At 64.3% G+C, this 52,277-nt stretch carries 51 protein-coding genes and 1 tRNA gene; 24 read left to right on the forward strand and 28 right to left on the reverse strand.

Going from position 1 to position 52,277, the window contains the following annotated elements; translation table 11 throughout:
- Positions 1-194 precede the first annotated feature (194 nt).
- Entirely contained in the window at positions 195-497 is a 303-nt protein-coding gene (locus GSQ89_RS36555) for a hypothetical protein (protein WP_158933038.1), read from the forward strand.
- Between the two features lie 36 nt (positions 498-533).
- Here the strand turns inward: GSQ89_RS36555 and GSQ89_RS36560 are convergent, their stop codons facing one another.
- The 6 genes from GSQ89_RS36560 to pcaH form a co-directional block, all read right to left on the reverse strand.
- The gene (locus GSQ89_RS36560) at positions 534-3,056 is read right to left on the reverse strand and encodes a branched-chain amino acid ABC transporter ATP-binding protein/permease (RefSeq protein WP_158933039.1); all 2,523 of its coding nucleotides are present in this window, start codon (positions 3,054-3,056) and stop codon (positions 534-536) included.
- On the reverse strand, positions 3,053-3,922 hold the full coding sequence (locus GSQ89_RS36565; protein ID WP_158933040.1) for a branched-chain amino acid ABC transporter permease: 870 nt from the start codon (positions 3,920-3,922) through the stop codon (positions 3,053-3,055). The genes GSQ89_RS36560 and GSQ89_RS36565 overlap by 4 nt, the downstream gene beginning before the upstream one ends.
- A gap of 112 nt (positions 3,923-4,034) precedes the next feature.
- Entirely contained in the window at positions 4,035-5,270 is a 1,236-nt protein-coding gene (locus GSQ89_RS36570; RefSeq protein ID WP_158933041.1) for an ABC transporter substrate-binding protein, read from the reverse strand.
- 61 nt (positions 5,271-5,331) lie between these two features.
- Entirely contained in the window at positions 5,332-7,212 is a 1,881-nt protein-coding gene (locus GSQ89_RS36575) for a bifunctional sugar phosphate isomerase/epimerase/4-hydroxyphenylpyruvate dioxygenase family protein (protein WP_158933042.1), read from the reverse strand.
- 238 nt (positions 7,213-7,450) lie between these two features.
- Positions 7,451-7,972: a protocatechuate 3,4-dioxygenase subunit alpha gene (pcaG, locus tag GSQ89_RS36580; RefSeq protein WP_158933043.1), complete on the reverse strand. Its 522-nt coding sequence runs from the start codon at positions 7,970-7,972 to the stop codon at positions 7,451-7,453.
- 3 nt (positions 7,973-7,975) lie between these two features.
- A complete protein-coding gene (gene pcaH, locus GSQ89_RS36585) occupies positions 7,976-8,683 on the reverse strand; it encodes a protocatechuate 3,4-dioxygenase subunit beta (RefSeq protein WP_158933044.1) in 708 nt (235 codons plus the stop codon).
- Positions 8,684-8,851: 168 nt separating this feature from the next.
- Here pcaH and GSQ89_RS36590 point away from each other — a divergent pair, with 168 nt between their 5' ends.
- The gene (locus GSQ89_RS36590; protein ID WP_254073553.1) at positions 8,852-9,589 is read left to right on the forward strand and encodes a shikimate dehydrogenase; all 738 of its coding nucleotides are present in this window, start codon (positions 8,852-8,854) and stop codon (positions 9,587-9,589) included.
- A 222-nt stretch (positions 9,590-9,811) separates the two neighbouring features.
- Here the strand turns inward: GSQ89_RS36590 and GSQ89_RS36595 are convergent, their stop codons facing one another.
- Positions 9,812-10,264, reverse strand: coding sequence for a GxxExxY protein (locus GSQ89_RS36595; RefSeq protein ID WP_216856611.1), 453 nt, complete (start codon positions 10,262-10,264; stop codon positions 9,812-9,814).
- Between the two features lie 98 nt (positions 10,265-10,362).
- On the opposite strand from GSQ89_RS36595, the gene GSQ89_RS36600 reads away from it, so the two are divergent.
- A complete protein-coding gene (locus GSQ89_RS36600) occupies positions 10,363-11,583 on the forward strand; it encodes a cobalamin-independent methionine synthase II family protein (RefSeq protein WP_158933045.1) in 1,221 nt (406 codons plus the stop codon).
- A gap of 35 nt (positions 11,584-11,618) precedes the next feature.
- Positions 11,619-13,247: a DNA recombination protein RmuC gene (locus tag GSQ89_RS36605; protein ID WP_158933046.1), complete on the forward strand. Its 1,629-nt coding sequence runs from the start codon at positions 11,619-11,621 to the stop codon at positions 13,245-13,247.
- A gap of 336 nt (positions 13,248-13,583) precedes the next feature.
- On the opposite strand, the gene GSQ89_RS36610 is transcribed toward GSQ89_RS36605, so the two are convergent.
- Entirely contained in the window at positions 13,584-14,219 is a 636-nt protein-coding gene (locus tag GSQ89_RS36610) for a TetR family transcriptional regulator (protein WP_158933047.1), read from the reverse strand.
- A 160-nt stretch (positions 14,220-14,379) separates the two neighbouring features.
- Here GSQ89_RS36610 and GSQ89_RS36615 point away from each other — a divergent pair, with 160 nt between their 5' ends.
- Positions 14,380-15,354: a D-2-hydroxyacid dehydrogenase gene (locus GSQ89_RS36615; protein WP_158933048.1), complete on the forward strand. Its 975-nt coding sequence runs from the start codon at positions 14,380-14,382 to the stop codon at positions 15,352-15,354.
- On the opposite strand, the gene GSQ89_RS36620 is transcribed toward GSQ89_RS36615, so the two are convergent.
- The 3 genes from GSQ89_RS36620 to GSQ89_RS36630 all read right to left on the reverse strand — a co-directional run bounded on the left by GSQ89_RS36620 (position 15,351) and on the right by GSQ89_RS36630 (position 17,362).
- Positions 15,351-15,548, reverse strand: coding sequence for a cation transporter (locus GSQ89_RS36620; RefSeq protein WP_158933049.1), 198 nt, complete (start codon positions 15,546-15,548; stop codon positions 15,351-15,353). The genes GSQ89_RS36615 and GSQ89_RS36620 overlap by 4 nt on opposite strands.
- A 123-nt stretch (positions 15,549-15,671) precedes the next feature.
- Complete coding sequence (locus tag GSQ89_RS36625) at positions 15,672-16,460, reverse strand: cyclase family protein (RefSeq protein WP_158933050.1); 789 nt, start codon at positions 16,458-16,460, stop codon at positions 15,672-15,674.
- The gene (locus tag GSQ89_RS36630; protein ID WP_158933051.1) at positions 16,460-17,362 is read right to left on the reverse strand and encodes a dioxygenase; all 903 of its coding nucleotides are present in this window, start codon (positions 17,360-17,362) and stop codon (positions 16,460-16,462) included. Before GSQ89_RS36630 ends, GSQ89_RS36625 begins: the two co-directional genes overlap by 1 nt.
- A gap of 117 nt (positions 17,363-17,479) precedes the next feature.
- Between GSQ89_RS36630 and GSQ89_RS36635 the strand changes: the two genes are divergently transcribed.
- The 5 genes from GSQ89_RS36635 to GSQ89_RS36655 all read left to right on the forward strand — a co-directional run bounded on the left by GSQ89_RS36635 (position 17,480) and on the right by GSQ89_RS36655 (position 21,113).
- Entirely contained in the window at positions 17,480-18,745 is a 1,266-nt protein-coding gene (locus tag GSQ89_RS36635; RefSeq protein ID WP_158933052.1) for an amino acid ABC transporter substrate-binding protein, read from the forward strand.
- A gap of 139 nt (positions 18,746-18,884) precedes the next feature.
- Positions 18,885-19,613: a Crp/Fnr family transcriptional regulator gene (locus GSQ89_RS36640; protein WP_158933053.1), complete on the forward strand. Its 729-nt coding sequence runs from the start codon at positions 18,885-18,887 to the stop codon at positions 19,611-19,613.
- Between the two features lie 79 nt (positions 19,614-19,692).
- Positions 19,693-20,058, forward strand: a complete 366-nt coding sequence (locus GSQ89_RS36645; RefSeq protein WP_158933054.1) for a response regulator — start codon at positions 19,693-19,695, stop codon at positions 20,056-20,058.
- A 25-nt stretch (positions 20,059-20,083) separates the two neighbouring features.
- Complete coding sequence (locus GSQ89_RS36650; RefSeq protein WP_158933055.1) at positions 20,084-20,950, forward strand: pyruvate, water dikinase regulatory protein; 867 nt, start codon at positions 20,084-20,086, stop codon at positions 20,948-20,950.
- A gap of 86 nt (positions 20,951-21,036) precedes the next feature.
- A tRNA-Pro gene (locus GSQ89_RS36655) sits at positions 21,037-21,113 on the forward strand.
- A gap of 73 nt (positions 21,114-21,186) precedes the next feature.
- Here GSQ89_RS36655 and GSQ89_RS36660 read toward each other — a convergent pair.
- From GSQ89_RS36660 to GSQ89_RS36685, 6 genes are all read right to left on the reverse strand, one after another.
- Entirely contained in the window at positions 21,187-22,272 is a 1,086-nt protein-coding gene (locus GSQ89_RS36660; protein WP_216856613.1) for an FAD-dependent monooxygenase, read from the reverse strand.
- Between the two features lie 51 nt (positions 22,273-22,323).
- A complete protein-coding gene (locus tag GSQ89_RS36665) occupies positions 22,324-24,387 on the reverse strand; it encodes a LodA/GoxA family CTQ-dependent oxidase (RefSeq protein WP_158933056.1) in 2,064 nt (687 codons plus the stop codon).
- Between the two features lie 41 nt (positions 24,388-24,428).
- Entirely contained in the window at positions 24,429-25,757 is a 1,329-nt protein-coding gene (locus tag GSQ89_RS36670; RefSeq protein ID WP_216856615.1) for a hypothetical protein, read from the reverse strand.
- 345 nt (positions 25,758-26,102) lie between these two features.
- The gene (locus GSQ89_RS36675) at positions 26,103-26,732 is read right to left on the reverse strand and encodes a nitroreductase family protein (protein ID WP_158933057.1); all 630 of its coding nucleotides are present in this window, start codon (positions 26,730-26,732) and stop codon (positions 26,103-26,105) included.
- Positions 26,733-26,736: 4 nt separating this feature from the next.
- On the reverse strand, positions 26,737-27,999 hold the full coding sequence (locus GSQ89_RS36680; protein WP_158933058.1) for an ABC transporter substrate-binding protein: 1,263 nt from the start codon (positions 27,997-27,999) through the stop codon (positions 26,737-26,739).
- Between the two features lie 64 nt (positions 28,000-28,063).
- On the reverse strand, positions 28,064-28,768 hold the full coding sequence (locus GSQ89_RS36685; protein WP_158933059.1) for a haloacid dehalogenase type II: 705 nt from the start codon (positions 28,766-28,768) through the stop codon (positions 28,064-28,066).
- 122 nt (positions 28,769-28,890) lie between these two features.
- On the opposite strand from GSQ89_RS36685, the gene ald reads away from it, so the two are divergent.
- A complete protein-coding gene (ald, locus tag GSQ89_RS36690; protein ID WP_158933060.1) occupies positions 28,891-30,015 on the forward strand; it encodes an alanine dehydrogenase in 1,125 nt (374 codons plus the stop codon).
- Between the two features lie 54 nt (positions 30,016-30,069).
- Here the strand turns inward: ald and GSQ89_RS36695 are convergent, their stop codons facing one another.
- The 5 genes from GSQ89_RS36695 to GSQ89_RS36715 all read right to left on the reverse strand — a co-directional run bounded on the left by GSQ89_RS36695 (position 30,070) and on the right by GSQ89_RS36715 (position 34,576).
- Positions 30,070-30,816 carry a haloacid dehalogenase type II gene (locus tag GSQ89_RS36695; RefSeq protein WP_158933061.1) on the reverse strand — a complete coding sequence of 249 codons (747 nt, stop codon included), beginning with the start codon at positions 30,814-30,816 and terminating at the stop codon, positions 30,070-30,072.
- A 50-nt stretch (positions 30,817-30,866) separates the two neighbouring features.
- Positions 30,867-32,150, reverse strand: coding sequence for a GTPase HflX (gene hflX, locus GSQ89_RS36700; RefSeq protein ID WP_158933265.1), 1,284 nt, complete (start codon positions 32,148-32,150; stop codon positions 30,867-30,869).
- Positions 32,151-32,263: 113 nt separating this feature from the next.
- Positions 32,264-32,554, reverse strand: coding sequence for an RNA chaperone Hfq (gene hfq, locus GSQ89_RS36705; RefSeq protein ID WP_158933062.1), 291 nt, complete (start codon positions 32,552-32,554; stop codon positions 32,264-32,266).
- Positions 32,555-32,654: 100 nt separating this feature from the next.
- Positions 32,655-33,302 (reverse strand): HAD family hydrolase, encoded by a 648-nt coding sequence (locus GSQ89_RS36710; protein WP_158933063.1) that lies wholly within the window; start codon positions 33,300-33,302, stop codon positions 32,655-32,657.
- Positions 33,299-34,576 carry a hypothetical protein gene (locus GSQ89_RS36715; RefSeq protein WP_158933064.1) on the reverse strand — a complete coding sequence of 426 codons (1,278 nt, stop codon included), beginning with the start codon at positions 34,574-34,576 and terminating at the stop codon, positions 33,299-33,301. Before GSQ89_RS36715 ends, GSQ89_RS36710 begins: the two co-directional genes overlap by 4 nt.
- A 374-nt stretch (positions 34,577-34,950) precedes the next feature.
- On the opposite strand from GSQ89_RS36715, the gene lipA reads away from it, so the two are divergent.
- The 4 genes from lipA to GSQ89_RS36735 all read left to right on the forward strand — a co-directional run bounded on the left by lipA (position 34,951) and on the right by GSQ89_RS36735 (position 38,081).
- Positions 34,951-35,925: a lipoyl synthase gene (lipA, locus tag GSQ89_RS36720; protein ID WP_158933065.1), complete on the forward strand. Its 975-nt coding sequence runs from the start codon at positions 34,951-34,953 to the stop codon at positions 35,923-35,925.
- A 13-nt stretch (positions 35,926-35,938) separates the two neighbouring features.
- Positions 35,939-36,382, forward strand: a complete 444-nt coding sequence (locus tag GSQ89_RS36725) for a type II toxin-antitoxin system RatA family toxin (RefSeq protein ID WP_158933066.1) — start codon at positions 35,939-35,941, stop codon at positions 36,380-36,382.
- Positions 36,383-36,495: 113 nt separating this feature from the next.
- Positions 36,496-37,560 (forward strand): low specificity L-threonine aldolase, encoded by a 1,065-nt coding sequence (locus GSQ89_RS36730; RefSeq protein WP_158933067.1) that lies wholly within the window; start codon positions 36,496-36,498, stop codon positions 37,558-37,560.
- A gap of 71 nt (positions 37,561-37,631) precedes the next feature.
- On the forward strand, positions 37,632-38,081 hold the full coding sequence (locus tag GSQ89_RS36735; RefSeq protein ID WP_158933068.1) for a hypothetical protein: 450 nt from the start codon (positions 37,632-37,634) through the stop codon (positions 38,079-38,081).
- Positions 38,082-38,181: 100 nt separating this feature from the next.
- Here the strand turns inward: GSQ89_RS36735 and GSQ89_RS36740 are convergent, their stop codons facing one another.
- Positions 38,182-39,018, reverse strand: coding sequence for a formate/nitrite transporter family protein (locus tag GSQ89_RS36740; RefSeq protein ID WP_158933069.1), 837 nt, complete (start codon positions 39,016-39,018; stop codon positions 38,182-38,184).
- Positions 39,019-39,208: 190 nt separating this feature from the next.
- Between GSQ89_RS36740 and GSQ89_RS36745 the strand changes: the two genes are divergently transcribed.
- From GSQ89_RS36745 to GSQ89_RS36765, 4 genes are read left to right on the forward strand one after another with little or no spacing between them, the layout of a single operon-like run.
- Complete coding sequence (locus GSQ89_RS36745; RefSeq protein WP_158933070.1) at positions 39,209-40,264, forward strand: hypothetical protein; 1,056 nt, start codon at positions 39,209-39,211, stop codon at positions 40,262-40,264.
- 29 nt (positions 40,265-40,293) lie between these two features.
- Complete coding sequence (locus GSQ89_RS39935) at positions 40,294-40,818, forward strand: UGSC family (seleno)protein (protein WP_305782271.1); 525 nt, start codon at positions 40,294-40,296, stop codon at positions 40,816-40,818.
- 48 nt (positions 40,819-40,866) lie between these two features.
- A complete protein-coding gene (locus tag GSQ89_RS36760; protein WP_158933073.1) occupies positions 40,867-41,292 on the forward strand; it encodes a VOC family protein in 426 nt (141 codons plus the stop codon).
- A 36-nt stretch (positions 41,293-41,328) separates the two neighbouring features.
- On the forward strand, positions 41,329-42,483 hold the full coding sequence (locus GSQ89_RS36765) for an MFS transporter (RefSeq protein WP_158933074.1): 1,155 nt from the start codon (positions 41,329-41,331) through the stop codon (positions 42,481-42,483).
- 61 nt (positions 42,484-42,544) lie between these two features.
- Here the strand turns inward: GSQ89_RS36765 and GSQ89_RS36770 are convergent, their stop codons facing one another.
- Positions 42,545-43,087, reverse strand: a complete 543-nt coding sequence (locus GSQ89_RS36770; RefSeq protein ID WP_158933075.1) for a gamma carbonic anhydrase family protein — start codon at positions 43,085-43,087, stop codon at positions 42,545-42,547.
- The gene (gene argC / locus GSQ89_RS36775; RefSeq protein ID WP_158933076.1) at positions 43,080-44,027 is read right to left on the reverse strand and encodes an N-acetyl-gamma-glutamyl-phosphate reductase; all 948 of its coding nucleotides are present in this window, start codon (positions 44,025-44,027) and stop codon (positions 43,080-43,082) included. Before argC ends, GSQ89_RS36770 begins: the two co-directional genes overlap by 8 nt.
- Before the next feature lie 154 nt (positions 44,028-44,181).
- On the opposite strand from argC, the gene ykgO reads away from it, so the two are divergent.
- Entirely contained in the window at positions 44,182-44,307 is a 126-nt protein-coding gene (ykgO, locus tag GSQ89_RS36780) for a type B 50S ribosomal protein L36 (protein WP_158933077.1), read from the forward strand.
- A gap of 16 nt (positions 44,308-44,323) precedes the next feature.
- Here the strand turns inward: ykgO and GSQ89_RS36785 are convergent, their stop codons facing one another.
- Positions 44,324-45,430 (reverse strand): acyltransferase, encoded by a 1,107-nt coding sequence (locus GSQ89_RS36785; RefSeq protein WP_158933078.1) that lies wholly within the window; start codon positions 45,428-45,430, stop codon positions 44,324-44,326.
- 168 nt (positions 45,431-45,598) lie between these two features.
- On the opposite strand from GSQ89_RS36785, the gene GSQ89_RS36790 reads away from it, so the two are divergent.
- Positions 45,599-46,759, forward strand: a complete 1,161-nt coding sequence (locus GSQ89_RS36790) for a glycosyltransferase (RefSeq protein ID WP_158933079.1) — start codon at positions 45,599-45,601, stop codon at positions 46,757-46,759.
- Positions 46,760-46,868: 109 nt separating this feature from the next.
- On the opposite strand, the gene GSQ89_RS36795 is transcribed toward GSQ89_RS36790, so the two are convergent.
- Positions 46,869-47,822 (reverse strand): NAD-dependent epimerase/dehydratase family protein, encoded by a 954-nt coding sequence (locus GSQ89_RS36795; protein ID WP_158933080.1) that lies wholly within the window; start codon positions 47,820-47,822, stop codon positions 46,869-46,871.
- Between the two features lie 139 nt (positions 47,823-47,961).
- Here GSQ89_RS36795 and GSQ89_RS36800 point away from each other — a divergent pair, with 139 nt between their 5' ends.
- Genes GSQ89_RS36800 through GSQ89_RS36810 form a run of 3 tightly spaced genes read left to right on the forward strand, consistent with a single transcriptional unit; the run spans position 47,962 to position 50,532 of the window.
- The gene (locus GSQ89_RS36800; RefSeq protein ID WP_158933081.1) at positions 47,962-48,972 is read left to right on the forward strand and encodes an ABC transporter substrate-binding protein; all 1,011 of its coding nucleotides are present in this window, start codon (positions 47,962-47,964) and stop codon (positions 48,970-48,972) included.
- Positions 48,969-49,751 (forward strand): ABC transporter ATP-binding protein, encoded by a 783-nt coding sequence (locus GSQ89_RS36805; protein WP_254073555.1) that lies wholly within the window; start codon positions 48,969-48,971, stop codon positions 49,749-49,751. The genes GSQ89_RS36800 and GSQ89_RS36805 overlap by 4 nt, the downstream gene beginning before the upstream one ends.
- The gene (locus GSQ89_RS36810) at positions 49,738-50,532 is read left to right on the forward strand and encodes an ABC transporter permease (protein ID WP_158933082.1); all 795 of its coding nucleotides are present in this window, start codon (positions 49,738-49,740) and stop codon (positions 50,530-50,532) included. Before GSQ89_RS36805 ends, GSQ89_RS36810 begins: the two co-directional genes overlap by 14 nt.
- A 3-nt stretch (positions 50,533-50,535) precedes the next feature.
- Here the strand turns inward: GSQ89_RS36810 and GSQ89_RS36815 are convergent, their stop codons facing one another.
- Entirely contained in the window at positions 50,536-52,101 is a 1,566-nt protein-coding gene (locus GSQ89_RS36815) for an ABC transporter substrate-binding protein (RefSeq protein ID WP_158933083.1), read from the reverse strand.
- Positions 52,102-52,277: the final 176 nt, after the last annotated feature.

Genomic DNA, 52,277 nt, shown 5'->3' on the forward strand with positions numbered 1-52,277 from the left:
GTCGCTCCGGACCGAGGTTGCGATGCGGAGAGTGTCTTACAGGTCGCCGGGGAAGGCCGTCCACCTGTGATGCGTGTCGCGTCTCCGGCGCCGCTCGCCTGGTGTTGACCGCGAAATCTTTTCATTCGGCAAAATCCTGCATCCGTTGTCGCGGTTGGGCGTTTCACACCTGAGTTCGTTATCGGGAGATCCACATGAACAAGGTTTTGCTTGCCGCGAGTTTGGTCACGCTTGGACTAGGGACGACGATGGTGTTGACCCCGTCGCGTGCCCTAGCGGCCGACGCCGCCAACCCGTACGGTAACATCGACCACAGCAATGACGCCGGCAACGACACGGGCGACAGCCGGGTTGAGGGACTCAACGCTCAACAGATGAACGAGAACTACAAGGGGCCGCTTGAGCTGCGTGCACCGGCCGGACCGGTGACGATGGTGCCCGCACAGCCGCCGCCGGGCGCGCCGCCGCCGCCGCCCCCCGGCACGGTCGTGCGATAGGCCGGCGGGGGGAGGAGGCCTTAACGCGAACTGGTATTAGGCCACCTCTTTCTGCACCACGCCCAACAACCGAGCCTGCAGGTCGTGGTCGTCTTCGAGGGTCTTGGCGGTTCCTTCGAACGCCACGCGTCCGTTCACCAGCACGTACGCTCGGTCCACCAGCGGCAGCACGCTTTCGGCGTGGTGCTCGACGATCACCATCGCGACCCGGCCGCGCAATTGCGCCAGCGCGTCCATCACTTCCTTCACGATGGTCGGCGCCAGACCCTCGAACGGTTCGTCCAGCAGGATCAGTTTCGCCGGCACCATCAGCGCACGCGCGATGGCCAGCATCTGGCGCTCGCCGCCGGACAGGCTTTCGGCCTTCGACCGTTGCAGCACTTTCAGCTTGGGGAACAGCGCGTAGACGTCGTCCAGTGACGCACCGCCTGGACGCATTGCCAGCCGCAGATTGTCCAGCACCGTCAGGTTGGGGAACAGCCGCCGCCCTTCCGGCACCAGCGAGATACCCTGCTGGTTGATCTCATACGGCTTGCGATTGGTGATCTCACCGCCGCTCAGCGTGATGGTTCCGGCGGCGGAGCGCACCGTGCCGGTGATCGCCTTCAGCGTCGTGGTCTTGCCGACGCCGTTGCGGCCCAGCAGGGCGACGGCCTCACCTTCGTGGACGATCAGCGACAGGTCTTCCAGCACCACACTGCCGGCATATCCGGCGCGCAGCTTGTCCACCACCAGCAGCGGGCTGCTGGCGGCATGCGCGGCACGATCGGCGTCGGTCGGTGCCGGCGGCGGGACAATTCGTTCGGCACCCAGGTAGGCGGTGACGACGTCGGGGTTGCTGCCGACCTCCGCCGGCTTGCCGTCGGCGATCAGCCGGCCCTGGTGCAGCACGGTGATGCGGTCGGATAGCGCCAGCACGCGGTCGATATCGTGCTCGATCAGCAGCACGGCATGGGAATCCGCCAGCTTGCGGATCAGCGACCCGACAACCACGCGGTCGGCCTCGGCGAGCCCGGCCAGCGGCTCATCCAGCAGCAGCAGCTTGGCGTCGGTGGCCAGCGAGATGGCGATCTCCAGCAGCCGCCGCTGCCCATGCCCCAGATTGGCACACGAATCCGCCGCTCGGTCTTCCAGCCCGACGGCGGCCAGCAGCGACCAGGTACGTGCGTTGAGGTCATCGTAGGTGTAGGCGTCGCGCCACAGGCCCCAAGCGCGTTTGTCCTGCGCCTGCACCGCGACGCGCACATTCTCGAACGCCGTCAGGTTGGGGAACACGCTGAGGATCTGGAACGACCGCGACAGCCCCAGGCGGATGCGCTTGTGCACCGGCAGGGTAGTGATGTCGTGGCCGTCGAACATGATGCTGCCGGCGTTGGGCTGCAGGATGCCCGTCAGCATGTTGAAGAACGTCGTTTTCCCCGCGCCGTTCGGGCCGATGAAGCTGTGCAGCTTGTACGGATAGACGTGCAGGTTCAGATCGGTCGCGACCACAAGTGACCCGAACCGCTTGCTCAGCCCGCTGACGGTCAGGATTGGCTTGGACGGATCCAGCTGGGCGCCGCCGGGCCGGTACGGCTCGATCGCCGCGGGGCGAGGGGGGATCGCCTTGCGGGTCAGCGTCCAGTCGGTGCGGCGTTTCAGGCGGAACACCAGGCCCTGCATGCCCTCGGGCGAGGCGAGTGCGAAAATGATCACGATCGGGGCGAAGATCAGCCACCAGCCTTCGCCGATATTGTGCCAACTGATCGCCGACAGCCGGTCCTCCAGCAGGATGAACGCGATCGCACCCCAGAGCGGCCCCAGGAAGTGATGCACGCCGCCCATCACCGCCATCAGCAGCGAGTCACCAGCATGCTGCCAGCTCAGGTTATCGGCGTAGGCACCGTTGATCATGAACGACAGCAGACCGCCCGAGTAGCCGACCACCGCGCCCATGATGACGAATGAAACGAATTTCAGCCGGAACGTGTCGTAACCCAGGCTTTGCGTACGCTGTTCGTTGTCGCGCAGCGCCTGCAAGGACCGGCCGAACGGCGAATGCGCGATGCGCCACAACAATCCCATGCCCAGGCAGACGGTGATGACGGTGAACACGTGGAACGACCAGGCGCTGGTGAACAGCGGCCGCGGCACGCCTTGCAGGCCGTTCTCGCCGCCGGTCACGTCGGTCCATTTGAACGCGATCTCGAACGCGATCTGGGAAAACGCCAGCGTCAGCAAGGAGAAATACAGGCCGCGGCGGCGCAGGATGATCAGCGCGATGACGGCCGCGAGCACGATCGAGAAGGCGACGCAAAAGATCAGCGCCACGATCTCATTCGGGGCGCCGCGCAGCATGACGAAGGCGACGGCGTAGGTGGCGCAGCCGAAGAACACCGATGCGCCGAATGGCACCAACCCGGTGTAGCTGACCATCATGCAGACGCCGGCGCCGTATAGCGTGTAGATGGCGATCTGGGTGATCAGGGTGATCGGCGCGCCGATCAGATGCCACACGCCGGTCAAGGCGGCCAGCACGACGAAGACGACCAGGACGGGATGGCGGATGGCGTTGCTCATTCGAAGCGCTCCCAACGCTCACCCAGCAGGCCGCGTGGGCGCAGGATCAGCATCACGGCCATGAAGACATACATCACCGCGCCGGAGGCCGAGGGGTAGAACTGGATGGTCAGCGCGATCACCACGCCCACCATCAGCCCGGCGATGACGGCGCCGGCGAACGACCCCAGGCCGCCGATGGCGACGACCACGAAGGCCGGCATGATGGCGTTGGTGGCCATCGATGGCGTGACGACCCACAGCGGCGCGGCCATCACCCCGGCGATGCCGGAAATCGCGCAACCCAGGCCGAACACCCAGGTCAGCACCCGCGGCAGGTTGATGCCGAGCAGGCCGACCATTTCGGGGTCGCGCGATCCGGCGCGCAGGATGCGGCCGAACGGGGTTTTCTCCAGGAACAGCCACAGCAGCAGCAGCAGGACCGTCGTCGCCGCCAGCATGGCCAGGCGGTATTGGGCGATCAGGATCGGACCCCAGATCAGGAAGCCGCTAAGGAACGGCGGCGGGCTGAACGGCTGGCCGATGCCGCCGTAGATCAGGCGCACCGACGCCTCGATCAGCAGCGCCAGGGCGAAGGTGACGATCAGGCTGATCAGCGGTTCCTTGTCGTACAGCTTCTGGATCAGCGTTCGTTCCACCACCATGCCAACGATGCCGACGAAGATCGGCGACAGGATGACGGCAGGCCAGCCGAACAATTGGTACAATGTCAGGGCGAAGTAGGCGCCCAGGGTGAAGAACGAACCGTGGGCGAAATTGACGATGCCCAGTAGTCCGAAGATGATCGACAGGCCGATGGCGATCAGCACGTAAAGACTGCCGACAACCAGGCCACTCACGATCTGGGGTATCAGGATTTCCAGCATGATGGAGCGGGTCCTCCCCCCTTTATCGTTGGTGGCCAGGGCTGGGCTGGCCGGATGAATATGTGGACAAGCGGTAGGCCGGCCGGGATGCGTCCCGGCCGGCCGGACCGCGTCAGCCCATCTTGCAGCCGACTTCCGCTTCGGTGCCGAACACCTTGTCCAGATCGGCGGTATCCTTCGGCAGCGCGGCCTCGACGTTGAAATAGTCCCATTTGTCGGTGATCTGGGGTTTCACGCTGACGGCGAGGTTCTTCATCATCATCTGATGATCGAACTTGCGGTAACTGTAGGAATACCCGTCGGCCGGGGCCTTCCAGGCTTCCAGCGCCTCGACGATCTTCATCGGTTCCAGCGATTTCGCCGCATCGATCGATTCGAACAGCGAACGCGCGGTGATCCAGCCCATCCAGGCCTTGTCGGCCGCCGGCTTGCCGTATTTCTTGTCGTACGATTCGGCGAATTTCTTTTCTTCCGGCGTATTGTTGGGGTTCTTGTACCACCACAGCGCGGTGAACGTGCCGGTCGCCGCCTCCGGCCCGACGGACCAGATGTCGGTGTCGCCGATGGCGATTTCCAGGAACGGGATCTTGCCGCGCATGCCCATCGCATCCCACTGCTTCAGGAAGGTGGACAGATCGCCGGCGGACAGGCCGCCCCACACCACGTCCGGCTTCGCCTGGCGGATCTTCAGGATGAAGGAGCTGAAATCCGGTGTGTTCAGCGGCGCTTCGTCGGACCCGACCACGGTACCGCCGGCTTCCTCCAACAGTTGGCGCCCTGATTTGACGATGTCCTGGCCGAACGCATAGGACGCGGTGATGAAATACCATTTCTTGCCATAGGTCAGCGCGAACGGCGCCAGCATCCGGCATTGCACCGCCACAGGCGTATTCAGCCGGAACGTGTAGCGGTTGCAGTTCTTGCCACTGATATCCGTCGCCGCGGCATTGTTGCAGACGAACGGGATTTTCAGTTGCGCTGCCGTGGCTTCCTCGGCCAGCGCGTTGGACGACAGCGATCCGCCGAGGATCGCCGACACCTTATTTTCCTGCACCAGCTTCTGCATGTTCTGCGTCGCCGCCTGCGGCGTCGGTTCGTCCAGCCACACCAGTTCGGCCGGCTGGCCCATGATCATGTTGTTGCGCTCTTCCAGCGCCAGGAACGAGCCGTTGGCCAGGTATTCGGTCTGCGCCGCGATCTGCCCGGTCTTGGCCAGCAGCAGGCCGATCTTGATCGGATCGGCGGCGCGCGCGATGTGCGGTGCGGCCAGCGGTGCGGCGGCCAGGGCCGTGGCACCCAGCAGGGCCTTGCGGCGCGGGATCAGCAGGCCAGAGGTACCAGACGTCATCTTCAACTTCCCCTCGTGTTATTTAGAGTTCTCCAGGACGCGCTCGTTTAACGCGTCTCCTTTACGTAAGCAATTCGGATTGCGGTGGTATATTTCGGCGTTTAGCTTGTGCCGCCATGCGCACTGACGCATTCGCCGCGCCGTATTGCTGGTAACCATCGATGCGCTGCACGATCTCGAAAAAGAACCGGTCGTCGAACGGATCGGTGTAGGCGTGCAGGAATTCGCCGGTGTCGTCGCGGTCGTACAGGATATTGTGCGCCCGCAACATCTCCAGCCGAGACTCGTCCAGGCCCCAGCGGGCCTCGATATCCTCGTAGTAATTGCCGGGGATCGGCAGGAAGCGGGCGCCGCGGGCCGCCAATTGCTCCATCGTGTGGCGGATATCGGTGCTCGCCATCGCGATATGCTGCACGCCGGCACCGGAGAATGTCGTCAGGAACCGCCCGGTCGTGGTTTCCCGGCTTTCCGAGATGTTCAGCGGCAGCCTGATTTCCCGCCCCACGCTGGTCATCGTCCGGCTTTGAATAAGCCCCATCGAGTCGGGGATTTCCCAGAGCGGTTCGGGAACGAAACCGAACAGCGCGCGATAGAACAGCACGAAATGATCCATCCGGCCCATCGGCAGCGCCTGGGCGATGTGATCGACCGAGGTCAGCAGGGTTTCTGGCGCTGCTTCGTCGAACAGTTTGAAATCGACATCGTAGATCGTCGACCCGTCGGACGATGGTTCCACCAGATACAACAGCGTGCCGTCGGGGGCGCGCACCGCGGGGATCTGCCGTTCTCCGGGGCCGATCGGTTCCTGCCATGGTGGGCACAGCAGCGCCTCGGCGCGTTGCACCGCGTGCCTAGCGTCGTCCACACGGAATGCCATCGCACACACCGATGGGCCGTGGAACTGGAAATGTTCCGCCGCCGCGCTGTCCTGCTCGCTGTTCAGGATCATGTTGATCCGGCCCTGGCGGAACAGATCGACGGATTTCGAGCGGTGTCGTCCGGCGTAATGAAAGCCCAGGCCGCGCAGGGTTTCCGCCAGCCGGCGGCCGGATTGTTCGTCTACGGCGAATTCCAGGAACTCGACGCCGTCGAAATGGGGGATCGCGGGCAGGGCTGTTGCGCCGGCTTCGGCTTCGACCAGCAGCAGCGAGCGCAGGCCGTCGCGCGCCATCAGGCGGGCGGGCGCGGAGCGGAATTCGTCGTTGAAGATTTCCAGCGACAACGGGCCGCGATAGCCGGCGCCGATCAGGTCGCGGACGAAATCGGCCACCGGCAATTGGCCCTGGCCGGGGAAATTGCGAAAGTGGCGGCTCCACGACAGCACGTCCATCGACAACTTCGGCGCATCGGCCAGTTGCGCCAGGAAGATTTTGTCCGCCGGCACGTCAGACAGGCCGGCGAGGTCGTCGCCCAATGCCAGCGTATGGAAACTGTCGACGATCAGGCCCAGCGCGGGATGGCCGGCGGCTTCGACGATCTTCCAGGCATGGCGCCATTTGTTGACGTTGCGGCCCCAGGCCAAGGCCTCGAAGCCCACACGCAGGCCTCGTTTGTGGGCACGTTCGGCCATTTCCGCCAGATCGGCGGCGGCACGTGCGTCGTCGTCGATCGACGCCGGCGAGACGTTGCTGCATACCAGCAGCAATTCGGCGCCCAGTTGCTGCATCACGTCGAACTTGCGTTCGGCGCGATCCAGGTTGCGGGCGCGTTGTGCGTCCGGCATCGCCTCGAAATCGCGGAACGGCTGGAAGCAGGTGATCGCCAGGCCGAGGCTGTCGGCCAGATAGCGGACGTCCTGCGGCGAGCCTTCGAAGGTAAGAAGGTCGTTTTCGAAGATCTCGACGCCGTCGAAGCCGATCGCCGCGGCGGCTTCCATCTTCTCGGCCAAGGTGCCACTGATGGAGACGGTGGCGATGGATTTCGGCAGAGGGGGGACAGTCATGGATGGGCGTGTCCCGACACACTCTCGCCGTCATGGCCCGGCGTGTCCGGGCCATCCGCGCTTCGTCGGCCGGTGCGAAGATGGCCGGAACACGCCCGGCCATGACGGATGGGCCGGAGCCGGTTTTGCCAGAGGCTTCGCCATCCATCGCTTATCCTGACGCCTGTAGAGGCTGTCCCGGCTGCGACGGCGAGCGAGGATGGGATCGCGCCAAACCATGAGACAATGGGGGATGACATCAGATGTCCATGAACACCGTTTCGTTGCCGCCCTGCAACCTGATGTCCAGCCGCCAGGTATCGGCTGAAACTTTCTTCGCGATCAGGGTGCCTCGGCGTGCGGCGTTGTCGATCAGCGAGAGGACGGGGTCGGTTTCGTTCAGCGCCTCGTCCTGGAAATACAGCCGGGTGGTCAGCGCCTTCAGCAAGCCGCGGGCGAAGATCGATATCGCGACGTGCGGCGCCTGCTGAGCGTTGCCCAGGCCTGCGACCGGACCCGGTTTCAGCGTCATGAAGCGGAACGAACCGGTGCTGTCGGTCCGACAGCGGCCGAAGCCGGGGAATGTCTCGGATGCTTCGGGGCTAGTCTGCCAGATCTCCACCGCCGCGTCGGCGACGGTGTTGCCGCCGCCGTCGGTCACGGTGCCGGTCAGCACGATCTTTTCACCCTCGGCGCCGAAACGGGTCAGGTCCGCCCAGGTGGGGTCCTCGATCAGGTGCCAGAACGGACCGATCGTCTGGTTTGCGGTCGCGACCGGCATCGTTCAGCCCTGTTCCGTTGGCGTGGCGTTGCGGCCGCGCAGGACGAAGTCGAACCGGTAGCCCAGCGCCCATTCGGGGGCGGTGATGTCGATGTCGAACGCCGCCACCAGGCGCTCGCGCGCGGCCCTGTCCGGCACTGACAGATACACCGGGTCCAATGCCAGCAGCGGGTCGCCGGGGAAATACATCTGGGTGATGACGCGTTGTCCGAAGCCGGTGCCGAACAGCGAATAATGGATATGGTTCGGCCGCCACGCATTGTGATGATTGCGCCAGGGATAGGCACCGGGCTTGATGGTGACGAACTGGTACCAACCGTCGGCATCGGAGAACACCCGCCCGCCGCCGTGGAAATGCGGGTCCAGCGGTGCGTCGTGCTGGTCGCCCGGATGGTCGTAGCGGCCGCCGGCGTTGGCCTGCCAGATCTCGATCATGGTGTGTGGGATGGGGCGGTCGTTTTCGTCCAGCACCCGGCCGCGGACGATGATCCGCTCGCCCTGGGCCTGCTTGCCGCCGGTCACCGACAGGTCGGCCATCGGCGCGAACTGCGTCGGCGAGAACCGCGGGCCGGTGGTTTCCGTCACGGTCTGCGGGATGCGCAGCAGCGGCTGTGTCGGGTGGCGCAGATGGGTGCTGCCATAGGACGGCGTGTCGTTCGCCGGCTGGCTGCCCGCCGTGGTCGCCAGGAATGGCGCGGTTTCGGTCGTCATGCTCCCTCCTGCTCCCGTCGGTGTCGCCGCCGCACCGTTGACGTGGATTAACCAGTTAGTTACTACCGGGACCACGGAACGCGGCGCAAGCGGAATATGCGTTTCAGTCCCGTCGGACTCCAGGCACTATCGGACGGTTTCGCGGCCAGAGGCAATCGGGATTATCCCATGCAATCATCCTATCTGATCGGCCTGATCGGAACCGGTATCCAGGCCTCGCTGACGCCCGCCATGCATATGCGGGAAGGGGAGGCGCTGGGCTTCCGCTATCTGTATAGGCTGGTTGATCTTATCGTTCTTGGCCTGGGCGTGGAGGCGCTGCCCGACCTGCTGACGGCGGCGGAGCGGATGGGTTTCGACGGCCTGAACATCACCCATCCATGCAAGCAACTGGTGCTGCCGCTGCTGCACGATCTGTCGGACGACGCCAGGGCGATCGGCGCGGTGAACACCGTGGTACTGCGGGACGGCAGGCGCATCGGGCACAACACCGATGCCTCGGGCTTCGCCGCGGCGTTCCGGCGGGGGCTGCCGGATGTCCGGCTGGACCGGGTCGTGCAGTTCGGTGCCGGCGGGGCAGGGTGCGCAGTGGCCAACGCCGCGCTGGGGCTGGGTGTCGGGCAACTGACGCTGATCGACACCGATGCCAACCGAGCGGGGGCGTTGGTGGAAAGTTTGTGTGGCCGGTTTGGGGCTGGGCGGGCGGTGATGGGCGGCGATCCGGAACCGGCGGTCGCGGCGGCGGACGGGGTGATCAACGCCACCCCGCTGGGCATGGCGAACTATCCCGGCCAAGCCGTCCCGGCATCGCTGCTGCGGCCGGCGCTTTGGGTCGCCGACATTGTCTACTTCCCGCTGGAAACCGCGTTGCTGGCCCCGCTCGGGCGGCTGGATGCCGGGTGCTGAGCGGCGGCGGGATGGCGGTGTTCCAGGCCGTGGAGGCGTTCCGCCTGTTCACCGGTTCGGCGCCCCAGGCCGACCGCATGCTGGCGCATTTCGCGGAGATGACCGCGGGGTGAGGATGCCGTTCGCGGCAATCGCGGCGGGGTCGTGCGGGTTTCAGCAAAAGGAAGCGCCTAACGCAGATGAAGAAATTGGATGAACGCGGATGGACGCAGATGGAAGGGATTACAGGCCATTCGCCACGCGCCCGATTTCCAGCCGCGGTTTGCCGAAGTTGAGCAGTAGGCAGAGCGGCAGGCCCGTCGCCTTGAGGTAGTTGAGGCATTGCGCACGATGCCCATCATCCAACGCCCTGACAGTTTTCAATTCGACCAAAAGTGTCTGCTCGACCAGCAAGTCCACGCGATACTGACCGACCACGACGTCATCGTATGTGACCGTGAGGGCGTGTTGCTGCATGACCTCCAATGCCGCCTTGCGTAGCTCATGAGCCAAGGCGTTCTCGTAGACCTTCTCCAGGAATCCTGGCCCGAGGGTATTGAGCACGGTAAACGCGCAGCCGATGACACGGCCAGACGGTTCATTCAGCCAAGTGGCATTCGCGTCCATCTGCGTGAATCCACCTTTATCTGCGTTGGAATCCTTACTTTTGCGATACTGCCGGCAAATGATTGCCATTGTATTAACCCCACAACCGCCCCCGCCATGTGATTGCTCGGGCGCGGGCTCGGTGGCACCATCGCAGGCTCAACGACACAAAAACCGGGGGAGCGACCATGAGAGCCAGCAGCGACCGCATCCTGACCAGCCATGCCGGCAGCTTGCCGCGCCCGGACGCGTTGATCGAGGCCAACCGCACCCGAACCACCGCCGACGAAGCCCAATTCCAGGCGCAACTGCGGTCGGCCGTCGCCGACGTGGTGGCTCGGCAGAAGGCGCTGGGCATCGACCTGCCCGGCGACGGCGAATACGGCAAGGCAATGGGCAGCCGGGTCAACTACGGCGCGTGGTGGAGTTATTCGTTCCAACGGCTGGGCGGTCTCGAACTGTCCGGTCCGGGCCTGTACGACGTGCCCTCTCGGCGGTCGAACCCGAACGAGGTCGTGCTCACCAGCTTCGGCGACCGGCGCGACCGCATCCGGTTTGCCGGCGCCTATAATGATCCTGAGTCCGGGATCACCACCGGGCCGCGGGCGCCGCATACCCCGGTGTGCGTGGGGCCGCTGTCCTATACCGGCCACGCGGCGATCAAGGCTGACATCGACAACTTCAAGGCGGCGTTGGCGGCGGCGGGGATCGAGGAAGGCTTCATGACCTCGGTGGCGCCCGGCAGCGCGTCGCGCATCGGCAACGTTCATTACAAGACCGATGACGACTTCCTGTTCGCCTGCGCCGACGCGATGCGCGAGGAATACAAGGCGATCATCGACGCCGGGCTGATCCTGCAACTGGACGATCCCTCGATCGCCGAGAACTGGGACATGATCAACCCCGAACCGACGGTGGAGGCCTATCGCGCCTTCTCCATGCGGCGGGTGGAGGCGCTGAACCACGCCATCAGGGGGTTGCCGGCGGATCGGATCCGGTTCCATCTGTGCTGGGGAAGCTGGCACGGGCCGCACACCACCGACATCCCGATGCGCGACATCGTCGGCGTGATGCTGGCGATCAACGCCGGCGCCTATTCGTTCGAAGCCGGCAATGTGCGCCACGAACATGAATGGAGCGTGTGGCGCGACGTCAAGCTGCCGGACGGCAAGCTGATCCTGCCCGGCGTCGTCAGCCACGCCACCAATGTCGTCGAGCATCCTGACCTGGTGGCGGAACGGATCACGCGGTTCGCCAACCTGGTGGGGCGGGAACGAGTGATCGCCGCGACCGATTGCGGGCTGGGCGGGCGGGTGCATCCCGATATCGCCTGGGCCAAGTTGGCCGCACTGGCGCAAGGGGCCGAACTGGCAAGCCGGGCATTGTGGGGCCGGCCGAAAGCGGCCTAAGCGGTCAGGCGTTGCGCTGACAGCGGGAGAATCGGGTGAGCGTGGAAGCTCTAACTGTACTGGCGGCCCTTGTCGCGCTCGCCGCGCTGCTGGGCGGGCTCGTCAGCGGCTGGATCGGCGGTCGTCGTGGACCTGGGGACGCCCACGCACTGCAAAACCTGTCCACGTTGGTCGATCAATCCGGCCGGGCGACGCGGGAAGGGATCGAGGCTCTGCGCGGGGCGTTGGCGGACGTGGAACGGGTGCTTGGCGCGAAGGTCGAGGACGGGTTGCGGACAGGATTCGACCGGTTCCTGGCTGGCATCGAGACCTTTCGTGGCGATGTCGTGGCTGTCTCCGCCGCGATGACCCGGCTGGGCACCGAGGTGCCCGCCGCACTGGAAACCGCCGGTGCGAAGGCCAAGGCCGAAGCGGCCGACGCCAACCGCCTGCTGCTGACCGGGCTGACCGCCGGCCTGCATCAGCTTGGTATTGAACAGGCAACGAAAATCGAGGCCTTCGGAGTCAGGATGGACGCGTCGGGCACCGGCGTCATGAAGGCGATGACCGATTTCCAGGCGGCGTTGACGGAAGGCCTGGGCCACGTGCGCGAGACGGTGACCCGTATCGGCGGCGAGATGACGACGACCCTCGCGGACAACCAGGGCAAGGTTTCCAAGGCCCTGACTGACGATTTCATCAAGCTGACCGCGCATGTCGATACCAAGATCGGGGAGATGCGCGCGGGCAACGAAGCCAAGCTGCTGGAGATCCAGGGTGTGGTGGACCAGAAGCTGCAAGAGGGCATCGAAAAGCGGATGACCGAGAATTTCGCGAAAATCACCGCGCAATTCGCGGAAGTCCAGCAGGCGGTGGGAGAGGTGAAGACCGTCGCCGGCCAGGTCGGGGACTTGAAAAAGCTGTTCTCCAACGTCAAAAGCCGTGGCGGATGGGGCGAGGCGCAGGTCAAGGCGACACTGGACGATATCCTGCCGCCGAACGCGTACGAAATGAATAAATGCGTCAATCCGGCCACGTCCGATACCGTGGAATTTGCCCTGAAGCTGCCGGTCCAGGGGGGCTTGCCGGTTTATCTCGCTGTCGATGCGAAGTTTCCGGTCGAAGACTACACGCGCCTGCTGGAGGCGGTCGACGCCGCCGATCCCGCCGCGGAGAAAGCCGCTCGGGCTGCGTTGGAGACTCGCATTCGGCTGGAGGCGCGAAAGATCCAGACCAAATATATCGCGCCGCCTTACACTGTCGAATGGGCGATCCTGTATCTGCCGAGCGAGGGGATTTATGCCGAGGTTACCCGCAATGGCGATTTGATGGAGGCGGTTCATCGCGAACATCGTGTCGTCATCATGGGACCGTCGATGCTGGCGGTCATGTTGCGGACGATACAACTCGGCCACTACACGCTGGCGATCAGCCAGAAAGCCGAGGTGATCGGCCAGATCCTGGGTGCGGTGAAGCATGAGATGGTAGATTTCGGCAACCAGTTCCGCCTGATGGAAAAGAACGTCCAGAGCCTGGGCAACAACATTCGAAAGAGCCGCACCCGAGCCAGCGTCATCAGCCGCAAGCTAAGCGGCGTCGCCGCACTGGAAGGTCCGGCCGCCGCCGAGGTGTTGGAACTAACGTCGGAGCTAGAGGACGAAACCGGCCTGGAATCCGAGGACTAAACCGTCCCATGGGTTGTCCGCCGTTCGGTGGGATTCGTGGGCCGTTAGAACCCGCAGCGTAGGACATTGGCGCCCCGTCGGATGTCGGCGCGGACGCCACGTCATTTTTTAAGGCAGATTAGCGGGATGAAGATGGATGAAGGGGATCGCGGTTGTTGGAGCCGGTCACCGAACGGATCATTGGGTGGGTTTTCGGGTTGCCAATCCGCCGCACCATTGCGCGACCCTGATCGCGAGCGCCATCTCCTTCATCCCCCCCTTATCCCGCTAATCCGCCTTAGAAAAGAGACGCCATAGCCGTGGCTCCTGCAGGGCCGGGTTGCAATCAATCCCCATCTACCCCAACCATCCCACGATCGTTTCTACAATCATCGCCTTATGCCGCTTTCGGACCTCCGGGGCTGACAAGTCGCAGTTGAAAATCATCCCGAATGTGTGCCGGTTGGATACGCGGTAGAAACATAGTCCGCTGATCATCAGATGCACGTCCACGGCCGAACAGGGCCGCGTGAACGCGCCCTGCGCGCGTCCCCGGGTCAGGATCGCATCCAGGATCGCGATCGCATCGGCGTTGACGTGCTGGATGGACGGCAATTGCCGCAGATGCCCGGCTTGGTGGATGTTCTCGATGGCGATCAGCCGGACGAAATCGGGATGCGAGTCCTCATAGTCGAAGGTGAATTCGATCAGCCGCCGCAGCGCGGCCACCGGCGGCAGGTCATCGAGTTCCAGTGTCGCCTCGGCGGCGCGGATGTCGCTGTAGGCTTGTTGCAGGACAGCCGAATACAGTCCCTCCTTGCTGCCGAAATAATAATATATCATGCGTTTGGTCGTGCGAGTTCGTTCCGATATCGCATCGACCCGAGCGCCGTTGAGGCCGTGTTCGACGAACTCGGCTCGGGCGACGGTCAAGATGTCTGCGCGGGTGCGTTGCGCGTCGGGCTTTCGCCCATGCTCCTTGGTGACAGACACAAGCGGCGTTTCCCCTGCCAGCGCGTTGGGCGGCAGGATAACACATGTCCGAACCAGTTAGTGAAGGCCAATGCAGCCGTCCGCCGAGAGGCTGAACATTGCGCCGTTGGCGGGCTTTGCGCGACAACAGAGGCGACACACAAGCCGCGGGGATTTCCTGATGAACAACGCCTTCACCTTCCTGATGCTTCCGCCGCAAACCGGGCTGACCCGGCAATGGGCGGCGCGCCTGGCACATGCCGTCCCGGGCATGAACCTGGTGCTCGCCGAGGACGCGGACACCGCCGCCGCGGCCATCACAACCGCGGACGCCGCCTTTGGCACGCTGCCGGCGGCACTTTTGGCGAAGGCGCAACGCCTGCGCTGGCTACAGGCGCCACAGGCCGCGCCGCCGGCCGGCTACTACTATCCGGAGTTGATCGCGCATTCGCTGACGGTCACCAATTTCCGGGAGATCTACAACGACCACATCAGTGCCCACATCCTGGCCTTCGTGCTGGCCTTCGCGCGTGGCCTGCACGTCTTCATCCCGCAGCAGATCCGCCGGGTCTGGGCCAAGCCGCCCGACGACCAGGGTGTGGTTCCGCTTCCCGGCTCCACGGCGCTGATTGTCGGTCTCGGCGGGATCGGGGCGGAGACGGCGCGGCTGCTGGCGGCGTTTGGCGTCCAGGTCCTGGCGGTGGATGCCCGCCGAACCGACCAGCCGGCGTGTGTCGCGGAGCTGCACAAACCCGACGCACTGGACTCGCTGTTGCCGCGAGCTGATTTCGTCATCCTGACAGTGCCGCATACACCTGCGACGGAGGGATTCTTCAACCGCTCGAAATTCCGGCTGATGAAGCCGAGTGCGTTCTTCATCAACATCGGGCGGGGGATGACGACGAAGCTGGACGACCTGGTCGCCGCGCTGAAAGCAGGAGAGATCGCTGGCGCTGCGCTGGATGTGTATGAGCAGGAGCCGTTGCCGGCCGAACACCCGTTGTGGGGCCTGCCGAATGTGCTGCTGACCCCGCATATGGCGGGATACGGTCCGCATCTGAACGAGCGGCGGTATCAGATCATCGAGGACAACTGCCGGGCGTTCGCCGAGGGACGGCCGTTGCGCAACGTCGTGGATAAGGCGACGTGGTTTTAGGCTGGCTCCACGGTGAAACCGGCGTCGCGGAGGGCGTCGGCCACCGCGGCGTCACCGGCGGTGGTTTCGACACGGACCAGCTTGGTCGTCAGGTCGGCTTGCAGGGTCGCCTTCGCGTCGAGATCCCGCACCGCGCCGGTGAGGGATCGGATGCAGGCGTCGCAGTGGATATCGGGGATGCGGAACTGGGACATGGGTGGGGTCCTTGTTCGGAACGAGGCCGGCCGCTCTTCGTGTGTCATGGTCGGGCCACCCTGGATGGGGAGACCGAGCCGCACCCGGTTATGACACAGTGAAGAAACGCCGGTACCGCGCCCTCAATCGTTGAAAATTGCCACGGCGCGGGTCCAGCCCGCCGAGGCCCGGTGGACTTTCACCGGGAAGCACACGATGTCGAATCCGTCGGCCGGCAGTTGGGCGAGGTTCCCTAGCTTTTCCATCTGGAAATAGCCGATTTCCCGTCCGGCCCGGTGGCCTTCCCAGATCAGGCTGGCATCACCGGTTGCCTTCACCTTCTCGCGGGTGAAGGAGAACGGTGCATCCCAGCTCCAGGCATCAGTGCCGACGACGCGCACGCCACGTTCGGTCAGCCACATCGTCGCGGCCTTGCCCATGCCGCTGCCGGTATCGACGAAATCGTCCTGACCATAGCGGGCACCGGCGGCGGTGTTGACGATGACGATCTCCAGCGGGCGCAATTCATGTCCGATGCGCTTCAGTTCCGCCTCGACATCACCGGGAGTCGCTACGTAGCCGTTCGGCAGATGGCGGAAGTCCAGCTTCACGCCGGGCTGGAAACACCAGTCCAGCGGGACGTCGTCGATCCGCCAGGACGGCTCCCCGCCCGGTTTCAGCGCGTGGTTCATGCTGGAGAAGAAGTGGTAAGGCGCATCCATATGCGTGCCGTTATGGGTGCTGATCGTGGCCACCTCGACCGCCGCATACTCGCCGTCTGGAAGCTGATCGACGCGCACCCCCATGTATTCCGCCATCGCCGGGGCGGTGTCATGGTGGTCCTTGTAGTCGATCTTCGGCAGCATGTGCGGCGGATCACTGGCGATCCCCGCCTTCAACGGCGAGGAGATATCGACGAGCCGCCGCGGCATTACTCTGCCGCCTTCATCAGCTTGGTCGGATCGGCGCCGACACGGCCGCTTTCACCCGGTGCGGCCTTGGCCAGGCGGAAATCGTAATGCACCGCGCGCAGGCCGGGGATCGGCGAGGCGGGATCGTCTTTCGCCTCGACCACCAGCGTTTGTGACACGCCGAACACGGTGTCGGAGTCGATATTCGGATCGTCGCCGAAATACAGCGCGGTCACCAGTTCGCGGTGGCCGTCGGCCCCGATCAGGCAGTGAATGTGCGACGGGCGGAATCCGTGGCGGTTTTGCAGGTGCACCATCGCGCCGACCGGCCCGTCCATCGGGATCGAGTAGCCCAGCGGCCGGACGGTGCGGAAATGGTACCGGCCATCCGCATCGGTGCGGAAATTGCCGCGCATATCCATGCTCTCGCCGTTACGCTCCTGCATGTCGTACAGGCCACGCTCACTGGTCTGCCAAATCTGGATCAGCGCGTTGGGCAGCGGTGAACCGTCATTGTCGGTGACCCGGCCATAGACGACAATTTCGGGTTCGGTCGGCTTCTCCACGATTTGTGCGCCGAGCGGCAGTTCGGGGGCGCCCTCGCGGAAGAACGGACCCAGCAGGCTGCTCTGGCTGCCGAGTTCGCGGGCCTTCTTGTCATGCAGCGCATTGACCACGGCGCTGAGGCCAAGGACGTCGGCCAGCAGAATGAACTCCTGCCGGATGGGGGTGCAGGCCTGGCCGACGGCGGTCAGGAACTGGAGGCCTTGTAGCCATTCCTCCGGCGTCAGGTTGACGTCACGGGCAAAGGCATGGAGGTGGCGCACGGCCGAGTCCATGATTTCCTTCAACCGGGGATTCTCGGTGTTGGCCATCTGCCGCAGCGCTTCGTCGGTGACGGTGAATTCGTCCAGGTCCTGCATATTAGGCCTCCCAAAGGTCGTCTCGATTGGAGCATATGGCGAAACATGGGTGCTTTGCCAGTGGTCGCCCATGCCGTAAGATACCGATAATAAAACAAGCCGGAGGAAACCAAAATCATGCTGAAACGCGCCAAGGCCACTCTATGGAGCGGTGCGCTGCTCGCCGCCAGCGTCCTGTTCGCCGGACCGCCGGCCGCACGCGCCGCCGATCCCATCACCATCGGCTTCGGCATGGCGCTGACCGGCAGCTTGGCACCGAACGGCAAGGCCGCGCTGCTGGCGATGCAGATCTGGGAATCGGACATCAACGCCAAGGGCGGTCTGCTGGGGCGGCCGGTCAAGCTGATCTATTATGACGATCAGTCCAACCCGGCCAACATTCCGGCGCTGTACACGAAGCTGCTGGACGTGGACAAAGTCGACATCGCCATCAGTGGCTACGCGACCAACATGACGGTTCCGGCCATACCGATCATGATGCAGCAGAAACGCACTTTTCTCGGTCTGCTGGCGCTCGACGGCAATGCCGAGTTCCACTATCCGAACTATTTTTCTATCAGTCCGACCGGCGGCCCGCACCCAAAACAAAGCTTCTCCAAGGGCTACTTTGACGTCGCCAAGGGCCTGAATCCGGCGCCCAAGACCATTGCGTTTGTCGGCGCGGACGCGGAATTCCCTCGCAATGCGCTGGAAGGCGCGCATGAACTGGCCAAGGAACAAGGGCTGAAAATCGTCTACGATCGCACCTATCCGCCCTCGACCACCGATTTCAGTCCGATCGTGCGGGCGATCCAGGCCAGTAACCCGGACCTGGTGTTCGTGGCGTCCTATCCGGCCGATACTGTGGGCATCTTGCGTTCGGCCAATGAAATTGGGCTGAAGGCCAGGTTGTTCGGCGGTGGCATGGTTGGGCTGCAGGCGACGGCGATCAAGACCCAGATGGGCCCGCTGCTGAACAATGTCGTCGATTTTGACTTCTGGCTGCCGATTGGTCGTTACGCAACGCCCGATGCGCTGGCCTTCCTTAAGGAATACCAGGCCAAGTCAGCCGCCGCCGGGGTCGATCTGCTGGGCTACTACCTGCCGCCGTTCGCCTATGCCGATATGCAGGTGCTGCAGGCTGCGGTCGAGGGCACCAAGAGCCTGGACCAGCAGAAGCTTGCGGATTACCTGCGGGCCCATACCTTCAAGACAGTCGCCGGCGACATCACGTTCGGTGCGAACGGCGAGTGGACGGAGTCCCGCGTGCTGGAAGTGCAGTTCCAGAACGTGAAAGGCAGCGATGTGGACCAGTTCAAGGACCCCAAGGTCGAGGTCGTGCTGTATCCGCCCGAGTTGAAGGACGGCGACGTGGTTACGCCGTACGTCGGTCCGAAGAATTGACGGTTTTCTGATCGGACCCCCCCCGCCGTTCGGACGGCGGGGGTTTATGTTTCGAAAACAAATAGTTGTGCGCACATGATCGCTTGTTTATCCCTGATCTCCCGATCTTGAGACGCTATCAAAGCGAACCGGCACCGCGATGGTGCGTTCCTTTGCCATGTCGCAGGCATTACGAAAACCGAGAGGCAACCGGCTGCTGGGCAGCCTGGCGCGCGAGGATCGCAACTACCTCGCCTCGGTGAGCCGTATCGAACACGCGCCTCAGGGCCTTGTTCTCAGTAGCCGCTCCGAACCGGGGGCCGAGGTGTGGTTTCCGCACACGGGGGCTATTGCGTTGACCGCCACGGACGAGACGGGGCGAAGTGTCCAAACCGGCGTGGTCGGCCGCGAGGGCTGCGTCGGGGTGGACGCCCTGTTCGGCCCGAGCCCGGCGCTGTCTGACGCGACGATGCAGGTCGAGGGCGAGATATCAGTCATTCCGGCGACTCAGTTTCGGACCGCCATCGACGCAAGGCCCCAGGTTCAACGCGCGCTATCCAAATTCCTGCATGGCCTGGCGGCGCAATCGTTGCAGACCATCGCCTGCAATCGTTTGCATAGCCTGCATGCGCGTTGCTGCCGTTGGCTGCTGACGATGCAGGACACATTGGAGAGCGACACGATTCCGTTGACCCAGGAAGACCTCGCCACCCTGCTCGGCAGTGGCCGGCCGCGGGTGAACCTGCTGCTGGCCGGATTGGAGCGGGACGGCAGCTTGCGGCGCCGTCGTGGCCGCATCGAATTGCTGACACGCACGGCGTTGGAACGGGATGCCTGCGAATGCTATCGGCTGGTTCGTGAGATGACGGAAGGACTTCATAACGATTAAGGCCAAAATCCGACTGTCACCTTGGTAACAGACGAACCCACCCCGGACGGCTAAGGGAGTCCCAAAGAACCGGATTCCCATGGGTTTATCGCTGCCTCTCCGCCGCCACATCCTGCTTGTCGAGGACGACGGAATGGTGCGGGAAACCATAACGCTGATGCTTGAGGATGATTACGAGATCCACCCCGCGGTTTCGGTCAGTACCGCCCTGGCGCATCTGCGTGATCCGAATCCTGTCCCGATCGACGTGGTGCTGCTTGATTGCCTGCTGCCGGGCGGTGACACGGCCGAGGTGCTGGCAGAGGCGGATCGGAGATCCATCCCCGTCGTGCTGATCAGTGGCGACCCGCGCCAGGTCGAGAAGCTGGGGCCCGCGCGGCGCTTCCTGTCGAAGCCGGTCACCCAGGCTCGCCTGTTGGCGGTTCTGGATAGCGCTCGCGGTTGAACTGCCGGCCTTGTATGGTCCAGGCATGGACACGCCCCCCGAAACGCAGAAAATCAATTTGCATCTGGTGTCGGACGCCACCGGGGAGACGCTGAACGCGATCGCCCGGGCGACCACCGTCCAGTTCGGACCGGTGCAGATCATCCACCATCGGTGGAGCCTGATCCGCACACGCTTCCAACTTCACCGCGTGCTGGAGGGCATCGAGGCGGAACCCGGGCCGGTCCTGTCCACGCTGATCGATCGCACCTTGCGCCTGGAATTGGACACGACCTGCCAGCGGCTGAACGTCAAGGTCGTCAACGTCCTGGATCCCGTCATGACCGCCCTGCAGGACGTCATCGGGCAGCAGGCCGAGGCCAGGCCGGGCCGCCAATACGTGTTGAACGCAGATTATTTTTCGCGCATCGATGCGATGCACTACGTGCTGGCGCACGACGACGGACAGGCACAGCCGGGGCTGGCCGGGGCGGACGTCGTGCTGGTGGGTGTCTCGCGCAGTTCGAAGACCCCGACCTGCTTCTATCTGGCCAATCGCGGCATCAAGGCGGCGAATGTGCCGTTGGTGCCGAACCTGCCGATCCCGCCGGGGCTGGAGGAGATCAAGTGCCCGGTCATCGGCCTGACGCTGGCAGCCGAGGCGCTGATCGACATCCGCCGCCACCGGTTGCGGCTGATCGGTGGCGGTGCCCAGACCGGGCCGATTCGTGCCGACAGTTCCGACTACGTCGATGAGGACGCGGTGAAAGCCGAGCTGCTGTGGGCTCGGCGATTCTGCAACAGCCATGGATGGCCGACGATCGATGTGACACGGCGGTCGATCGAGGAGACGGCGGCGACGGTGCTGCAACTGATGGAGGCGTGGCACAACCGCAAGGCGAAGGGGAATTGAGAGCGGGCAGGGTCCACATTCCGGCAAGTGATGCGTTTAAGTGCCTTGCCTCGGGTGCGGACCAAGGCTATACGCCGCCCCTCGGTCGGAGCGTAGCTCAGCCTGGTAGAGCACTGTGTTCGGGACGCAGGGGCCGGAGGTTCGAATCCTCTCGCTCCGACCAATGATTTCAGATATTTAGCCGTGAACGACACAGGGTCTGGTTGTGTCCTTGAACGCAGGCGGCGCCCGCAAAATCACGGATGAAGCAGCCGGTTGTGCCAGAAGGGCGATAGCGGCCAGCGCCGTTCGCGTTGGTACAGGTGCCGGCGCAGTCGCAGATAATCCCTGAACCGGGCAAACACGCCGTCCTGGTAGGCCAGCAATGGTGTCTGGCCCGCGCCCGCCAGGCAACCGGCGATCGCATCCGCCGCTGCCTCGCCGTCGCACAGCGCCTTGAGGATGCCCTGCGCCGAGATCGGATCGTACGCGCTGGCCGCGTCGCCGACCGCCAGCCAGCGCTCGCCCACGACTCGGCTCAGGATCGCGGAAGGCGCCAGCGCCGTTTCCAGTTCGAGCGTGCCGGCAGGCACCGCTTTGCCGTGATCGAGCCATCGGGCGACGTGTTGCGTCGCGTGCAGCGCCGGCCGCCAGGTATCGGGGTCCGCGAAGCGCCGGTGCTGGGACGGTTCCACCGCCAGCGCGGCGATCAGCCTGTGGCCGGGGATTTTCGCGGCATACCACCAGCCATCCGCACAGGCTTCCAGCAGTGCCTGCGAGGGGACCGCGTCGGGCGCTTTCAGGTCGAACACCGCGCCGATCACCGCCAGGCAATCGACCTGGTTGCGCGCGACACCTAACCGCCGGGCCACGCTGGCGGCGATGCCGGTCGCATCGACCAGGAATCCCGCCGTTACCCGCGTGCTGGCGCCGTTCTCGGCTTCCAACGACAGCGCGTAGTCGCCCGCATCGCTGCGTTCGGCCGATCGCAGACGCAAGCCGCGAACGATTGTGCCGCCGCGGGCGCCCACTGCTTCGCACAGCATCTCATCGAACGCGGTTCGGTCCAGGTGCCAGCCTTGCCCCTGCATACCCAGCAGAAAGTCGTTGTAGCGAAGTTCAGGATGGCCCCAGCTCGCGCAACTGCCGGCGGACAGCAGATGACCCTGCGCGTGGAACGCCTGCCACACCCCAAGCCGCTGCAGGACCGCTCGGCTGGCGGGTGGAACGGATTCGCCGATGCGGGCGCGGGGATGCTGCTGCATGTCGATGACGACAATGTCGCCCACGCCGCGGTCGATCAGCGTCAGGGCGGTGGCACAACCGGCGGCGCCACTGCCCACGATGACGACGGCGTGGCGTCCGCCGTCGGGAAGACAGGGTCCCGTCAGGCGCTAGCGTCCCCGTACCGCCGGTGCCGTCGAGTAGTGCGGCACGTCGGCGGTTGGCCAGGGCGGCACGAAGTCGCTGCCCACGGCGAACTGGCTTTGCACCTCCAGGAAGATGTTCGCCGGGTACGGTGACTTGCCGGTTTCCGTGGGGATCTGCGGCCCCTCTATGATAAAGCCGACGTCGAACCAGTTTTTGACGAAGTCGGGATATTTCTGGAACCGTCCGACCTGCGCGGGATAGGGCGTGTCCGTGCCGGCACCGCGCACCGAGTAGACCTGCTGGCCGACCGTCCAGGTTTTCGCGGCCGCATCGTAAACGCACAGCGACACCGGATACACCGCGACCGGGCGTTCCGCCGGCCAGGACCAGAACAGCGTGTTGTTGCCTTGTGGATTGGGGTCCGGCAAGTGCGTGGCGCAGGAATTGTAGTCGGTGTGCCACGGAACCGACATGGCTTTGGAGATGTCGCCTGGTTCCACTGGGATGGCTTGCAACGGGATGTAGCCGAAGGTCAGGAACGGTTTGTCCGCTGTCGCCTTGCTGTAGTCGAGTTGGGCCTGATTGATGCGGAACGGGCCGCAATCCTGTTTCTGCCAGTCCTGGATGTACAGGTTGGTGTCGCGGATGGGGAACGAGACCTCGATGCCGGGGCTGTAGCGGCCGCCGAGGCAATTCTCCAGCGTGATTTTGTCGAGGATTTCGCCGGGACCGAGCGCCGAGCCTGGGCCGGGCAGGTAGGCTTTGGCGTGCCATTGCGACAGCAGGAAGTACTGGGTCTGGCTGACCGACAGAAAGCTTTTCTGCGCGTCGCCCAGCGATAGCGGCATCAGCGGCGCCCCGGTCGTGGTGTCGGCGGTTGAGTTGGGATCGCGCAGCAGCGTCTTGAAGTTGGGGATCTTGGATGTGGGGTCGTCGGTCGGCTTGATCGCGCCGATCATGTCGTGGTTGTTGATGGCGACCGATGGAAGATTGGTGTTCCAACGTTGCAGCATGCAGGCGTGGAAGGTGGGTTGGATATCGTCGGGGAAGGATGGCTGATAGCTCGCCTGGAACTGGCCGTTGACGAACAGGCTGGGCACCAGACCTAGCTGGCGCACCCAGACGTCGTAGACGTCGTCCCAGACCGAGATGATGTTGCGGGTTTGCGGGGCATAGCCGGGGTCGCCGGTGACATACCAGCCCGCCTGCACCGCGGCGGTGGAGTTGTCGTCGAACACCAGCACGGCGTTGACCGGGCCGTCGGCGGCATCGTCGTACCACAGGCCGTTTTCTGTGGCCTGGGTCATCGGATCCACCGGCTGGCCGTCCTTGCTGACCGCGACAGTGCGGGCATAGCCGCCGGCGACCACCAGGCCGCCTTTGTCATCGACGCGCAGATCGCCGAGCGAGGTGAGCGGACCCAGGGGTTCGTAGAGGGTGTTGAAGTCGGATGGGAAGCTTTTCGGGTAGTCCCGCACCGACACGATGGTGGCCGAGGCATTGGCGTAGGCTGCCGGGGTGGCGGCATCGAAGGCAACGACGGCGGAGGTTCCGCCGGACACCTTGATCGCTCGGGGGCCGGGATCGATGAACAATTCCCGCAGCCGCACCGGGTCGTTCTTATCGGTCTTGCCCTTGTAGTCTGGATTGCGGAGTTCGAGCAGCGAGGGGTCTTCATAGGCGCCGATGCCGCGGAACTGGCCGCCCTGGCTGACGGTCGAGTAATTGTTGAGCTTCTTGTTCGCCAGATGCACGGTCCAGACGATGTCGACGACCTTCTTGCCACCGACAGAACCACCCACGGCCACCAGGGTGCCGGCGCCGGTGGGATAGGTGCCCGAACCGCCGGCGGGATAGGCATAGATGCGAAACCGAGCGGCCTGGCGTTTGACGTTGCCGTGGGCGTCGCGGAAATCGTCGGCGGTGATCGGCGTGTCCTCGGTGCCGGGCTTGATCGGCAGGCCGCCCATCAAACCGCCGGGCTCGATGGTGCCGGCGGCGGTCACCGGTGCGATGTAGAACGCCTCACTGTCGCCCACTCGCCCGATGCCGATGGCGGGATGCACGCGAAAAACAGTTCCGGACATGATCTTGGCTCCTCTGGCCCGATTGGGTCGGCGGTCAGCACCTAATGTTTCGTCTTCGCCGGCGGGTGGGACGCGGCGGCGAAATATTCATTGATCAGCACGTGGCTGATACCGACGTTCAGCCCTGGCAGTGACGGCGCCACGGCGTTGGGGGATGTGACCTGCACGGTGTTGTGGCAGGCGAAGCAATTGTCCTGCGCACTTTGCGACTGCGTGAAGGTCTCCACCGTGGTGTTCGACAACTGGGTGGAACCGGTCAGGAGTGGCTTGCCGGACGTGGCCGGGCACTCCAGGCTGCCGGGCTGGAACGTGCAGTTCGGCTTCAGGGCATTGTTCGCGGCGAACCAGATCGCGCCGACATCGAAGTAGTTGTTCCAGACGCCTTTCAATTGGGCATGCACCGAATCGTTCAACGATTTGATGTTGGCGACATTGTTGTCCGAACCGCCGCCGTACGGAACCATGCGGCAGACCTGGGTGACCGGGGTCAGCGTCTGCGCGGCCTCATCCAGTTTCAGTGCCCCGGAACCGGCGGAATTGATGTTGCAATCCTTGAACGGTGTCCCGGCCTTGTAAAATGTCCAGTTTTTGTCGGAGACCTTTTCGTACGGTCCCATCTCGCTCATTTTCTTGGGCAGATCCGGGGCGTTCTGCAGATGCTCGAATGTGGCCCAGATCATCTCCGGATGGTTGGCGACGGTTCCGGCGATATGAAAGCCGACCAGCGCCACCGCTGCCGTCTTTGTCTTGCCGGACAGGACGATTTTACCGTTCTTCGTGGTCAGTAAAGCGATCTGTGCGTGCCTGGTATAGAAAGTAGAAACATTCTCACCGGGGTTGACGACTTTCCATGCCGCCTTCAGCGTCAGGGTGCCGACCGGAAACGACGTGTTGGGATCGAACGCTCGCAGCTTTGCGGGATCGAACAAACCGTTCGTCTTGAGGAAGTCGCCGAACGTGGAGTCGGAATGGATGGAATAATAGATCGGATGACCTTGCAGATCGACCATGATGCCGTTCGGCCCGGCCTGGTCGATGATGTCCAGCGTCCGCGCCTGGGCCGAACGCCCGATCAGCGCGTCCAGCGTCCCGGCCTTCGTCTCGATGCCGTTCGCCGGCATTGCCTCGAAACGGGGTTCACCCTTTACATCCTGTGTCAGCCACAGGAATGCGTTCCAGGCCCATTGATGGAAGTCGCAATTGTTGGGGTCCGACGGGAAGCCGGCGGAATTCTGCTCCGGCGTCTGGCTGTGCGGGAACCAGGTGGATGGTGCGGTGCAGGGTGTGGGTGCCGGTTGTGCCGCTGCCGGTAAACTTGTCGCTGCCCACAGCGCAGCGATGATCGCACCCACCAGGCGTTTCGATCCCATCGCACCCTCCATGTTCGACGGGACGCCGACGGACGCTCCCCAAAGCGTCGGTGATAAAGGCAACAGCGCACCGTTACTCTTGGCCGGACATTGGTCGCGGTTACAAATCGTGTCAACCCAAGAATGTCTGTGTGTTGGAATATCGGGATATTAAGGTCTTGCAGTGTCGGGTTGGATCCAGACTGCGGTGGCTGAATTGTCTGGGATTGATGAACATGAGTTATTTATTGTGAACAGCACGAATTCGTAAGAATAATGTACTGGATTGAGACGACGACTGTCTTGCGCATGTCACCACCCCGGGGCTGGCCGGCCACCGCCGGCCCGTGGTCACCTCCGACCCGGTCAGCCTTCCGACCAAGCCTCGCCCCACCGATCAGTGAACACCACATCCTCCAACGCCGCCCGTCCGACCGGTCCGAAATTGCCCAATGGGTATCCGATTGGCAGGATTGCATACGAATGCACGCCGTCCGGCAGGCCCAATGCCGCCTCGGCTTCTTTTTCGAACAGCAGATACAGCGTGGTCAGCGTTGCGCCCAACCCCAATGCCCGCGCGGCGAGCAGCATGTTCTGCACCGCGGGATAGATCGACGATCCCGAGGTCCGCGTATGGGTGCCGCCGACCAGGCATGGAACGATCCACACCGGTGCCTCGTGCAGATGGTCCGCCAGATGTTCCGCTGCCAGCAGCATCCGGTCAAACCGATCCCGAGACGATCCAGGAGCCGGCGCGCCTGATCGGTATCGCGGCCCGACGACCTCATGCCAGCCGCGACGGTACCACTGCGCAACGTTCGCCTTGATCGCCGGATCGCGGATCACCAGGAAGCGCCATGTCTGCATGTTGCCGCCATTGGCCGCCGCCGTGCCCGCCTCCAGGACCTGCCGGATGAGTGCGGGCGGCACCGGGTCCGGCTTCAGCCGCCGCATCGAGCGGGTGGTACGGATGATCTCGAACAGGTCGGTGTTCATGCGCCTAGCCCCAGCCCTTGAACGGCAGGGCAGGGGGCTGGGTGGCGGACTTGTCCGGCCAGATGGCGACGTATTTCTTGCCCTCCAACTGCACCAGCAATGTCCCCGCCAGCGTGTTCTGCCCCTTGGCGTCGTATTTGATGCCGTTGTAGCCGATCATCAGTTGTTCCGGCTTCAGGTCCTGGCTGGCCAACGCCGCCACGATCTTCGCCGGTTCGGTCGAACCCGCCCGGTTGATCGCTTCCATCAACGCCAGGAATCCCTGCATGCCGCGCGCCGAGGTATCGTCCAGCGCGTGCCCCGCGTGCTTCAGGTAGAGTTCGTTGACGATGAAAGACGCCGATCCCGGCTTGCCGGCGTCGTAGGAACTGCGATTGAACACGCCCTGCGCCAGATCCCCCACCGCGCTGATGAACGCGTTGTCGGAAAAGCCGGAATCGTCGCCGATCAGGATGGGCGGCTTCCAGTTCAGCGTATGCATCGTCTTCATGAACAGGATCGCATCCGACGTGTAGCTGACGAAAATAACCGCGTCGGGACTGGCGCTTTTCAATTGCAGCACCTGGGCGCTGACGTCGCTCGAATTGGCGTTGTAGGCGATCCGCGGGTCGATTTTCAGGCCTTTGCCGGTGACCGCCGCGATGATCGCGTCACCGGTGGAGGTGCCATATTCGGTGTTTTCGTTGACCAGCGCGACTTTTTCGATCTTGAACCCGGCGGCCTTGCGCTCTGCCAGGAACGAGGCGTACGCGGCACCGAAATCCGTGCCGATCGGCGTTGGACGAAAGAACGTCTTGAAACCACGTTCCGTCAGGCTCGGTGCCGACGACTCGCTGGCCATGAATGGGATACCGTACCGTTCCGCGATCGCGCTGGCTGTCAGCGTGCAACTGGATTGGTAGCAGCCGGCCAGGGCGACGGCCTTGTCCTGGGTGATCAGGCGCAGCGCCTCGCTTTGGGCGATCGCCGGGTTGCCCTGATGGTCGGCGAAGACGACCTGCACCGTGCGGCCGCCCAGGCCGGGCAGTCCCGAACCGGGTGCGAGCGGCAAGTTCGGCAATTCGGGGTGCGGGTTGTTGATGATGTCGACGGCGACCTCGATCGCCTGTTTCACCGCGGTCCCGGCGGACGCGGCACCACCGGTCAGCGGGTAGGGGGCGCCGATCTTCACCGTCTGTTCGGCGGCACGCACCCCGCGCGGCAGCAAGGCCAGCGCGGGCGCGGCGAGGCCCAGGCGCGTCAAGGTTCGGCGGGTCGTGATCGGCATTTCGTTTTCCTTCCGCAAGTCTCGGCAGTGCATCGCGCTGGCCGCCGCACGTCAATGGGGTACTTCACGCCATCAGGTCGGCGAGTTCGGTCATGCTGGCCACGATCAGGTCAGGCTGATGCGGCCAGCGTGCGAACGGCCGGCGGCGGCGGTCCACGAACACTGTGCGCATGCCGGCCGCCTTGGCGCCGACACAGTCGAATTCGTGGTTCGCCACGAACAGCACCTGGTCCATCGTGACGCCCATCTTGCGCGCCGCCATCTCATACGTCGCGCGGTGGGGCTTGAACGCGTTCGCCTCGGCGACCGAGATCACCGCGTCGAACGGAATGCGGTGATGCTTTTTCGCCTCCTCCAGCATGTCGGGATCGCCGTTGGACAGCACGACGAGCTTGAAGCGCGTGTGCAGCCGGTCGAGCGCCGCGGGCACTTCAGGGAAGCACTGAAGACGTTCAATGGCGGCGACGAGGAAACGGACGTCGTCCTCGGTGTGGGCGATCCCGGCCCGGTCCATGACCTGACGGACGGATAGATGCCCGACCTCGCGGTAGGCGGTGTGCTGACGTTGCAGCAGGGCGTCGATCATGGAGTTTTCGAAATGGGTGCGCCGCCACCAGGTGACGAAGGCGTTCGGGTTGCCGGTCCACCCCCTGGCGGCCAGGAAGTCGGCGGCGACGTCGCGAAGCCCGCCCTGCATGTCCACGACCGTGCCGTACTGATCGAACATGCAGACCTTGATGGATGATTTCAGGGTTTCGATGCCGGTCATGATCGCCTCTTGCTCACGGGGCGATGTTGGCGAACAATCCGGTGGAAGTCGAATGGCCGGCGTGTCTTGCACTCGGGTGCTCGCCCGCCGATCTCAAGGGGACCATCGCCAGGAGCAAGCCCGTGAAGATCGGTGTGCCGAAAGAGATCAAGACCCACGAATACCGGGTCGGGCTGACCCCGGCTGGCGTTCGGGAACTGATACAGCACGGGCATCAGGTGGTGATGGAGCACGATGCGGGCGCCGGGATCGGCTGTGACGATCAGGCCTATAGCGCGGCCGGTGCGATGATCGTCCCCACAGCGGCCGAGGTCTTCGCCGCGGCTGCGTTGGTCGTCAAGGTGAAGGAACCGCAGCCGGCGGAAATTGCCCTGCTGCGCCAGGGCCAGATGCTGTTCACCTATCTGCACCTCGCGGCGGACGACCGTCAGACCCAGGGTTTGATGCGGTCGGGCACGACCTGCATCGCCTACGAAACCGTCACCGACCGTGCTGGCACCCTGCCACTGCTGGCGCCCATGAGCGAGGTCGCCGGCCGTATGGCGGTCCAGGTCGGCGCCCACTGCCTGGAGCGGGAGCAAGGCGGAGCCGGCATCCTTCTGGGCGGCGTGCCCGGGGTGCCGCCCGCGAAGGTGGTGGTGCTGGGCGGCGGCGTCTCCGGCACCAATGCTGCCCGCATGGCAGTCGGCCTGGAGGCCAGCGTCACCATCATCGATCGATCGCTCCCACGGCTGAAGGAGCTGGACCTTCAATTCGGCCCACGGGCGACGACGATGTTCGCCACGGTCGAGGCGATCGAGCATGCCGTGCTCGCCGCGGACCTGGTGATCGGCGCCGTGCTGGTGCCGGGTGCCGCGGCGCCGAAACTGGTCTCGCGTGCGATGGTCCGCCGGATGCGTCCGGGTTCGGTGCTGGTCGATATCGCCATCGACCAGGGCGGCTGTTTCGAGACCAGTCGTCCGACCACGCACTCCGACCCGACATACGTGGAGGATGGGGTGGTGCATTATTGCGTCACCAACATGCCGGGCGCGGTAGCGCGCACGTCCACCCAGGCGCTGACCAACGCGACCCTGCCGTTCGTGCTGGCGTTGGCCGGGAAGGGATGGCGACAGGCGATGCTGGACGATCCGCATCTGGCCGAGGGCCTGAACATCCATGCGGGGCACGTGACCCATGCCGCGGTGGCTCGGGCGCTGGGACTGCGGCACACCCAGGTACGGGATGTTCTGAAGGCGGGGGACTGATCCAGCCGTTATCGCGGACGTCGCGATGGCCGTTGGCCGCTCGATTTCCGGCGTTCACGCGGCCAATGTTGGGACCAATTCCGGCAACGCCAACAGCGAACGGACAACGGCATCCGGTGAGTAGCCCAACGTCTCGGCCAGGCTGCGCTGCGCGCGATACATCGTCCCCGGTCCGATCGGGTTGCCGCCTGCCAGCTCCGCATTCAATGCCGCCGGGGTAACACGCTCGATCCGCGCGACTTTGAAGCCGAAGCTCTTGGCGCCGGCGATGTCGAAGCCGTTGGAGGAGACGAAAACAACCTCATCCGGGGTGACGCCAAGTTGTTCCTGGACCAGTTCGTAGGTCTGTGGGTCGGGCTTGTAGGTCTTCTTCGCATCGATGCTGATCACGGCTTCAAGATAGCGATCCAGACCACTGTTCCGGACCAGTGCGTCAAGCATGCCGGGGCTGCCATTCGACAAAATGGCGCGGCGGTATTGGGACAGCCGGCCGAGCGCCTCGGCTGCCTCGGGGTATGGGGAGAGCGTGTTGTAGGCTTCGACGATGCGATCGAATAGCGCGGCGTCCGCGTTCAGGCCGATCGTGCCCAGGGTGTAGCTGAGCGAATCCCGGGTGACGGCCAGGAAATCCTGGTAGCGGCCCATGAGCGAGCGCAGCCAGGTGTATTCAAGCTGTTTCAGGCGCCAGAGCTGGGTGATGTATTCGCCGTGGCCGGGGAATGCGGTGTCGATGACGCCCGCAACGGATTGCACATCGTAGAGTGTGCCATAAGCGTCGAATACGACGGCTTTGACGGTCATTTCGTCCTCCGTTCGACTATTCTGGCCGTTCGATTATTCCGACCGTTCGGCTATTCCCGCCGTTCGAAGCGTGCCCGGTCTGCCGGCAGCAACCGCACCTTCAGGCGGACGGCGGCATCGTCGTCGTGCCGTTCGATCACTTCGCCATGTTGATACAGCCAGGCCATCCTCGCGCCGTCCTGCGGCGGGATGGCGTAGTCGGCCAGTTCCATCCCCTGGGCGATACGCTGGTCGATCGCGGCTTTCAGGGTGTCCAGGCCCTCACCGGTGATGGCCGAGACGGCGATGGTGCCATCACGCAACGGCACTTCGGCCACGCCGCCCAGCAGGTCGGCTTTGTTCAGCACCTCGATCGTGCGGTCCGGCCATGACGGGTCCAGCGTGCCGTCGGCGACCATGTCGTCCAGCACCTTGACGACGTCGCCGCGTTGCGCGGTCGTCTCCGGGTGCGCGGTGTCGCGCACATGCAGGATGATGTCGGCCTCGGATACTTCTTCCAGCGTCGCCCGGAATGCCTCGACCAGTTCGTGCGGCAACTGGCTGATGAAGCCCACGGTGTCGGACAAGATGACACGCCGGCCGGACGGTAGCCGCAGCCCGCGCATCGTCGGGTCAAGCGTGGCGAACAACTGATCTTTCGCGGTGACCTCGGCGCCGGTCAGCGCATTGAACAGGGTTGATTTTCCGGCGTTGGTGTAGCCAACCAGCGCGACCACGGGAAATGGCACGCGGCGGCGCGCGGACCGGTGCAGGCCGCGCGTCCGGCGGACCTGCTCCAGTTCTTTCCGCAGCCGGACCAGACGATCGTCGATCAGGCGCCGATCGGCCTCGATCTGGGTTTCGCCCGGGCCGCCCAGGAAGCCGAAGCCGCCGCGCTGGCGTTCAAGGTGGGTCCAGGACCGGACCAGCCGGGATCTCTGGTAGGCGAGATGCGCGAGCTCGACCTGAAGCGTGCCTTCCTTGGTCACGGCCCGTTCGCCGAATATATCCAGGATCAGCCCGGTTCGGTCGATGACCTTGCAGCTCCAGGCGCGTTCCAGGTTCCGCTGCTGCACGGGGGACAGGGCGGCATCGACGATCACGACCTCGACCTGATTGTGGCCGAGCAATTGGCCCTGGGTCGCGACCTGGCCTTCGCCGAACAGCATGGAGGGGCGGCGGGCGCGCAATGGCAATATCGCCGTGTGGACGACGACCAGGCCGATCGACGCGGTGAGCCCCACGGCCTCGGCCAACCTGGCTTCGGCCGCCCGCGGCTGATCGGCGCCGGACACGTCCCGGCCCTGGCGTTCCCAGGGTAAGATGACCGCCGCACGCGTCGGCGCATCCGGCATCCCGCCTTTGACGGGTGCCGTATTCGCTGGCGCGAACACGCCGGACGGCATGCACGTATCGCCGTTCGGCGGGTCAACCACTCTGGGAAAACCTGATTTAGGAGGCTGAGCGATCAGTCGTCCCCGGTCACGCCGCTGAGTTCCCGGGCGGGTGCGGCGGCACCTTCTACCTTGGTCGCGTCGAAGAGTTGGATCGGCGCACCAGGCATGACTGTGCTGATGGCGTGCTTGTACACGAGCTGGGTATGACCATCCCGGCGAAGCAGAACGGAAAAATTATCAAACCAGGTGATGATCCCCTGTAGCTTGACACCGTTCACAAGGAACACCGTCACCGGCGTTTTACTTTTCCGCACATGATTCAGGAAGACATCCTGAACATTTTGCGATTTCTCGTTGGCCACGGCCAAATTCCTTCTTTTGCGTGGGAGTTTCGCTTGAATCACTCACCCGGCGGTTCGTGGCTCGGCCGTCGGGTGCCGGCAGTCTAACAGTCCCCCCCTCTCACGCAAGGTCACGTAATCGTGCGTGAAGATCGTGGGCCGACAAGAAGTGGAGATGCGGGGCCGCGCGTTCAACTCCCCCATCATGATCGGCGTTGCCGATAAGGACCGCGGTCACCCCGGCGGCGCGTGCCGCCTGCATGTCCAGCGCGGTGTCGCCCATGTACCAGACCGACGGGTCGGCCGGACGGCCGAGTTGCGACAACGCGAGATGGATGGGGGCGGGATCGGGTTTGTCGGCGGACGCGTCGCCCGCGCCGATCACCGCACCGAAAAACCGGTCCCAGCCCAGATGAGTCGTTTCGCGCCGCAGGAAGGCACCAGCCTTGTTGGACACCACGCCCTGGGGCCAAGGGATGCCGGCCTCCAGCACCGCCGGTACGCCCGGCATGGGGGTGACGTGCTGCAGGTGCTGGTGGGTCAGGGTTTCGTAGAAAATGTCGCGGGCGTGCTCCCATCGATCGCCGAACATGACGGGGAAACTCTCCCGCAGGGAGACGCGCACGCGTTTGCGGGTATCATCCACGGTCCACAGCGCGCGGCCGAACTCGGTGAAGACGGCGTTCAGCGCGGCGGTGATGCCGGCCCAACCGTCGACGAGGGTGTTGTCCCAGTCATACAGCAGGACCGAAGGGCGGCCGTCCGTCATTTCGCGCCTTGGGCTTCGGTCTCCCGCGATGGATCGTCCTCCTGCCCGGCGCCGGGGTTCGGGTCGACAGGTTCGGCCGGCAGGCGCTGCAGGCGGGCCATCACACAGGCGTTGGCGCAGACACGCAGCCAGCCCTCGAACGAGAAATCATGCGCGTTGTCGTCGGGGGCGAAACGATCGATGTAGCCCTTCAGCAGGCCGGGCATCACCACCTCTACCGTGCCGGCCGGCCGGTCGCGTTCCGCTGGCACCACCCATAACAGCGTCGCCTCGCCATGGCGGTTCAGCGCCATGTGCAGGGGCAGGATCTCCTCCTCCGAGACGCCGGAGCCGAATTTGTAGATGAAGATCTTGTCGGTCAATTCGAGATCTTCGAGGAATTTGCGGCGGAGGAACTTTAGCCGGGCGGATTCCTGTTCGCGCATCAGCCAGATGCTGCGTTGCCCCTCATAAACGAAGGTGTGGTACACGAGGCCGAATTTCTTCTCGTGAATCATGTATTCCTTGCGGGGCGCGCCTTCGAGCCGCGGCTCGATGTCGTCGATCTCTCCCAGGCCCGCGAAGCCGTTATCGATGCCGCGGATCAGGTTGCGCATGAACGTGCTGGAGAAACGGAGCAAACCGAGTGGTTCGGCGTCGCAGCGGCGTTGGAAGAGGCCGAATTCGCAGTTTTCACCGAGCGATTCGAATTTGAGGGCGATCTGCGGGATGGCCAGGCCGGTGCGGGTTGTCGCCCATTCCGTCAGGTCCACATGGCCGCGGGCGCCGAAGCCACGTTCCTGCGTGGAACCCAGCATCAGCCCGGTCGGCAGCCGGGTTTGCCGCGGCAGGATCGAGTCGGTGACCCGGTAAAGCTTGGCCTCGAACAAGGCGAAGGCCAGGGGACGGTCGTCGGCGATGTCGGAGAAGTCCCTCGGCCGGGCAGCGTCGGGGTGTTGGAGGGTCACCACCATCTTGTCGGAGCGGCGGGCCAGACTGGCGGGGATACGGTAGCCCAATAAAGTTGGCCGAGAAATGTCGGTGGAACCCACGACCGTATCGTTGACGGACACGATCAGCCGCTGGCCGGGCAGTTCCGGGGCGTGGACGAACGGGACGACGTCCAGCGTCAGCACGAATTCGTCCGCTGCCCCAAGGCGGGGAAACACAAGATGGCTTTCGGCGCCGATGCCCCAGGTGAAGTCGTCTTCCGATTGAGCCCAGCCGCCGCCCAGGAAGGCGAGACTGTTGCCAGCGGAGGCGAAGCTGATCGTTAGATCACACTGAACTGTCATGTTTCGCCTTTATGCCCAATCCCTGCAACCTGTGGTGGTCTAAGTCCATCCCGGTGCTACGGTCCTCACCCCGACGTAGTATTTTATGGGAGGTGAGTTTGACAAGCCTGTTACGATCTTAAAAAAATAGCCAAGTGTTTCAATATAATATGTCGACGTTGTGTAACATTCAAGGAACTGGCGACCGTGTCGCATCCAGGCCGGTTCACCGCATTCGCGGCAGCGGTTTTTATGCCGCTACGGTCTTGCCTGGCCCGATTCTGGTCGTCCCACCCCCATCGAGGCCGGTTTTCCGGCCATCTTGCTTACGATCTCGCTTATCCGCCGCCTGACTGCTTGACGGCTTGCAGACTGCCGTCCACATCGACGCTATCATGTCCACAACCCGCCTGACTATCGACCATCGTTCGGAAGGCCCGCTGAGGCATCCGGAAAAAGCGCATCGGCCGGATAACCCGATCCAGCGCAAGCCGGACTGGATCAGGGTGAAGGCGCCGAATCATCCCGTCTATCATGAGACCAAGGCGTTGATTCGGGACAATCGCCTGGTGACGGTGTGCGAGGAGGCGGCTTGTCCCAATATCGGCGAGTGCTGGTCGCAGCGACATGCCACGATGATGATCATGGGCGACACCTGCACGCGGGCTTGCAGCTTCTGCAACGTCCGCACCGGCCAGCCACTCGATCTTCAGGCGGATGAACCCGACCGTGTCGCCAACGCGGTGGCGAAGCTCGGGTTGCGGCACGTGGTGATCACCTCGGTGGATCGGGACGATCTGGCAGATGGCGGCGCGGCGCATTTCGCCGCCGTGATCCGGGCGATCCGGGGGGCGGCGCCGGAAACCACCATCGAGGTGCTGACCCCCGACTTCCTGCGCAAGCCGGGCGGGGCGGAGATTGTTGCCGGCGCCCGGCCGGACGTGTTCAACCATAATCTGGAGACTGTGCCGCGGCTGTATCCGACGATCCGGCCCGGTGCGCGCTATTACCAGTCGCTGCGGCTGCTGGACCGGGTGAAGCAGATCGATCCGTCGATCTTCACCAAATCCGGTCTTATGGTCGGGTTGGGCGAGACGAAGGCGGAGATCATGCAGGTGATGGACGATCTGCGCATCGCCGACGTCGATTTTCTGACCATCGGCCAGTACTTGCAGCCGACCGTCAAGCACGCGGCGGTCGACCGGTTCGTCACGCCGGATGAGTTTTCCGAGTATGCCTCGATCGCTCGGGCCAAGGGGTTCCTGCTGGTGTCGGCGACACCGCTGACCCGCAGTTCCTATCACGCCGACTCGGATTTCGCGGCGTTGCGTACGGCGCGTGCCGGGAAACTGGCGCAATCGGCAGCCTGATGCTTCCGTACTGATGCCTACTTATGCGGAACGGCAGATCGTACCGTACGCCCCCGAGCAACTGTTCGATCTGGTGGCGGACGTCGGATCCTATCCGAAGTTCCTGCCGTGGTGTGTCGGCGCGCGGGTTCGCAGCCGTAGCGAGACGCAGTTGCTTGCCGATCTCACCATCGGGTTCGGGCCGTTTCGGGAAAGTTTCACCAGCCGGGTCACGTTGGACCGGCCGAACCGCGTGGGGGTGAAATACGAAAATGGGCCGTTCCGCTATTTAAACAATCAGTGGGATTTCTCGCCGCACGGAACGGGTGCCGAGGTGGCGTTCTTCGTCGAGTTCGAGTTCCGCAGCCGCCTCTTGCAGGCGGCGATCGGTGTGGTGTTCAACGAGGCGGTGCGGCGGATGGTGAACGCCTTCCTTAAGCGTGCCCGCGACGTTTATGGTCCGCCTCCGGTTACTTAGGGCATGGCAGCTTCAGGTTGAAGCTACCATGCCCTAACCTGTATGTCTGAGATGGCGATTCACGTTTCAGGTTGAAATCAACCTCAAACGATCGCGCTCTGGAAGGATCTGTCATGGTCTATGCGCCTGTCCGCCCGGATCGGTCCCTGCCGCCGATTCGGGTCAATCTATTCTCCGATACCCAGACCCGGCCGTCCGCCGGCATGAAGGACGCCATGTTGCGGGCCGAAGTCGGCGATGAGCAGAATGGCGACGATCCGACGGTGAACGCGTTGTGCGATCGGATGGCGGCGCTGACGGGGAAGCAGGCGGCCGTATTTCTGCCCACGGGCACCATGTGCAATCAGATTTCCATCCTGGTGCATTGCCGGCCAGGCGACGAAATCCTGGCGCATGAGAGTTCGCACATCATTGCCAATGAAGGCGGCGGCCCCGGTGCGTTGGCCGGTGCGGTGATCCTGGGGTTGCGCGGGGCGCGCGGGATGTTCGACAGCACGACCATGAAGGCGGCGCTGCGGGAGAAGCGGCGGAATGCGCCGCCGCAGACCCTGGTCGCGGTGGAGCAGACGGCGAACGCTGGCGGTGGTGCGGTGTGGCCGCTGGCGCAACTGACCGATGTGCTCTCCACGGCACATGAACTGGGGCTGCGGACCCACATGGATGGTGCCCGGCTGATGAATGCCGTGGTTGCCGCCGGGGTGACGGCGCGGGAGACGGCCGAGCATTGCGATTCGGTGTGGCTGGATTTCACCAAAGGGCTGGGTGCGCCGCTGGGGGCGGTTCTGTGCGGGTCCGAGGCGTTCATCGACGAGGCTTGGCGCTGGAAGCAGCGGCTGGGCGGATCGCTGCGGCAGGCCGGGATGTGTGCGGCGGCCTGCGTGTACGCGTTGGATGAGAACGTCGACCGGCTGGCGGAGGACCATGCCAACGCTCGGGCATTGGCGCGCGGGTTGGCGCAGGTGGCCGGACTGGTGGTGGAGGAGCCGGAGACGAACCTGGTGTTCTTCGATACGCGCGGCACGGGTCTGACAGCGGATGCGCTGGCGGGGAAGGTGCGGCGCGAGGGGGTGTCGATTTCGGTCGTGGACCCATATCGGATGCGGGCTTGCACGCATTTGGATGTCGATGCGGCAGGCGTGGAGTCCGCCGTGCGAACGGTGGCCGAGGCGTTGCGTTAGATCATCCGGTTCATTTTTCGTTAAGAATCTGCCTGTAGGCTTACCCGGTCACGTCACTGGGAGAGTGTTTCATGAGCCGATTTCTTGGCCTTTTGCTTTTGTCCGCTTTGAGTGTGCCGGCACTTGCCGCCGACCCGCCAACAGTGAAGGCGCCGCATCAGCACCATCCGCGTATGACGTGGGAGGCGCATTTCGCCCAAGCCAATCTGGCACATGACGGGCACCTGACCATGGCGGAGGCCAAGGGCGGGGACACCCTGGTGGCGAAGCATTTCGACGAGATCGATGCAACGCATAGAGGCTACGTCACCGAGGATGATATCCGGGCCTGGCGGGAACAGCACAAATCGGCCCGTCACCGTACGAAGACCGGCAGCACGAAGCATCGTGGCACAACGCAGGAGACGCCCGTTGCGGCGACGGGGACCGCGGGTGGGTCCGCGACGGTTGCGAAGCCGTCCAACCCACCGGCCGCGCCTGGGGACATGGCTGGCGGCGCGACTAGAGCGTTTTCACCCTGACTGTGCAGGGTGAAAACGCTCTAGCTCTTTGTTTGATCGCATGATTCACGCGCTCTGGACGTCCCGCCCAGCGCGATCATGCTCTAATAAAAACTGACGGCTACTTCGTTTCGGTCAACTCGGTGGCCAGCGGCGCATGGTTCAGCAGTGCGGCCAGGATGGCTCCGCCCACCGCGTTGCCCAGAAAGGTCGGTATCAGAAAACGGACCACATAGTCTGCAACCGTCGCATGGCCGGTGAAAACGCGGAACGCCGCCTCCACCGATCCGGCGATGATATGCGGGAACTGGCAGATCGCGATGACATAGGTCAGCAAAATGATGATCAGCGCCCGGCTCGCATCCGCCGAGGGCAGCAACCAGACCATCAACCCGATGAGCCACCCGGCCGCCCCGGCGGTCAACATCGTGTGCCAGAACGACCCTTCCAGCGTGTGCGCCGCGACGTCCTGCATTGCCTGCACCGTCGGGTCCGGAAAAATGTTCGGCTGAGCGGCGATCCCGGCGAACACCCAGGTGGCGCCGATATTCGCGGTCAGCACAATGGTCCAGACTCGCAGGGTTTGCAGAACGGTATGCAGGTTTCGCCGCGTCAGCGCCGGAATAAGGGCGGTCAGCGTCGTCTCGGTGAACAATTGCTGGCGCCCGAGGATGACGATCAGGAACCCGACGGAATAGCCGAAACCGGACACCAGCGGCCGCCACGGTGCATCCGGCAGGTGCGCCTGTAACGTCGCCTGCGTCAGGAACGAAAACCCGATCGACAGTCCGGCTGCGATTCCCGACCAGACCAGTCCGTTGAACGACCGTTCGAGTTCCTCCTCGCCCTGGTCGCGGATGATCTCGTGGATCACCAGCGCGCCGATCGGCGCCCCCGCGGCGGCCTGGCGCTGTTCCCGCTGATCCAGATGGGGGGAGGATTCCCCAGCGTCTGCCATGGCCGCTCCCGCTGATGTGCCGGTGCGTAACGCTTGGCGGCTGGGAACGTTGTGGCTGGGTCGGATCACATTCGGGACGGACGGGTTGGCGGGCGGTGCCGATGAACCGGCGCGACGCGCATCCATTGGTGACAACACCGCTGGCCCATGCTTCGCTTACGACGACGCCCCCGCAAACGGACACCCTCTCGTGCAACTCGCGTCCAAAACCTACCAGGCTGACGATATCGCGGCCGTTCAGGAACTCTATCATTCCAACGGCTGGACCGATGGGCTGCCGATCGTGCCGCCGACGCGGGACGCCGTGGAAGCGTGCCTGGAATGGGCGATGATGCCGCCGGACCAGCTTCTGGGGATCGAACCGGTTCGGGCACAGGCGGTGACGGCGGAGAAGCTGGCCGTCAACGCGGTGATGGCGGGCTGTTTGCCGATGCATTTTCCTGTGGTCGCCACCGCTTTCATGGCGATGCTGGATGAAAAATTCCTGCTGCATGGTGCTACCGCCAGCACGGGCGGCTGCGCTGTTTTCGTTCTCCTGAACGGTCCGATCCGGCTTGAGCTCGGCGCCGCGGGCAGCTTCAATGCGCTGGGCAATTCCGATCGCGCGACGGCGGTGATCGGGCGTGCGCTGCGGCTGGCGCTGATCAATATCCTGGATGTGCGGCCGGGCGGGATCGATCGGTCCACACTGGGCCATCCCGGCAAATTCACCTTTTGCGTCGCCGAGGATGAGGAAGACTCGACCTGGCTGTCCCTCGCCGAACAGCGTGGCATGCCGAAGGAAGTGTCCGCCGTGACGGTCATGGCCGCCGGCGCGCCGCGGCAGATCATGAACGAATGGACGACCCGGCCGGAGGAAATCCTGGAGACGTTCGCCGCCGAGATGCGGGCGAACCTGCGGCATTATTCGCTGCACGCCGGCAACTACGCGCTGATCATTCCGAAGCAGTTGCGCGAACACATCCAGGCGGCGGGCTGGAGCAAGACGGACATCGCGGCATTCATCTACGAGCGGGCAAGAATTCCACGCCGCGAATGGGCCGATGTCGGCAAGGGCGCGGTGGTGCGGGATCGGGGCGACAGCATCTATCCGGCCCTGGAATCCCCCGAACATCTGCTCGTCGTGGCGGCGGGTGGGCCGGCGGGCGGGTTCGGCGCAGTGATCCCGCCGTGGCTCGGGCACAAAAGCCAGGCCGTGACGATGGCGATCGGGGCCTGTGTTGACTGTGAACCTCCCAAGGGCTGAAATCTGTCACTGGAGGGAAGGGCGCCATCATGGCTTTCCAGGTTCTGGATCCGACGAATGAGTCCGCGCCGCCGCTGGGGCAGCTTGCGCCGCGGCCGTTGTCGCTGCGGGGGAAGACGGTCGGTTTCATCTCCAACGGCAAAGAGGGGACGAAGGGCTTCTTCGCTCACCTCGATCGGATGTTGCGGGACGAATTCGGTGTGGCCAACGTCGTCAGCCGGGTGAAGTCGAACTACAGCGCGCCGGCGGACGGGTATATCGTGGGTGAGGTCGTCAATTGGGACGCGATCGTGACCGGGATCGGCGACTGAGGCAGTTGCTCGTCGTGCAGTCTGCATGACTCCATTGTTGGCGAACGCTTGGGTGTGCCTGCTGTCGCGGTCATGACGACTCGGTTTGTCAGTGCGGCTGAGTTGATGAGCCGTGTGCTGGGGATGCCCGGGTATGGGTTCGCGGTGATCGCGCACCCGGTCAGCAGCGCGACGGATGACGGGTTGGCCGATATGGCGCGGGCGACGGTCGAGCAGATGCGGCGGCTGCTGGCGCTGGGGTAGGAACCCGGACGGGCTTGGCGTGTTTCTGTGTCGATCGGGAGGGCTGATATGGCGCGCGTCGTTGGCATCGATCACCTGTCGATCCGGGTGAGCAATTACGAGAAATCGAAGGCGTTCTACGAGCGGCTGTTCGCGTTTCTTGGGTTCAAGGTCGAGGCGGACTATCCGGGGACCATGGGATGGACCAACGGTAAGACGCTGTTCTGGATCGCTCAGGCAGATCCACCGCCCCGGAAGCAGCGGCACCATATTGGGGATGTCGGGTTCCATCATTACGCTTTCCGGCTGCGCAGTCGGAAGGATGTGGATGAATTGGATGCGTTCCTACGGGACGACCTGAAGGCCACGATCGTCGATCCGGCGGGGGAATATTACGACGACTATTACGCCGTGTTCTTCCTGGATCCCGACGGCATGAAGCTGGAGGGCATGAAGTGGGGTGAGAACCAGCCGAAAGCGGGCCGCGGCACGTAGCCAGGGGTCGTTACGCCCCCTCGACCCGACCTGGAAATGACGACCACCGCCCTTCCGCGCTTCCTGGCACTCTACGGACTCTTGTTCGCGGCCTTCGGCGTGGCCTCCCCATTCTTCGCCGCTTTCCTCGCGGAGCGTGGGTTGCACCCCGAAGCGATCGGGTTGGTATTGGCCGCCGGCACCGCGGTGCGGCTATTGGCTGGTCCCGCCGGCGGCCGGTTGGCCGATCGACTGCAGGCCCCGCGATCGGTGCTGGTCGCCTATCTGGCCGCCGCCGCATGCATCGCCTTCGGTTACCTGCCGACCGAGGGTCTGCCGCTGCTGTTGTTGGTCAGCATCGCACACGCGATAACATTGGCGCCTCTCACCCCCATCGCCGATGCTCTGACGCTGGACGCCGCGGGCCTGGGGCGGCGCTTCGAATATGGCTGGGTCAGAGGCGCCGGTTCAGCCGCTTTCATCCTGGGCACATTGCTGTCCGGGCAGATCGTCGCCCGTTCCGGCCTGTCCGCGATCATTTGGCTCAATGGAACGCTGCTTGGCCTTGCCGCGTGCTGTGCCCGAGCGTTGCCGGACGGCTTGCGGCGGGCCGCGATCACAACGCGGGAGCGAACCGAACCATTGGGCGCGCTCTTCAAAATTCCATCCTTTCGCCGGTTGATGGCGGTGGCGGCGCTGATTCAGGGCAGTCACGCCCTGCACGACGGTTTCGTGGTCCTCCACTGGCGCAGTTTGGGAATTGCCGACGGCACGATTGGTATCCTGTGGTCGGAATCGGTCGCGTCGGAGGTCATCGTCTTCCTGTTCCTCGGACGTTGGCTGCTGGCCAAACTGGGGCCGGCCGGTGCCTGCATGCTGGCCGCGGCGGGCGGCGTGGTGCGCTGGATTTTGCTGGCGGAGACAACCTCTGTCGCCGCCTCCGCCTTGGCTGAACCGCTGCACGGGCTGACGTTCGCGCTGCAGCATCTGGCGTGCATGCGGCTGATCGGCGCGGTGGTCCCGCCCGGCCTAACAGCCACGGCCCAGGCATTCTACGGCACGGTCGCGGTCGGGGTAGCGTCCGCGGTCCTGACCCTGGGATCAGGACCGCTTTATGCCCGGTGGGGCGCTGGCGGGTTCTGGGTCATGTCGGCGCTGTGTGCGCTGGCCATGCCTGTGGCGTGGGGGTTGCGAAGAAACGCCGAGGCATAGAGCGTTTTGTTTGATCGCATGATTCACGCGCTCTGGACGTTCCGCCCAGCGCGATCATGCGCTAGCGCACCACCTTCAGCCCAGCCAGAAACTGCCGGGCCAGTTCGCGATACACCGTGGCGTTCCGGTCGAACCGGCTGCGTTCCTCGGCATCCATCACCCGTCGCAGTTTGGCAGGCGAACCGGTCCACATCTCGTTCGGACCGATCACCTTGCCTGGCGTCAGCAGGCCCCCGGCGGCGAGCATGCCGCCTTCCTCGATCACCGCGCCGTCCAGCACCGTCGCGCTGATGCCCACGAATGCTCGGTTTTTCAGCGTGCAGGCGTGGATCACGGCGTTGTGGCCGACGGTTACGTCATCCCCGATGAACGTCGAGAATGCCCCCGAATCGACGTGGATCACCGTTCCGTCCTGGATGTTGGTCCGGGCGCCGATGCGGATGGCGTTCATGTCGCCGCGGACCAGGCAGTGGAACCAGATCCCGGTCTCCGATCCGATCACCACGTCGCCGATGACCGCCGCGGTGGGGGCGATGAAGGCATCATCCGCGATCGTCGGCGTGACACCGTCCAGCGAGAAGACGCTTCCGTAACGTTCAGGCATCCGCCAACTCGCGGTCGCCCACGCCGGTATGTAGTCCCAGCATCAAGGCGATGTTTTGCACGGCGGCGCCCGAGGCACCTTTGCCCAGGTTGTCCAACCGAGCGACCAGGACCGCCTGGCGATATTTCTCGTTGGCGTGGACGGTCAGTTCCAGGCGGTCGGTGTCGTTCAGCGCCTCAGGTTCCAGTTTCCCGTCGGCGGGGACATCCACCACACGGACCAGGTCGCAGCCGGCGTAGCGGGCCTTCAGAACGTCAAGCAGGTCCGCGCCAGCGGGTTTTCCGGGTAGCGTGTCCAGGTGCAGCGGGACCGAGACCAGCATGCCCTTCAGGTAGTGCCCGACGGACGGCACGAAGATCGGCCGACGGGTCAGGCCGCTGTACAGTTCGGTTTCCGGGACGTGTTTGTGCTCCAGGCCCAGGCCGTAGAGTTCGAAGGCCGGGCCGTGGGTCGTCTCGTGCGCCTGGATCATTGCCTTGCCGCCGCCGGAGTAGCCGGACACGGCGTTGATGGTGATGGGGTAGTCGGTGGGGATCAGCCCGGCATCGACCAGCGGGCGGATCAGGCCGATTCCACCGGTCGGGTAGCAGCCGGGGTTGGCCACATGCTGGGCGGCGGCGATGCGTTCGGACTGGCCGGGCAGCATTTCGGCGAAACCATAGACCCAGCCGGGGGCGACGCGGTGGGCGGTGCTGGCATCCAGTACTTTCGGCGCAGCGTTGCCCAGGGACGCGGCCATGGCGGCGGATTCGCGGGCGGCGTCATCGGGCAGGCACAGGACGATCAGGTCCACCTCCGCCATGATGTCACGCCGGGCAGCGGGATCGCGACGGCGGTCGGACGGCAGGCTTTTCAGCGTGACCTGGGGCATGGCGCCCAGACGCTCACGGATGCCCAGGCCTGTGGTGCCGGACTCGCCGTCGATAAAGACCGTTGTCATGCGTCGCGATCTCCTTTCCGGGGCGGAAATTCGCGGTATGACGGTGGAAAAGCAAGAGACCTTCGTGCGGGGCTGGTCTGTTGCGCTTGACAGGGGGGATGCAGCCCCCTACCTAGCGCGCCTTCGAGTTTGACCAGGGTAAGTAGCGCGTATCATGAGAGTCCGTAACAGCCTGCGTTCCGCCAAGGTCCGCGACAAGAACTGCCGCGTGGTGCGTCGCCGCGGGCGGGTTTATGTGATCAACAAGAAGAACCCGCGGATGAAGTGCCGCCAGGGCTGATTGGCGTTACCCGCGTTCAGGCGTTGCGCCTCAATCGGTTGGTCAGTCTGCGCTCGAATCCGGCGTTGATCGCCAGCGCGCACAGTTGCGCCGCGACCAGCGCGGTCACGACATAAACGAGGCCGCTGGTTTCCGTGCGCGTGCCGATACGAGCGCCCAGCAGCGTGAAGCCGCGCATCACGAACGGGTGGAACAGATACATCGCATAGGATGCGTCCCCCAGGCGGATCAGTCCGTGCTCCACGGGGCCGATGCGTCCGGGGCGCCGACCGGATACCGCCGCGGCGACCAATAGGGCGCCCGGCAGACCAAACGACCCGATGCGCCATGCGTCGACCTGCTGGTGCAGCCAGGCGATGGCCACCCCGACCAGTACGATCCGAACCCATCCCGGAAGGGTCAATCCCCTGGCGACGGCCAGCGCGAGACCCATGCCCAGGATGAATTCCAGGACGATCGGGTCGGACCAGTAACGCAACGGAACCGACGTCGGACCGACGATCCGGCCGATCGTTACCAGCAGGCACAGCAGGGCCGCGCAGGCCGTCACCGCGCGTGTCCGGGGCAGCAGCAGGAACGGTGTCATCACGAGGTAAAAGAACATCTCGTAGTTCAGCGTCCAGCCAAGACCGAGCGCGGGTTCGACGAGGCCGTCGGGTCGGGCCCAGGGGATGAAGAGGTAACTGGCGAGCACGTAGGCGCTTCCGCCGGTCTCGCCGTGGATCGCCGACCGCTGCAGCAGCGTCGTCGCCAGGAACAGGGTCGTCAGCACCCAATAGAGCGGCACGATCCGGGTGAGCCGCCGATAGAGGAACCGCACGCTGCCCCCGGGCTGGGCGAACAGGTTGGTGGAGGCGTGGACGATGACAAAGCCGGAGATGACGAAGAACACATCGACGCCGGCCGCCCATGGCAGAAATGCGGAAATCTTTGCGATGAGGCCGGCCGGATCACGTCCGGCGGTCATGGCGTCGTTCCCGATATGGACGAAGGCGACGGCCGCGGCGGCAACCGCACGCAGGGCCTGAACCCAGGGGAAAAGCTGGGGGCGCGGCCGTTGGGGTATTGAACCGGTCTGTCCGGGTGCTGTGCAAGCCGGGACCGGCTGGTTCGTCGCGAGCATTCAGATCGTCATCCCCAAGTCATGCGTGTCCGGCTGTATATCGGCTTTTCACACCGCGCGAAGGCGCGGACGCCGTGCGGCGGTTGAAAACCTTGTTCGGGCTGGTCTCGCAGTCTATGTCCGGGTCACTATTTTACCGGAAAATCCAATGACTTCGTTTGATGCCGCATGAACCCCACTGACAATCAGGATGGCGGCCGTGAGACCATCCTGGTCTATCGGGATCGCATCGTCCCCCCGTCGGAACTGCATTTTCTGCGGCGGCTTTACGTCGGCTTCGAGCGTCTCAACCCGCTTTGGGTCGGGCGTTCACGCGACTCCGGGCTGGCCGATCTTGGCGGCGAAGCGGTGTTTCTGGGGCGCGAAGGGGTCTTGGGCGGGGTCGACCGCGAACTGTTCAAGCATCTTGGCGTGCTGCCGCCCGTTCCCGACTTGCGCAGCCGCAGTCCGAAGCTGGTCCATGCCCATTTCGGGCGCGGCGGGGCGCTGGCATTGCCGATCGCGCGCGCGCTGAAGCTGCCGCTGGTGGTGAGTTTCTATGGCGCCGACGCGACGAAGGACAAGCAGTACCGGAAGCGGTTTCCGCCGAGTGTTTTCCAGCGCCGGTTGCAGGCTTTGAAGGACGAAGCGGCGCTGTTCCTGTGCGTTTCGGGCTTCATCAAGGCACAATTGATCACTCGCGGGTTTCCGCCTGAAAAGCTGTTGGTGCAGCACTCCGGGGTCAATATCGACAAGGAATACGGCATGGATGACCCCGCCTCGGGCGGTTACGTTATGTTCGCCGGCCGGTTCGTCGAAAAGAAGGGGATTCCATCGCTGATCGAGGCGGTGCGGCGCCTGGAAGCCGAGGGTCCGACCCTGCGGCTTGTGCTGGTCGGCGACGGTCCGATGGAGGCGGAACTGCGTGGCGCGGCGGCTGCGTTGCGGCATGTCGAATTCCGGGGATGGATGCCCAACGACGAATTGCGCCGCTGGATGCGTGGCGCGCTGGCGCTGTGCGTTCCCAGCCAGCGGGCGTCGGATGGCGACGCCGAGGGACTGCCGACCGTGGTGATTGAGGCGATGGCCGCGGGCACCCCGGTCATCGGGTCCCGCCATGCCGGTATCGGCGAGGCGGTCGAGGATGGGCACACCGGCTTCCTGATCCCCGAACAGGATCCCGAGGCACTGGCGGCTGCGCTGCGGCGGCTGATCGATGAGCCGGGATTGCGCCACCAACTGGGTGAAAATGCCCGGCAGGCGGCCGTCACGCATTTCGACATGGTGGCGCAGTCGCGGCGGTTGGAAGAAAGATTGCTCGGCGTCATGGCGGCGGCGGGCCGGGGTTAGAGCGCGCTGACTGTGAACAGTCAGCGCGCTCTAACTCTTGTTTGATCGCGTGATTCACGCCCTGTTGGCGTTCCGCCCAGGGCGACCACGCTCTAATCTGGCGTTTTGGTTATTGGGGCGGGATTTTAACCGTCGGCAGGGTCTTTTTAGCCCACTCGATCGTCCGTTCCAGGCCGGTCTCGAACGGTGTGTTCGGTACCCATCCCAGGGTTTGCGCGGCCCGATCGATGGCGACCACGGAAACCGGAACGTCGAGCGGGCGGCCCGGCTTCCATTCCAGTCTCAGCGTCTTACCCATCTGCCGTTCGATCGCGGTGATGATGTCACGCAGGCTGCGGCCTCGGCCGCCGCCGATATTGAACACCCGTTCGCTGCCTTGATCGGTGGCCGCGGCCACCAGGGCATCCACGACATCCTCGACGAAGACGAAATCTCGCACCACCGTTCCGTCGCCCCAGATTTCCACTGGCTGATCCCGCAGCGCCCGAGCGATCAGGGCTGCGATGACGCCTTGGTTTTTGAGTGCGATCTGGAAGGGTCCAAACGGATTGGTGATGCGCAGCACGCGAAAATCGAGACCGTGCAGGTGCTGGAACAGCGCCAGGTATTTCTCGATCGCCAGTTTGCTGATGCCGTACGCGCAGATCGGGTCCGTCGGCGCGGTTTCCGGGGTGGGGATTTGCTGGGCCCGGCCGTAGACCGTGCCGCCCGAGGATGCGAAGACGACCCGCTTCACGCCGGATCGGCGGCAATGGTCCAGCAAGGCGAGGGTGGGAATGACGTTGTTCTGGACGTCTGCGGCCATATCCAGGTCGGCCGCCTGCGGCATCGTCGCATGCACCAGGTGGAACACCACGTCGCAGGACTCGATCGCCGCCTCGACCGACGCCGTGTCGGTAAAGTTTCCCTGGCACCATTCCACGCCGTCGAGTTCGGCCGGAAACAGCCGGCGGCGGCCGAATGCTCGGACGCGATACCCGGACGCGGCCAGACGACGGCAGAGATTCGTGCCAATGAACCCGCCGCCGCCAAACACGACGCAGGAGGGCTTTTGAGCGGCCATTGGGCCCTCCAGATGAATGGGCCGAAGATGGTCCGCCGGGTTGGATGATGCAAGGGGATCAAGGCGGGGCCGGTCCGTTGGTTCGGTCGTTGTCGTGATGGCTTGCATCCGGTTTGCGGGCGTGTGACAGGTCCGCTCCATGTTGAAAAGAATATTGGGAAGCGTCCTGCTGGCCGGATTGCTTTTGGCGTCCGCAGCGCAGGCAAATGAACCGCTGCGGCTTGGGCTGCTGCATACATTGTCGCCGGCGCCATTCTACATCGCGCAGGAACGTGGCTACTTCAAGGACGAGGGGATCGACCTGACGTTCCGCTTCTTCCAGGCAGCCCAGCCGATCGCGGCGGCGGCGGTGGCCGGTGATATCGATGTGGGTGTGACCGCGCTGACCGGCGGATTCTTCAACCTGGCGGAAAAGGGCACGTTGAAGGTCATCGGCGGCGCGATGCACGAGGAAAAGGGCTACGAGGGGTCGGCCATCCTGGTCTCGAACAAGGCATTCGATGCCGGCCTGACCAGTATCGACAAGCTGCCGGGCCACAGTCTTGCGATCACGCAATATGGTTCGTCGTTTCACTACATCATGGGGCGGATCGCCGAGGAGCACGGCTTCGACCTGAAATCGATCACCCTGCGGCCGGTGCAGCAGATCGCCAACATGGTGGCGGCGGTGACGTCGGACCAGGTGGATGCGACGATCGCTATCGCCTCGGTCGCCAAACCGCTGGCGGCGTCAGGGCAGGTGCATATCCTGGGCTGGGTGGGCGATGTCGTGCCCTACCAGCTGACCGCGGTGTTCACGACGCCGGCGATGATCGCGAACAAGCCCGATCTGTTGAAGCACTTCGCGGCGGCGTACCAGCGTGGTGTGGCGGATTACCGGGACGCGTTCCTGCGGCTGGATGCGGCCGGGCATCCCGTAGTGGACGCGAAGACCGACGCCGCTGTCGCGCTGCTGACAAAATACGTCTTCACCGGCGATCCGGACGCCAGGCGGAAGATCCTGAGTGGCGTCGGATTTTACGACGCCGGTGGTGCGCTGGATGTGAAGGACGTGGAGAATCAGGTGCGCTGGTTCAAGGCGCAGGGGCTGGTCAAGGGCGATATGGACCCCGCCGTGATGCTCGACACCCATTTCCTGCCCACGCGATGACGGAGGGCCTGCGCCTGACGGTGGATGGCGTCGGTCACCACTACGGCGGGCTGCAAGTGCTGCGCGGCATCTCGCTGACCGCCGAACCGGGTCAGGTGATGGTGCTGGTCGGCCCTTCGGGTTGCGGCAAGTCGACGCTGCTGGGGATCATGGGCGGGATGCTGGCGCCATCCGAGGGCGTGGTGCGCTGCGCCGGGGACGTGCCGGCGGATTGCCTGAACCCGCTGACCTACGTGTTCCAGGATTTTTCCCTGCTGCCGTGGCGGACGGTTGCCGGGAACGTGGCGCTGGTGCTGGAGGATCGCCTGAACCGCACCGACTGTTCGGCGCGGGTGGCCGAGGTACTGGCACTGACCGGTCTGACAGACTTCGCCGGGGCGTGGCCCAGGCAGTTGTCAGGTGGCATGCGGCAGCGTGTGGGGATTGCCCGTGCCCTGGCGGTGCATCCCGCGTGTCTGCTGCTGGATGAGCCGCTGTCGGCGTTGGATGCGCAGACCCGCGACCTGTTGTTGGACGAATTCTCCACGCTGATCACCCAGGCGGGGACGACGACGATCTACGTCACCCATAACCTGGCCGAGGCGGTGCGGCTGGGGCATCAGATCGTCGTGCTGTCCCGCCGGCCTGGCGAGGTCCGCGACGTGCTGCGCGTGGACCGGCCGTTGGCGGAGCGAAGTGCCGCCGATCCGGATCTTGTGGCGCTGGAGCAGCGGCTGTGGCGCATGATCCGTGACGATGCGGCGGTGGCGGAGCGGGAGCGGATCGATGTCGCGTCTTGATGGCCCTGTGGCGTTCCGTGGGGGCGGGTTTGCCCCTCGCGATAGAGCGTGGGCGGCGGTGGCGACGCTGGTCGGGGTCGTGGTGCTGTGGCAGGCGGGCGCTTCGGCCGGGGTAATCCCGACGCTGTTCCTGCCCGCGCCGATCTCCATTGCTCGGGCGTTATGGTCTCTGACCGTCAGTGGCGAGCTGTGGAAGAACCTTTCGGTGTCGCTGATGCGGCTGGCGGTGGGGTGGATTGTCGGCACGGTGTTCGGCATTGGCCTGGGATTGGCGGTGGGGCTGTGGTCGGCGATGCGCTCGCCCGGCATGGCGATCGTGTCGGCGCTGTTTCCGATCCCGAAGATTGCGCTGGTGCCGCTGTTCATCATCTGGTTTGGGATCGGCGAGGGGTCCAAGCTGGCGACGCTGGCATTTGGCGTGTTCTTTCCGACGGTGATCGCGACGGCGGGCGGGGTGGACAATGTGCCTCGTGGGTTAATCCGGATGGGACAGAGCTTCGGGCTGTCGCATGCGGCGATCATCCGCAAGATCGTGCTGCCGGCGGCGCTGCCGGCGATCCTGAGTGGATTCCGCGTCACTGTCTCGATCGCCATCGTGCTGCTGGTGGCGGCGGAAATGATCGGCGCGGAGCGGGGGATCGGCGCGTTCGTGCTGTCCGCGGGGAACCTTTACGACACCGACAATCTGCTGGCGGGGATTGTGGTGCTGTCGGTGCTGGGACTGGTTGTGTCCTGGACGATCGGGCGGCTGGAGCGGATTTTCCTGAAGTGGCGGGCGTGATGGTCAGCCTTTCCTGACGTTCCACATCGCGGTGATTGGTGCCGCAACGAAACCGGTGATGTCCTTGCGATGGGCATATGGAATAAAATACTGCCCGAGCGGAATGAATGGCGGCTCTTGCAGGGCGAGGATTTGGATTTGCGCGGCGATCGATTGTTGTGCCGGAAGGTCCGGGGCGTCGAACCAGGCATCGCGCAGTGCCTCGATTTTTGGGTTCGGCTTGACCGCCGATAGCGGAACGTTGCTGCCGGGGTTCGATGGCCACAGGCCGGCCCAGCCGACCCCATAGCAGCCCCAGCCGGCTCGGACCGCGGGATCGGTGCTGCGGGCGCGCGACGACAAAGTTCCCCAGTCCATTGCCTGATAATCGACGTTGAGCCCGAGCTGCTGGAACAAGGCGCGCGCGACTTCGCTCATGGCATGGTATTCGGGGATTTCGGGTGACATCAGAACGATCTTCTCGCCCTTGTAGCCGGATTCGGCGATCAATCGTTTCGACGCGGCCAGATCGCGCTTGCCGGTCAGGATCTCCATGCCGGCGTTGGAGGCGAATGGCGATCCGGGGGTAAATATTCCCATGCCGGTGCGGGCGGCGCCGGGCACATCGCCGACGATTGCCTCCATGAATTCCTGCTGGTTGATCGCCGGCAGCAGGGCGTGCAGCAGCTTTGTGTTGTCGAAGGGCGGGGCGGCGTTGTTGACCCACAGGATGGCGAAGAAGCCCATCGGATCGACCTGCGTGACGGCCACGCCGGGGGCGGTTTTGAGGGTCGGCACCAGGTCGAGCAAGGGACGTTCGATCCAATCGATCTCCCCGGTTTGCAGCGCGGCAGCGGCGGTGGCGGGATCGGGGATGAAGTGCCACTCGACACGATCGAAGTGCGCGACTTTGCCGCCGGCCCAACTCGACGGCGCCTCCTGACGAGGAACGTAGGTTTCGTTGCGCGCATAGGCAGCGTGCGCGCCGGTCACGAATTCGTCCTTCAGGAAATGGAATGGTCCGCTTCCGGTCTGGTCTTCGATCGGTTTCGAAATGTCGGTGTTGGCCAGGTGCTCCGGCCGGATGAAGCAGGTGGTGGCGCCAAGGCCGTACAGCATGTGGGCGTACGGACGTTTCAGGCGGATCTCGAAACTGGTGTCGTCCAGGGCTTTCATTTCGTCCAGGCGCGCCGCCATCCGCTGGCCGAACGGGTCTCGCTTTGCCCAGCGGGCGATGGATGCGACGCAGTCCGTGGCTCGTACTTTCTCATTGTCGTGGAAGCGCAGGCCATCGCGCAGGGTGAAACGCCACCGCAGCTTGTCGTCGGACAGTTCGTGGCCGGCCGCCATTTGCGGCTGTGCTGTGTAGGCCTGGTCCAGACCGTAGAGTTGGTCGCAGGTCATATAGGCGTGCTCCAACCCGATGATGGAGATCGCCCAGACAGGGTCCATGACGATGAGGTTGGAGTAGGGCACATAGCGCAGCGTCCGGGCGGCGGCCTGCGCGGCGGAGCGCCTGACGGGCAGTGCGGCTGCCGCGGTCAAGGCCAGTGCGCTACGGCGGCCGATTGCGTGCTTGCCTGTTGGCATCGCGTTTCTCCCTGTTGTCCGTTGTTCCGGACTCGGGCGGAGCAAAGCCGATATCGCCGGGTTTGCCAAATGGCAGCCAGCAGGGGAATCGCTTGAATGTCTCACGCGGTGCGTCGGATGATTTTCTCCAGGTAATCTTGGTTCCAGCCCGCGCGTTTACGGCGGTTTTTCAAGCT

It is taken from the genome of Acidisphaera sp. S103, assembly GCF_009765975.1.
In the GTDB taxonomy this organism is placed as follows: Bacteria; Pseudomonadota; Alphaproteobacteria; order Acetobacterales; family Acetobacteraceae; genus Rhodopila.

What these genes read in the sequence shown, in the direction of transcription:
- GSQ89_RS36715 (WP_158933064.1), bottom strand. Translation starts at nt 34,576, where the DNA reads ATGACAGTTCAGTGTGATCTAACGATCAGCTTCGCCTCCGCTGGCAAC.
- GSQ89_RS36770 (WP_158933075.1), bottom strand. Translation starts at nt 43,087, where the DNA reads ATGCCTGAACGTTACGGAAGCGTCTTCTCGCTGGACGGTGTCACGCCG.
- GSQ89_RS36810 (WP_158933082.1), top strand. Translation starts at nt 49,738, where the DNA reads ATGTCGCGTCTTGATGGCCCTGTGGCGTTCCGTGGGGGCGGGTTTGCC.
- GSQ89_RS36650 (WP_158933055.1), top strand. Translation starts at nt 20,084, where the DNA reads ATGGACACGCCCCCCGAAACGCAGAAAATCAATTTGCATCTGGTGTCG.
- GSQ89_RS36785 (WP_158933078.1), bottom strand. Translation starts at nt 45,430, where the DNA reads ATGCTCGCGACGAACCAGCCGGTCCCGGCTTGCACAGCACCCGGACAG.
- GSQ89_RS36590 (WP_254073553.1), top strand. Translation starts at nt 8,852, where the DNA reads ATGCAATCATCCTATCTGATCGGCCTGATCGGAACCGGTATCCAGGCC.
- GSQ89_RS36730 (WP_158933067.1), top strand. Translation starts at nt 36,496, where the DNA reads ATGGTCTATGCGCCTGTCCGCCCGGATCGGTCCCTGCCGCCGATTCGG.
- GSQ89_RS36615 (WP_158933048.1), top strand. Translation starts at nt 14,380, where the DNA reads ATGAACAACGCCTTCACCTTCCTGATGCTTCCGCCGCAAACCGGGCTG.
- GSQ89_RS36625 (WP_158933050.1), bottom strand. Translation starts at nt 16,460, where the DNA reads ATGCCGCGGCGGCTCGTCGATATCTCCTCGCCGTTGAAGGCGGGGATC.
- GSQ89_RS36710 (WP_158933063.1), bottom strand. Translation starts at nt 33,302, where the DNA reads ATGACGGACGGCCGCCCTTCGGTCCTGCTGTATGACTGGGACAACACC.
- GSQ89_RS36725 (WP_158933066.1), top strand. Translation starts at nt 35,939, where the DNA reads ATGCCTACTTATGCGGAACGGCAGATCGTACCGTACGCCCCCGAGCAA.
- GSQ89_RS36800 (WP_158933081.1), top strand. Translation starts at nt 47,962, where the DNA reads ATGTTGAAAAGAATATTGGGAAGCGTCCTGCTGGCCGGATTGCTTTTG.
- GSQ89_RS36670 (WP_216856615.1), bottom strand. Translation starts at nt 25,757, where the DNA reads ATGGGATCGAAACGCCTGGTGGGTGCGATCATCGCTGCGCTGTGGGCA.
- GSQ89_RS36645 (WP_158933054.1), top strand. Translation starts at nt 19,693, where the DNA reads ATGGGTTTATCGCTGCCTCTCCGCCGCCACATCCTGCTTGTCGAGGAC.
- GSQ89_RS36560 (WP_158933039.1), bottom strand. Translation starts at nt 3,056, where the DNA reads ATGAGCAACGCCATCCGCCATCCCGTCCTGGTCGTCTTCGTCGTGCTG.
- hflX (WP_158933265.1), bottom strand. Translation starts at nt 32,150, where the DNA reads ATGCCGGATGCGCCGACGCGTGCGGCGGTCATCTTACCCTGGGAACGC.
- GSQ89_RS36695 (WP_158933061.1), bottom strand. Translation starts at nt 30,816, where the DNA reads ATGACCGTCAAAGCCGTCGTATTCGACGCTTATGGCACACTCTACGAT.
- GSQ89_RS36680 (WP_158933058.1), bottom strand. Translation starts at nt 27,999, where the DNA reads ATGCCGATCACGACCCGCCGAACCTTGACGCGCCTGGGCCTCGCCGCG.
- GSQ89_RS36565 (WP_158933040.1), bottom strand. Translation starts at nt 3,922, where the DNA reads ATGCTGGAAATCCTGATACCCCAGATCGTGAGTGGCCTGGTTGTCGGC.
- GSQ89_RS36760 (WP_158933073.1), top strand. Translation starts at nt 40,867, where the DNA reads ATGGCGCGCGTCGTTGGCATCGATCACCTGTCGATCCGGGTGAGCAAT.
- GSQ89_RS36675 (WP_158933057.1), bottom strand. Translation starts at nt 26,732, where the DNA reads ATGAACACCGACCTGTTCGAGATCATCCGTACCACCCGCTCGATGCGG.
- GSQ89_RS36595 (WP_216856611.1), bottom strand. Translation starts at nt 10,264, where the DNA reads ATGGCAATCATTTGCCGGCAGTATCGCAAAAGTAAGGATTCCAACGCA.
- pcaG (WP_158933043.1), bottom strand. Translation starts at nt 7,972, where the DNA reads ATGCCGGTCGCGACCGCAAACCAGACGATCGGTCCGTTCTGGCACCTG.
- GSQ89_RS36790 (WP_158933079.1), top strand. Translation starts at nt 45,599, where the DNA reads ATGAACCCCACTGACAATCAGGATGGCGGCCGTGAGACCATCCTGGTC.
- GSQ89_RS36665 (WP_158933056.1), bottom strand. Translation starts at nt 24,387, where the DNA reads ATGTCCGGAACTGTTTTTCGCGTGCATCCCGCCATCGGCATCGGGCGA.
- GSQ89_RS36555 (WP_158933038.1), top strand. Translation starts at nt 195, where the DNA reads ATGAACAAGGTTTTGCTTGCCGCGAGTTTGGTCACGCTTGGACTAGGG.
- GSQ89_RS36815 (WP_158933083.1), bottom strand. Translation starts at nt 52,101, where the DNA reads ATGCCAACAGGCAAGCACGCAATCGGCCGCCGTAGCGCACTGGCCTTG.
- GSQ89_RS36765 (WP_158933074.1), top strand. Translation starts at nt 41,329, where the DNA reads ATGACGACCACCGCCCTTCCGCGCTTCCTGGCACTCTACGGACTCTTG.
- GSQ89_RS36630 (WP_158933051.1), bottom strand. Translation starts at nt 17,362, where the DNA reads ATGCAGGACCTGGACGAATTCACCGTCACCGACGAAGCGCTGCGGCAG.
- GSQ89_RS36735 (WP_158933068.1), top strand. Translation starts at nt 37,632, where the DNA reads ATGAGCCGATTTCTTGGCCTTTTGCTTTTGTCCGCTTTGAGTGTGCCG.
- GSQ89_RS36805 (WP_254073555.1), top strand. Translation starts at nt 48,969, where the DNA reads ATGACGGAGGGCCTGCGCCTGACGGTGGATGGCGTCGGTCACCACTAC.
- GSQ89_RS36740 (WP_158933069.1), bottom strand. Translation starts at nt 39,018, where the DNA reads ATGGCAGACGCTGGGGAATCCTCCCCCCATCTGGATCAGCGGGAACAG.
- GSQ89_RS36600 (WP_158933045.1), top strand. Translation starts at nt 10,363, where the DNA reads ATGAGAGCCAGCAGCGACCGCATCCTGACCAGCCATGCCGGCAGCTTG.
- lipA (WP_158933065.1), top strand. Translation starts at nt 34,951, where the DNA reads ATGTCCACAACCCGCCTGACTATCGACCATCGTTCGGAAGGCCCGCTG.
- GSQ89_RS36570 (WP_158933041.1), bottom strand. Translation starts at nt 5,270, where the DNA reads ATGACGTCTGGTACCTCTGGCCTGCTGATCCCGCGCCGCAAGGCCCTG.
- ykgO (WP_158933077.1), top strand. Translation starts at nt 44,182, where the DNA reads ATGAGAGTCCGTAACAGCCTGCGTTCCGCCAAGGTCCGCGACAAGAAC.
- GSQ89_RS36575 (WP_158933042.1), bottom strand. Translation starts at nt 7,212, where the DNA reads ATGACTGTCCCCCCTCTGCCGAAATCCATCGCCACCGTCTCCATCAGT.
- GSQ89_RS36640 (WP_158933053.1), top strand. Translation starts at nt 18,885, where the DNA reads ATGGTGCGTTCCTTTGCCATGTCGCAGGCATTACGAAAACCGAGAGGC.
- GSQ89_RS36620 (WP_158933049.1), bottom strand. Translation starts at nt 15,548, where the DNA reads ATGTCCCAGTTCCGCATCCCCGATATCCACTGCGACGCCTGCATCCGA.
- GSQ89_RS36635 (WP_158933052.1), top strand. Translation starts at nt 17,480, where the DNA reads ATGCTGAAACGCGCCAAGGCCACTCTATGGAGCGGTGCGCTGCTCGCC.
- GSQ89_RS36685 (WP_158933059.1), bottom strand. Translation starts at nt 28,768, where the DNA reads ATGACCGGCATCGAAACCCTGAAATCATCCATCAAGGTCTGCATGTTC.
- argC (WP_158933076.1), bottom strand. Translation starts at nt 44,027, where the DNA reads ATGACAACGGTCTTTATCGACGGCGAGTCCGGCACCACAGGCCTGGGC.
- GSQ89_RS36795 (WP_158933080.1), bottom strand. Translation starts at nt 47,822, where the DNA reads ATGGCCGCTCAAAAGCCCTCCTGCGTCGTGTTTGGCGGCGGCGGGTTC.
- pcaH (WP_158933044.1), bottom strand. Translation starts at nt 8,683, where the DNA reads ATGACGACCGAAACCGCGCCATTCCTGGCGACCACGGCGGGCAGCCAG.